Raw genomic sequence first — 42516 nt, forward strand, 5'->3', positions numbered from 1 at the left:
CAGCGCGCCCTGGGCGATGCCCAGGTAGAAGTTGGCGAAGACGACCTGGATGGTCGGCACGTTGAGGGTGTTGTACGTCAGCGGCTGGAACACCCTGTCGACGAAGCCCGCCGCGGCCGCCCACGGCACCCGCACGCCGTCGATGCGCACCGAGCCGCTCTCGGTGAGCCGCTGCCCGAGGTTGTCCCAGTCGTCGTGGAAGACGATGCCCGGCTGGTCGGTCGGCACGATGGCGAAGACGTGGGTGTCGGTGCCGTCGAGGACGCCCTCCAGCACGGTGAGGTCGGAGACGACACCGCCGGTGGAGAAGGACTTGCGCCCGGAGAAGACCAGCTCGTCGCCGTCCTCGGTGATGACGAGGTCCCCGTCGCGGGGGTTGACGGCCCCGCCGAAGAACAGCTCGCCGGAGGTGTAGAGCTCCTCGACGGCAGCGACCTGCTCCTCCGTGCCGACCAGGCGCGCTGCCCACGCCCACAGGTAGTGGTAGCCGAGCAGCTGGCCGACCGACCCGTCCCCGCGGGCCACGGTGCGCACCACGCGCAGCGCGGTCTCCCACGTCTGGGCGGCGCCGCCGTGCTCGCTGGGGCCCAACAGGGTGACCAGGCCGGAGGCCTTGAGGAGGTCGACCTCCTCGCGGGGGTGTCCGCCGGCGCGGTCGCGCTCGACGGCGCCGCGGCGCAGCTGGGCGGCGACGTCCTCGGCGCGGCGCAGCCAGCCCGCGGTGTCGGTGGGACGGGGTGCGGTGCGCCAGTGCTCGGTGCCCGCGAGCAGGTGGCCCACGGCCGGACGGCCGCTGCGGACCGGACGCGCGCTGGTCGTGGTGGTGGAGGTGGTCGTGGCGTCGTCGAGGAGGGTCATCGGGTGCTCCAGAGGTCGTCGGGGCGCGGCGGGACGCCGACGCCGGTCGTGGTCGAGGAGGGAGGGGCGGGTGGGTCGTCAGGCGCGACAGCGCGTGGACGACGTCCGGCCCAGGTCGACGACGAGCCTGCGGGTGAGGACCTCGGACGTGCGGTGAGGAAGGCTCATGGGGAGCTCCTGTCTCGTCCCCCGCGGGGGACCTCGCGCTGACAGGATCGCGGCTGCGTCCTGCCCGGTCCTCACCTGGAGCACCCCGCCGCGGAGGGGGGTTGCTGGACAGCGAGCCAGGGCTTGTCGCTGCCACTCATGACCGACGTCGACGACCGTAGGGAAGACCGGCCATACGGGTCAACCCCTCGTCGCGGTGCTGCGCCGGCGCAGCAGCAGGACCGCGAGCGCCGCCGCGGCCAGGGCTCCCGCGAGCCCGGCCAGCGCCAGGACCGCCACGCGCAGGCCGGCCGCGTCGGCGAGGGCGCCGACGCCCACCACGGGCACGGAGATGGCCACGTAGAACACCACGAACAGGGTGGAGACCACCTCGGCGCGCCGCTGCGGGGGTGACGCGGCGCCGACCTCGGCCACCCCGGCCCGGAAGCAGGCGCCCTGGGCGCCGCCCAGCACCACCGTGGCGAGCAGCAGCAGCGGCAGCGAGACCAGCTCCAGGCTCGCGGCGAGGAGCGCCGTGCCGACGAGCAGCGCGACGCACCCCGCGGGCAGCACCCGGGCCGGCGCGAGGCGCGCGGTGGCCGCCTGGCCGCCCACCGACGCGGCGAAGATGAGCGCCGCCACGGCCCCGGCGGCGAGAGGGGCGCCGATGCCGAGGAGCTGGCCGAGCACCCGCGGTTCCGCCGCCGAGTACAGGCCCAGGCAGGCGAACCCGGCGAACCCGCTGACGGCGGCGGGCAGGAACGCCGCCCGCGCCTGGGAGGGCACGGCGGGTCGCAGCGGGCGCCACGGCGGACGCTGCTCGACCGGGCCCGCCACGGTCTCCCCGGCGACGGCGAGGGCACCCGCGGCGAGCACCAGCAGCGCGAGGTGCAGGGCGTAGGGCAGCACCAGCGGCGCCCAGCCCAGCTGCGCGACGACCCCCGCCAGCAGCGGGCCGGACCCGAGCCCGCCGATGTTGGCGGCGGTGGCCACGAGCGAGGCGGCGCGCGCCGAGCCCTGCGGCGCCAGCTCGGAGACCAGCGCGGTGGCCGCCCCGGTGAACAGGCCGGCGGAGATCCCGGACAGCACCCGCCCGGTCAGCAGCCCCGGCACGGAGGCGGGCAGGAGGAAGACGACGGCGGACGCGGCGGCGAAGCCCAGGCCCACGGCCAGCACGGGGCGCCGGCCGAACCTGTCGCTCGCCTGACCGGCCACGACGAGCGCCGCGATGACGCCGACGGCGTAGGCGGCGAAGACGGTGGTCTGCAGCAGCGCCGACAGGCCGAGGCGCTGCGTGTACAGGCCGTACAGCGGCGTCGGCAGCGTGGTGCCCAGCATGGTGGCCCAGAACGCGAAGGCCGCTGCGGCGAGCCGCCACCGCCAGGCGTGCTCGTGCGACACGTGACCTCCCGCGCTCGACCGACGCCCGGGTGTGCTGGTGCGCCCGGACAGCACGAAGGCCGCCGATCCAGGAGGATCGACGGCCTTCGTCAGGAGTAGCGGGGGCAGGATTTGAACCTGCGGCCTCTGGGTTATGAGCCCAGCGAGCTACCGAGCTGCTCCACCCCGCGTCGGTGAACAGAACATTACCCGACCCGCGGCGAGGAGCCAAAACGGGCCCCCGCAGCAGCCGCTGCGGGGGCCCGTCCTGGTGCGCGCCGAGGCGCGGCCGGCTCAGCCGGCGGGCGTCGCCGACGGTGACGCCGTGCTCGCCTGCTCGGCGGCGACGGCCGCGTCCAGCGCCTGCTTGAGCCGGTCCTGCGCCTGCCCGTAGGCGGCGAAGTCGCCGTTCTGCAGGGCCTGCTGCGCCTCCCGCTCGGCTGCGACGGCCTGCTGGAGGGCGTCGCGCACCCCCTGCGGCAACGGGGCGGTCGTGGCACCGTCCGTGGCCGACGGCGACTGGCTCGGCGACTGGCTCGGCGAGCCGTTCGACGGGCTCGCCGTGGAGCCGTCCCCAGGGGTGATCGGCGCGTCGCCGGTGCCCGAGCCGGCGTCGCCGGCGGTCACGCCGGAGTCACCGCCGAACACCTGGTCGAGGGCGCCGTCGAGGGTGTCGGCGAACCCGATGTTGTCGCCGAACGCCACGAGCACGCGCTGCAGCGTCGGGTAGGCGGTCTCACCGGTGCTCTGCACGTAGACGGGTTCCACGTACAGCAGGCCGCCACCGACGGGCAGGGTGAGCAGGTTGCCGTAGCGGACGGTCGAACCGCCCTGGCGCAGCAGGTTGAGGAACTGGCCGACCGCCGGGTTCGTGTTGAACTCGTTCTGGATCTGGCCCGGGCCGTTGACCGTGCCCTCCGTGGGCAGCTGCAGCAGCCGCAGCTGCCCGTAGCCGTCGCGCTTCTGCCCGGCGACGTCCCCGGCGTCGGCGTCCACGGCCAGGAAGCCCGTGAGGATGTTCCTCGCCGCCTCGCCCGAGCGGTTGTTGGGGATGAAGGTCGACGTCAGCGAGAACGACGCCTCCGGCTGCTCGGGCATCTGCAGCGTCAGGTAGTACGGCGGCTGGGCGGGGCTGTCCGGGGACGCCGCGCCTGCGGCCGCCGTGCCGCCGCTGGCCGCGGCCCCTGACGTGGGGTCGGCCGGGATGCGCCAGAAGTCGTTCTGCGAGTAGAACGCCGCCGGGTCGGTCACGTGGTAGCTGGCCATGACGGTGCGCTGGACCTTGAAGAGGTCCTCCGGGTACCGCACGTGCGACATCAGCTCGGCCGACATCGCCGTGAGCTCCTTGACCGAGCCCGGGAACGCCTTCTTCCAGGCGCGCAGCACCGGGTCGGTGTCGTCCCAGGTGTAGAGCTCCACCTGGCCGGAGTAGGCGTCGACGGTGGCCTTCACCGAGTTGCGCAGGTAGTTCACCTGGTTCGGCGGCAGCGCCGCGACCGTGCCGGTCGGCGTGGTCAGCGTGTCGGCCGTGGCCTCCTGCAGCACCTGGGGCTGGGAGTAGGGGTACTCCGCCGAGGTCGTGTAGCCGTCGACGACCCACTTGACCCGCCCGTCCACGATGGTCGGGAAGGGGTCGCCGTCGATCGTCAGGAAGGGAGCGACCTTCTGCACCCGCTCGCGGGGGTTGCGGTCGTACAGGATCTGGCTCTGGTCGTTGACCGCCGAGGACAGCAGGATGTTCGCGTCGCGGAACTTGATCGCGTACAGGGCGCGCTCGATGACGTTGCCCACCGACGGGCCACCGTTCCCGGTGTACGTGTAGCGCGCCACACCGCCCGGCTGCGTGTCGTCGGGGTAGTCGATCTCCTGGTTCGAGCCGGGCGGCCCTCCGACGATCGAGTACTCCGGGCTCTCCTCGCCGAAGTAGATGCGCGGCTCGTACTCGGGCAGCGAGCCGGACGCGGGGATGCCGCCCTCGAGGTAGGTGGGCTCGCCGTTGGACTGCTTGTCGTTGCCCGCGGCAGCCACCAGGCCGTAGCCGTGGGTGTAGGCGGTGCGCGTGTTGACCCAGGAGGTGTTGCCGATGCCGGACTCGCGCAGCTCGCGCACGGCGACGACGACGTCCTGGCTCTGGCCGTCGATGGTGTACCTGTCGACGTCGAGGGGGTTGGGGAACTGGTAGAAGCCGCGGACCTGCTGGTTCTGCGCGAAGGTCGGGCTGACCACGGCCGGGTCGAGGATGCGGGTGCTGGCCGTGGTGGCGGCGTCACCGCGGAGGGCGCCGGCCTCCCCCTCCGTGGTCGGGGTGTAGGGCTGGACGCGGGTCTCGTCCAGGCCGAAGGCCGCCCGCGTGGCCTCGATGTTGTCCTGGATGTAGGGCGCCTCGACGCGCGCCTCGTTCGGCGCCACCTGCACGCGCTGCACGACCGCCGGCACGATGCCGGCGGCGACCACCGCGACGACGACGAGCAGTCCCACGCCGGCCGCCGGGAAGCGCCAGCCGCCGCGGACCGCGGTGAGGATGAAGAGCACCGCGCAGATGACCGCCGCGATGGCGAGGATGCCGCGGGCGGGGACCACCACGGCCACGTCGGTGTAGCTGGCACCGGCGAAGCGCTGGTGGACGTTGGTCAGCGTGGAGTACCGGTCCAGCCAGTAGCTGACGGCCTGCAGGCCCACCAGCACGGCCGCGGTGGCGGCCAGCTGCACGCGCGCGGCGACCGTGGTGCGCGCGCCCGGACCGGACAGGCGCAGGGCGCCGTAGAGGTACAGCGTCACCGCGCCGGCGATGCCCGCCAGCAGCACGACCGCCGTCAGCAGGCCGACGACGAAGCGCACGAACGGGATCGTGAAGACGTACAGGCCGACGTCGTGCCCGAAGACCGGGTCGACCTGGCCGAAGCTGGTGCGGTTCCACCACAGCAGCACGGTCTCCCAGCGGCTGGACGCGGCGGAGCCGGCGAACAGGCCCAGCAGCAGCGGCAGCACCACCGTGAGCACGCGGCGCAGCGGCTCCAGGCCCTCGCGGTACCGGTCGAGGCTCGCGGCGGGGCCCGGGACAGGTGCGTAGACGGGCCGGTTCTTGTAGGCGACCGTCATGCTGACGGCGACGGCGGCGGCCATGAGCGCGCCGGCCACGAGGAACAGGCCCACGCGCAGCGCCAGCTGCGTGAAGTAGACCCGGCCGAACCCGAGCTGGTTGAACCAGAGCACCTCGGTGGCCACCGACGCGACCAGGCTGACGAGCAGCACCAGGACGGCGACGCCGACGAGCACGGGCACCAGCGGGCGGCGCCGCTGCGGACCTCCTCGCGGCGCTCGGGGCGCACCCGGGCGCGGTGGGCGGGGCGGTGGCGACGTCACCGGGCTCTTCCTCCATCAAGCCCGTCAGACCTGCGACGGGCGGCTCGGGGCGGGCTCAGATCGTCGCACGGCCACCTGGGGGCCCCGACCCTCGGAGGTCGCTCCCGCCATCACGAGACGGTCACGGCTCCCTGAGAACGGCTCTCGGAGGACCTGGCAGCCGCGTCCGCCCCGCGGCGAGGGCCCGTCAGGAGCAGCCCGGGAGGTCCTGGCCCCGGCCGGCGCCGACCTCCTCCACCGCCCGGCGCGCCTCGGCCAGCGTCGAGACGGCCACCACGCGCAGCCCGTCCGGCACGCGGCCGGCCACCTCGCCGCAGTTGGCCGCCGGCGCGAGGAACACCTCGGCACCGGCGGCCCGCGCGCCGAGCATCTTCTGCCGGACGCCGCCGATGGCCCCGACGTTCCCCGCGGAGTCGATCGTGCCGGTGCCGGCGAACCGCTTGCCGCCGGTCATGTCCCCCGGGGTCAGCAGGTCGACGACGCCGAGGGCGAACACCATCCCCGCGCTCGGCCCTCCGATCCGGTCGACCGCGATCTCCACGTCGACCGGCGGCTCGGCGCGCTCGCGCACGAGCACCCCGAGGACGGGCGAGCCGTCCTGCCCGGCCGTGACCGGCACGGCGGCGTCCACGGCCAGCCCGTCGCGCTGCACCCGCACGTCGGCGTCCCGGCCGACGCCGACCGACCGGATCGCGTCGCGCAGCGCCGTCGCGTCCGTCACCGCCGCCCCGTCGACGGCGGTGACGACGTCCCCGTCGCGCAGCTGCCCCGCCGCGCCCGAGCCGTCGACGACGTCCGTCACCACCACCTGCACGGGCACGTCGTAGCCGAGCTCGGTGAGGGCTGCGACGGTCGCGGCCTGCTGGGAGCCGGTGAAGGCCGCCGCGTTGCTCTCGTCGACCTGCTGCTCGGTGGCGCCGGGCGGGAAGAGGGCGGCCTCCGGGAGCACGGCGCTGTCGTCGTCCAGCCAGGCCGCCAGCTGCCCGCCCAGGTCCAGGGACCGGCCCGGGCCGCCGCGCACGCTCACGGTGGTGAGGTCCAGCGAGCCCGACGCGGGGTACGTGGGGGCCCCCGTGATGGAGATGAGGCGCTGGTCGCCCTGCACGGACAGCACGTCGCGCACCGGGCCCGGGCTCTCCACGGCGAACGGCACCGGCAGCAGCGCCACGACCGACACCAGCGCCACGGACACCGCTCCGCAGACGACCGCCGCGACCGCCCGGGCCGAGGCCCGGACCTGGGCCGGCGTCGGTGGGGCCAGCTGCTCGAGGTCGTCCAGCTCGTCGGGCCGCTCGTCGGGCCGCTCGTCGGGCCGCTGGCCGGACTGGGAGGAGGTCACCGGCCGCGCCGCGCCCGCGCCTGGCGCAGCACCGCCGCCGTCGCCACCACCGCCACCGCGGCCCCCGCCGCACCCGCGGCACCCAGGGCGGCCTCGCGCGGCAGCCGCGGCGCACCCGCCGCTCCCCGCCGGCCCGCGCGGCGCTCGGCCACGCCCTCCAGGAGCACCGCCAGGCACTCCTCGTTGCTGCGCGCCGGGCGCCACCCCGCCTCCCGCAGCCGCTCGGAGGAGACCGCCCACGGGTGGACCACGTAGGCGAGGTCGCCGGCGGGCGTCGGCAGCAGCCCCAGCCGCGCGAGCCGCTCCGCCGTCGCCTGCGCCAGCCGGGCCGGCAGCTCCACCGAGCGCAGCCCGGAGGAGCGCTCCAGCGCCTCGTGCGGCAGCACCCCCTCGGCACCGGCGCCCAGCGCCCCGGTCAGCCCGCGGTCCAGGACCACGGCGACCGCGTCGGCGAGGTCGCCGGTGTGGCAGAACTGCCACACCGGGGCCCGCTCGCGCAGCGCCAGCAGCCGCGGCACCTCGAAGGACCGCGTCACCACCGTGTCCACACCCGGACCGACCACCGCAGCGGGCCTCAGCACCGCCGTCGGCACACCGGGCAGCGCCCGCGCGGCGCGCTCCCACACGTCCTCCACCGCGAGGAGGTCGCCGACGAGGCCGTCGTCAGGGGCCGCCAGCAGCGGGGCGTCGTCGGGAAGCGGCACCGGGGCGTCCGGCAGCGCCCCGTGCACCATGGCGCTGCTCACGAGCACCAGCCGGCCCGCACCGGCCGCGGCGGCGGCGGTGACGACGGCCCGCACCGACGCCTCGGCCCGCTCGCGGCGCCGGGCCGCCGGCGTGGCCAGAGCGGCGCGCAGGTCGCTGTCGAGGGCCACGTGCACCACCGCGGCCGGCGCGCCGTCGAGCCCGGTCGGCCCCGTTCCGGCGGCACCGCCGGACATGGCGGCGAGCACGTCCGGCGTGGTGAGGTCCACGGCCACGCGCAGCGGGCGCCGCCCGGCGCCCTCGTCGTCGTCCTCAGGGCCCTCCGCGGGAGCGGCGGCTGCGCCCGGGGAGTCCTCCAGGGCGACGACGACGGCCCCCGCGGCCGCCAGCCCGCGGGCGACGGCTCGCCCCGCCGGCGTCTGCGCACCCGTGACCACGACGTGGCCGTCCAGGGACAGCGGGACCGCTACCCCGCCGTCGACCAGGTCCCCCACCCGAGCTCCTCCGCCGCTGCTGCTCAGCCGCCGGGCCTGCGATGGACGTTCGCTGCGAGCGTCACTCCGGGGCGGCCACCGCCCGCGGCCCCTGGGTACCGTGGGCGCAGACGGCGGCAGGCACATCCTGCCGCCTCGCCCCGGCGGCGGGCGCCGCACCGCCTCGGCTCCCCCTGATGCGCGGCTGGAGGACCGGTGCCTGACACCCCGCCGCCCCCTCGTCCCGACGAGGACCCGGAGGAGGGCACGTCGGGCGAGCGTTCCGCAGACGGCACCCCCGGAGGCTCCAGCGGTCCCGGCGGACCGGCCGACCCCCTGTCCCAGCTGTTCTCCGCCCTCGGCGGTGGCCTCCCCGGCGGCGCCGGTGGCCTCCCCGGCGGAGCTGGCGGGCTGCCCGGCGGTCTGGGGGGCCTGGGAGGTCCCGGAGGCCTGGGCGGTGCCGGGGGCATCGACCCCGCGCAGCTGTTCGAGCAGCTCCAGAAGGACCCGCAGGCCATGGCCCAGGCGATGGCCGCCGTGCAGCAGCTCATGGCCTCCGCCGGTGACGGGCCAGTGAACTGGCAGCTGGCGCACGACGTCGCCCGCCAGGCCGCCGTGGCCGAGGGAGACCCGGCACCGAGCTCCTCCGACGAGCGCGAGGTCTCCGAGGCGCTGCGCCTGGCCGACCTGTGGCTCGACCCCGTCACCGACCTCACCTCGGCCGCCGCGGCGGGCCGCGCGTGGTCGCGCTCGGAGTGGGTGGAGGCCACGCTGCCCACCTGGAAGCGCCTGGCCGAGCCGGTGGCCAGCAGCGTCGCCGACGCGGTCGCCTCCGCCATGGCCGAGCAGGTGCCCGAAGAGGCTCGCGGCATGGTGGCGGGCGCGTCCTCGATGATGCGCTCGATCGGCGGCACGGTCTTCGGCGCGCAGCTGGGCCAGGCCGTCGGCGGACTGAGCCGCGAGGTGGTCTCCGCCACCGACGTCGGCATCCCGCTGGTGGCCGGCAGCACCACCGCGCTGCTGCCCAGCGGCGTCGCCGCCTTCGCCGACGGCCTCGGCGTGCCCGCGGGCGAGGTGCGCCTGTTCCTCGCGGCGCGCGAGTCCGCGCACGCCCGGCTGTTCGCCGGCGTGCCGTGGCTGCGCGGGCACCTGCTGGGCTCGGTGGAGGCGTACGCCCGCGGCATCACCCTCGACACGAGCCGGATCGAGGAGGCCGTCCGCAACATCGACCCCTCCGACCCGACGGCGCTGCAGGAGGCGCTCGGGTCGGGCGTGCTGGAGCCGGAGAAGACCCCCGCGCAGCAGGCGGCGCTGGAGCGGCTGGAGACGGCGCTGGCGCTGGTGGAGGGCTGGGTCGACCACGTGGTGGACCAGGCGACGCGCTCCACGCTGCCCAGCAGTGCGGCGCTGCGCGAGGCCGCCCGCCGCCGCCGGGCCGTCGGCGGTCCCGCCGAGCACGTCATGGCCGGGCTCGTGGGCCTGGAGCTGCGCCCGCGCCGGCTGCGGGAGGCCTCGCGGCTGTGGGAGGCCGTCGAAGCGGCCCGCGGCGCCGAGGGCCGGGACGCGGTGTGGGCCCACCCCGACCTGCTGCCGACGCCCGCGGACCTGGACGACCCCGAGGGCTTCGCCACCCGGCGCAGCGACGCGGAGGCCGCCTCGGCCGACGTCGACGCGGCCCTGGAGGCCCTGCTGCGCGGCGAGGAGACCCGCGGCGACGACCCCCGCCCCGAGGAGCACCGCCCCGACGGCGACGACGACGCGGGCAGCGCCCCCCGGTGACCGGGGCGTGACGCCGGCACAGGCCGACGCCGAGCTGGCTGGTCTGCGCCTGGCCGGCCCCAGGCAGGCGGAGCTGCTCGCGGCCTACCGCGACCAGCTCGCCGCCCACCCCGGGGCGGGCGCCGGCGGGACGTTCGCGGGCAGCGCCCTGCACCGGGACGGACCCCCGGCCCACCTCACGGCCTCGGCCCTGGTGCTGTCCGCCGACGGCGACCGCGCCCTGCTGCTGCTGCACCGCAAGGCCGGTGCGTGGCTGCAGCCGGGCGGGCACCTCGAGGCCGGCGACCCCTCCCTCGCCGCGGCGGCCCTGCGCGAGGCGTCGGAGGAGACCGGGCTCGGACCGGTGCTGCAGCCGGCCGGGGGGCTGGTCGACCTGCACCACCACGCGCTCGGCGCGGCCTTCGGCCGCTGCCGGGAGCACCTCGACGTGGCCTTCGTGCTCACCGCGCCGGACGGCGCCGAGCCCGTGGTGAGCGCGGAGAGCGAGCACGTGGCGTGGTTCGCCCTGGACGCGCTGCCCGAGGGCGTCGCCGCCGACGTCCCACCCCGGTTGCGACGCGCCGCAGCGCTGCTGCGCGGCCTGCGCGCGCAGGACCCCACCGCAGGTGACCCCGGTCAGCTCCGGGAGTGACCTGGGTCAGCTGCGGAGCCGTCGGCCCTGCGGCGACCCACCGCGGGTGACCTCGGTCAGCTGCTGTGGCACCCGGTGGCGGACGGCCGTCCTCAGGCGCGCGGCTGCGGCCCAGGGGTGGGGCGGTGCGTGATGCCGCCGGCGCCGCGCACGGTGGTGGTCCGACCGGTGTCGTCGAAGGTGTAGCGCAGCAGCTCCCCCGGGGCGGCGAAGCCGGGCGCCGCCGTGACCAGCAGGGCGTCGTCGCCGGCCACCCGCAGCTCCGCGACCGGGCCCGGGACGTCGGCGACCGGGTCGAGCGCCACCAGCCGGTCCCCGAGGCGGACCACGTCGAGCACGCCCCACTGCGACGCGAAGCGCCCGGTGAAGCGCTCCAGCGCACCGGGCCGGGCGGCGGCCGGGTCGGGGGCGCCGGTCGTGGCGATCTCCACGAGCCGCAGCACGCCGCGGGCCAGCGGGAGCGCCGGCCCGTCGACGGCGTTGGTGCACACCGCCACCGCCAGGCCCGTGGCCGGGTCGAAGGCGGTGCGGGTGGCGTGCCCGAAGTAGCCGCCACCGTGGCCGGCGGTGCGGCGCCCGCCGGCGGTGAGGCGCTGCCAGCCCAGGCCGTACTCGTCGCCGCTGGCGGCGGGGCCGTCACCGCTGGGGTCGTCGGTGGCCCAGGCGCCCTGCCGCGCCAGGCGGCGCAGGTGCGCCGGCAGGACCCGCCCCTCGTCGTCGTCCTGCCCACCGGGGCCGCCGGCGGCGGGGACGTCGCAGTGAGCGCTCGCCCACCGGACCAGGTCCTCGGCGGTGCTGGAGACGCCGGTGGCGGCGTCCATCGCGCGGGCGTCGGCGGTGAGGGCGTCCCACACCACCGGCCGGCGCGCACCGCCGAGCGCCGCGAGGGTGTGGCCGCTGGCGTGCTCGGCGGCGCGCGCCGGCACCCAGGACGGTTCCGTGCGGCGCAGGCCGAGCGGCTCCAGCAGCTCGGTGCGCACCAGCTGCGCCCACGGCCGCCCGATGGCCGCCTCGAGCACCAGGCCGAGCGCGGCGTAGCCGAGGTTGGAGTACTTGAACCGCTCGTAGACGCCGAGGACGGCGACGCCGGGCGCCGAGAGCACCGCCAGCAGCTCCGCGCGGTCGGGGAAGGGGCGCTCGCCCTGCCAGTGGTCGGCGTCGCCGTGGCCGGCCCCCTCGACGCTGTCGCGCGCCAGGCCCGACGTGTGCTCCAGCAGCGCCCTCAGCGGCACCTGCGCGGCGGGGCTCCCGGCGGCGACGAGCTCGGGCACCCACCGGCCGAGCCGGTCCTCCAGCGACAGCGCCCCGGCGTGCGCCAGCCGCAGCACGAGGGTGGCGGCGAAGGCCTTGGAGTGGGAGGCCACCCGGAAGAGGTGGTCGGTGCGCAGCGGCTCTCCCGTGCCCTCGTCGGCCACGCCGGCGGCCGTGCTGAGGAGCAGCTCGCCGCGCAGCGCCAGGGCCGCCTGGACGCCCGGCACGCGCAGGTGGTCGCGGCGCGCGGCGAGCCAGTCCCGCGCTGCGGCCGCCGCCGTGCGGACGGCGGCGGCGTCGAGGTCGGACGGGTGGTCTGCGCCGGTGGTCGCCACGGCCCCACCCTCGCACCGCCGCCCCTGCGGGGAGGTGGCGTCAGCCGGGGAGGTGGCGTCAGCCGGGGAGCTGGGCGGCGGGGTCGGCGCCGTCGTCGACGTCGGCGATGGGCAGGTCGCGCGCGGTGGCGAAGCCCTCGAGGTAGCCGCGGGCGCGCTCGGTGCGGGGGTAGGCCTCCACGAGCTCCCAGAAGCGGTCGCCGTGGCCGTGCTCGAGCAGGTGCGCCAGCTCGTGCACGAGCACGTAGTCGACCACCCAGGACGGCATCCCCTGGAGCCGGTCGGACAGGCGGATGGTGCCGTCGGCGGTGGTGGTGGAGCCCCAGCGCGTGGTCTGGTTGGCCACCCACCGCACGCTGGAGGGCCGGGCCCGCCCGCCGAGGTAGCGGGCGCTGAGCTCGGCGGCGCGGCGCGCGAGCGCCTCGTCGCTGGGGCGGCGGCGCTGGTCCTGCGCGGCGAGCTTGGTGACCATGCGGTCCACCCAGACGCGCTCCTGCGCGCGGGTGAACCCCGCCGGGATGCAGACGACCACGGTGCCGCCGTCGCGGAAGGCGGTGACGGTGCGTCGGCGCCGAGCGCTGCGGCGCACCTCCACGGGCGGGAGGTCGTGGGCCACCGGGCGCGCCGTCGTGGGCACGGGGTCGCCCCCGGCCGCTCGCGCCCCCTGCGCCGCCATGCAGCAACGCTACTGCCCCGAGGGCCCCGCCACCGGCCACGACACCCGCTCGGGGGCCACGGGGAGGAGCTCGGCGGCCTGGGCGGGCATCCGGTGGGCGCTGTCGCCACCACCCGCCACGAACCGGCACGCTCAGTGACCACCCGCGGGGGACGGACAGGGCCGGACGGGCGCTCCCGCGTTGACGGTGCCCGCCGCCGGCCCTACCGTCGTCACCAGTCCTCCGGTCGAGGGGCCCACCGCAGGGGAAGGCGGGATGGTTCCTCGACCGGGGGACGACTGCTGTCCGGCCACCGCCGTCCGGACCAGCCGCTACGGTGGCGCGGACCGCACCACCCGTCCGGGCCCCCCGCCCGGGCCCAGACACGAGGAGGCCCCCGTGGCCGAGACCTACTCGGGTTCGTTCTACTGCGTGAAGTGCAAGGAGAAGCGCGACGCCGAGGGCGGCGTCGTGGAGACCAACGGCCGCCGGATGGCCAAGGCGAAGTGCCCCGTGTGCGGCACCAACCTCAACCGCATCCTCGGCAAGGCCTGAGCTCCGCCCCCTGCACCGCCCCGCTGGCGCCGCCCCTGTGGACGGCGCCAGCGGCGCAGGGCGGACCGGTGCCACGCTCCTCGAGTGAGCGCCCCGACGTCCCTGCGCCTGCGCCCCGGCCTGCTGACCGCGTGGCGCTCCCCCGGCCGGCTCCAGCTCGGTGTGGGCGCCGTCGCCCACGTGCTGGAGGGCCTCACCACCGCTGACGAGCTGGTGGTGGACGCGCTCGCCACGGGAGCCGACCCCACCTCCCTGCAGCGGCTCGCGGCCCTGCACGGCGGCCCCCCCGAGCGCACCCGCGCCCTGCTCGAGGCCCTGGCCGGCGCCGGCGCCCTGGAGCGGGTCGAGGGCAGGGGTCCCGGCGCACGACCGGACGGGCTCGCGCGGACGTGCGCCGCCGTCGTGGGGGCCTCCCCCACGGGGCGCGCCGTGGCGCTGGGCCTGGCCGCGGCCGGCGTGGGCGCGGTGCTCGTGGAGGACGAGGCCCCGGTGACCCGCGCCGACGTCGGCCCCGCGGCCTTCTCCCCGTCCGACCTGGAGCTGTCGCGCGGAGCTGCCGTCGTGCGCACCCTGCTGCGGCACCACCCGTCCGTCCGCGTGCAGCCGCCCCCGGCCGGGCGCGTGCGCCCCGACGTCGTCGTCCTGGTGGCCTCGGGAGCCCACGACGCGCGCCGGGCGGAACCGCTGGTGCGCGAGGGCGTGCCGCACCTGGGCGTGCTGCACCTCGGCGCAGCAGCGGTGGTGGGGCCGCTGGTGCGCCCCGGGGACAGCGCCTGCCTGCGCTGCCTCGACCTGCACCGCACCGACCGAGACCCGGAGTGGCCGCGCCTGCTGCCGCAGCTGGCCGCGCCACCGGGCGGCCCGCGGCGCCCGGAGCCCGCGGACCTCGCGGCGCTGGCCGCCGCGGTGGCGGTCCAGCAGGTGCTGGCGCAGCTGCGCGGCCACGAGCCCGCCGCGCTCGACGCCACCCTGGAGCTGGACGGCGCCGGGGCACTCGGCGTGCGCCCGTGGTCGGCCCACCCCGCCTGCGGGTGCACCTGGGCCGACGGGGTGCTGGCAGCGGGCTGACGGCGCGGTGATCGGGCCGGCGCTGCGAGAGCCCGGAAGCCGTCGCAGGATGGCGGGGTGGACGCACCCGCCGAGGACCCCCTGGACCGCGCGCCGGACGGCTGGGCGGAGGGTGCCGACGACGACGAGCGCGGCGGCCGCCGGGGCGGCGCCATCCCGCGCGGCTCCCTCGGGCGCGGCCTGCGCCTGGCCCAGCTGCCGGCGGCCTTCGCCGGCCGCCAGGCGGTCGGGCTGGGGCGCCGGCTGGGCGGCCGCTCCCAGGCCGACGTGCAGGCCTCGGTGCAGCAGGCCACGGCCGAGCAGGTCTTCAAGGTGCTCGGCCAGCTCAAGGGCGGCGCCATGAAGGTGGGGCAGGCGCTGTCCGTGCTGGAGGCCGCGCTGCCCGAGGAGCAGGCCGGCCCCTACCGCGCGGCGCTCACCAAGCTGCAGGACGCCGCTCCCCCGATGCCGGCGGCCACGGTCCGCGCGGTGCTCGCCGCCGAGCTGGGCCCGGGCTGGCGCTCGCTGTTCCGCAGCTTCGAGGAGAAGCCGGCCGCCGCGGCGTCCGTCGGGCAGGTGCACCGCGCGGTGTGGTCGGACGGCCGGGACGTCGCGGTCAAGGTGCAGTACCCCGGCGCCGGCGACGCGCTGCTGGGAGACCTCGACCAGGTGGGCCGCCTCGTGCGCGTGGCGGCGGGGTGGATCCCCGGCATGGAGGTCGGCCCGATCATCGCCGAGCTGCGCGAGCGGGTGGCCGAGGAGCTGGACTACCGCGCCGAGGGCGCCTCCCAGCAGGCCTTCGCGGACGCGTTCGCCGACGACGACGAGGTGGTCGTCCCCGCCGTCGTCATGGCCACCGGCCGCGTGCTGGTCAGCGAGTGGCTGGACGGGGTGCCGCTGTCGAAGGTGATCGCCGAGGGCACGCAGGAGCAGCGCGACCTCGCGGCCCGGCGCTACCTGGAGGTGCTGCTGCTGGGCCCGGCGCGCGCCGGTCTGCTGCACGCCGACCCCCACCCGGGCAACTTCCGGCTCACGCCCGACGGCCGTTTCGGCATCCTCGACTTCGGTGCCGTGAACCGCCTGCCGGACGGAATGCCGCCCGCCATCGGAAGGCTGCTGGGGGCCGCTCTCGACGGTGATTCCGAGACCGTCGCCGACGGCCTGCGGGAAGAGGGCTTCATCCGCGAGCGCATCCAGGTGGACCCCGACCAGCTGCTCGACTACCTCAGCCCTTTCGTGGAGCCGCTGCGGCACGAGGAGTTCAGGTTCGACAGGGCGTGGCTGCAGTCGCTCTTCAAGCACGTGAACGACCGCGAGCGCCCCGAGTGGACGATCAACCTCAAGGTCAACCTGCCTCCGGAGTACGTGCTGATCCACCGCGTGTGGTTCGGGGGGATCGGCGTGATGTGCCAGCTGGGCGGCGTCGTCCCCGCCGTCCAGGTGCTCGCCGACTTCCTCCCCGAGTTCGCCGAGGAGGACGCCGAAGAGTCGGAAGTCTCCTGACTCCGAGAGGTCCCTGCCGCCCGAGGTGAGTGATATTCCGCCGCCGATCCGGTGGTGGGCCGCACCCGTATTGCGAATTCTTCGGCACGTGTGCGATAAATGACGCGCACGTCCACCTCTCGGTGGACCGTGCCTTTCCCAGCCCTTTGCGAGAGAGACGGCATGGCCACCAAGACCATCACCCACATCACCGACGACCTCGACGGCACCTCGGACGCCGAGACCGTCAAGTTCGGCCTGTGGGGAGCCACCTACGAGATCGACCTCTCCGAGGACAACCAGAAGAAGCTCGAGGCCGCCCTGGAGCCCTTCCTCAACGTCGCCCGGAAGTCGACGGGCGGGGGCGGCGTCCGCCGCGCCAGCACCTCGCGCAGCACCGGCTCGTCCTCGGGCGGCGCCGACTACGACGCGAAGGCCGTGCGCGCCTGGGCCTCGGCCAACGGCGTCTCGGTGCCGGCCCGCGGCCGCATCCCCAAGACGGTGCTCGAGCAGTACCAGTCCGCCGCCAGCTGACCCGGTGGCCGGTCGACCGGCCGCAGGCACCACCGCAGCGCCCGTCCCCGTCGTGGGGGCGGGCGCTGCGTCGTCGTCGGCGGCGTCAGGGCAGGACCAGGCCCTCGCGGGCGCGGGAGGTCACCTGCAGCGGCACGGTGACGCCGTCACCGACCCACGCCGGCAGCAGCGCCGGCCTGACGCTGGCGGCGAGCGTCACCTCGGCGGTCGTCCCGTCCGGGGTGCCGGTGGGGGCGACCACGGCCACGCCGAGCAGGTCCCCGGGCTGCGGGGTGCGGGCCAGCAGCTCCGCCGCGCTGCGCCGCACGCCGTCGTCGTCCAGGGGCACGCCCTGCCCGGGGAGCACGCCGTCGCGGTAGTAGGCGGCCTCGTCGAGGGCGTCAGCGGCGTCGAGGGCGGCCGCGTCGGCCGCGGCCAGCAGGTGCGTGCGCGCCAGGTGCAGCTCGGTGGCCGACGCCCCGACCAGCACCAGGGCGACGACGACGACCGCGTCGACGATGACGAGCGGCGCGACCGACCCCTCGTCCCCCCTGCGCACCGGGCGCAGCGCCGCGGCGCGCGGGCGCCTCACCGCGAGGCTCCCGCCGCCGTCGTGGTCCTGGCCGTCGTGGCCGCCGGCAGGGCCGCGAACCTGTCCACGACAGCGGTGCCGGTGGCCTCCACCGGCACCTGCGCCGGCACCGCAGAGCGCAGCAGCGGCGGGACGAACGGCAGCGGGACGTCCACCCGGACCGTCACGACGACGGCGGCGTCGGGCGCGAAGCATCCGGCGGCCTCGCAGGACGTGCTGGCGGTCGCGTCGGCGGTGGTGAAGCCCTGGTCGGTGAGGGCGAGGTCGAGCGCGGCCTGGGCGCGCCCGGGCGCCTGCGCGGCGTCGGCGGCCGTGACGTAGGCGCGGGCGGCAGCGCGCGAGCCCGCGGCCGCGGCGTAGGCGCCGGCCTGCAGCCGCGCGAGGGTCACCACGAGGTAGGCGACGGGCACCAGCAGGAGCAGCGCCAGCACGATGAACTCCACCGAGGCGCTGCCGGCGTCGCCGCGGCCGCTGCCGCTGCCGAGGGACACCGGCCGGTGGCGCAGGGCGGCCAGCCGGCGGCGCAGCGGCCTCACGGGAGCACCTCCACCAGGCCGTGCCCGCGCACCGCCATGGTGCCGCCGCCGAACCAGCCCACCAGCGGCAGCGGGACGGTGGCGGTGACCTCGACGACGTCCAGGCCGCCGCGGTCCACCTCGGCGGCCGTGACGTCGTCGGCGTACGCGGCGGGCAGGGAGGCGCGGATGAGCTCGCGCGCCCGGTCGGCGCCGTCCGCCGGGGTCCGGTCCGCCAGGGCGCCGAAGCGGGCCCCCTCCCCCACGCAGTCGACGAGCGTCCCCCGCAGGTGCAGGGCCAGGCCCAGCTGCAGGAGGCTCGCGAACAGCACCGACACGAGCGCCATCACCATGACGCTCTCGGCGACGGCGGCTCCTGCGTCCCCGCGGGGCGCCCGGCGGTGGTGCGGCGGAGCAGCCACCGCCAGGGGCGTCACGGGACCTGCACGGCGCTGACGGCGCTCTCGAACATCTGGACCAGCAGCGGCTGGGCCACCGCCGCGAGGCCGACGACGATGCCGGCGGTCATCACGGTGACGAGCACCCAGCCGGGCACGTCGCCGCGCTCGCGGTCGCCGTCGTCGGGCAGGGCCGCGACGACGCGCAGGGCGTGGGCGGCGGTGAGCACCAGGGCGGTCAGGCGGGACATCGGGTCCTCCGGTGTGTCGGTGGTCGTCGGCGGGCGCCGAGCGGGGCGGGTCGGGGTCGAGCTGTCGAGCAGGTCTGGGGTCACGGGGACAGGCGCAGCACGGCCAGCCCGGGGTAGACGGCGAAGAGCACGGTCACCGGGAGCACGAGGAAGACCACCGGGACGATCATGGCGAGCTCCTTGCGGCCGCCGGCCTCCACGAGCCGGCGGCGGGCCAGCTGGCGCACGTCCTGCGCCTGCGCCGCCAGGACGTCGGCCAGGGGGGACCCGCGCTCGACGGCCACGGCGATGCCGTCGACGAACCGGGTCAGAGGAGCCGCGGAGGTGCGCTCGCCCATCCGCGCGAGGGCGACGACCAGCGGCGTGCCCGAGCGGGCGTCGGCGAGGGTCGTGCGCAGCTCTCCCGACAGCTCTCCGCGGCAGGTGCGCGAGACCCGGTCGAGCGCACCGACGGCTCCCTCGCCGGCGCCCACCGCGAGGGCCAGCAGCTCGGCCACGGTCGGCAGCTCGGCGAGGAGGCGCTCCTCGCGCCTGCGCACGGCGCGGCCCAGCGCCTGGTCGCGAGCCAGCACGCCGCCGAGCACCGCGCTCGGGACGAGCAGCACGGCCGCCAGCAGCGGAGCGCCGCGGGCGACCACGGCGAGCGCTGCGAGCAGGCCGGCAGCCCCCGCGAGCGCTCCCCAGACGACCTGCTCCGCGCGGTAGTGCTCCACGGTGGTGGCGCTGCCCGCCTGGAGCAGGCGGCGCGAGACGGCGGCGGTGCTGGGCGAGCGGCGCGCTGCCGCGCGCGCCAGCGGGGCGAGCAGCCCCCCGGGCGAGGTGCCGAGCAGCCGTGCCAGCACCCCCGCGGGCGCCCGTCCCGGCGCGAGCAGGCGGGAGCCGCGGGGCCGGTCGGCCAGGTGCGGTGCCAGCCGGGCGTCCAGCGACGGGCGGGCCCAGGCGGGGACGCCGAGCACCGCCAGCCACAGGCCGGCGCCGGTGAGCAGGCCCAGGACGGCGCCGACGGGGCTCAGGCCGCCGACACCCGCCAGCCCGCTCACCGCAGCACCCGCTCGTCCTCGGGCAGCCGGCCCACCCGGCGCATGACCGCGTAGGCGAGGACGCAGCACGCCGCTCCGGAGCCGATGACCAGCGCACCCGCCGGTTCGCGGAACGCGCTGACCGTGCCGGGGCGGGTGCACAGCAGCAGGAGCACCAGCCACGGAGCGGCGACGGCGAGGCGCGCGGTGGTCACGGTCCAGCTCTGGCGTGCGAGCAGCTCGCCGCGCGTGCGGGCGTCGTCGCGCAGGAACGAGGACAGCGAGCGCAGCACCCGGCCGAGGTCGCTGCCGCCGACCTCCCGGGTCAGGCGCAGCGCCTCCACCACGCGGTCGGCCACCGGGTCGGCGAGGGCGTCCTTGAGCCTGTCCAGCGCGGGCAGGAACCGGCCGGTGGCGCGGTGGTCGTCGGCGAAGTCCGCGAAGGCCGGTCGCAGCGGCTCCGGCCCGTGCACCGCCAGGGCGGCGAGCGCCTCGGGCAGCGACAGCCCGGCGCGGACGCCGGAGGCGAGGTGGTCCACCGCGTCGGGCCACAGCTCGCGCACGGCCGCTGCACGGCTGCGGGCGCGGGCGCGCAGGAGGGCGACCGGCCCCCAGGAGGCGCCGGCGCCCAGCACGAGCGACAGCAGCGGTGCCCCCGCCACGAGGAGGGAGGCCAGGGCGACCGCCAGCGCGCAGGCCGCGCACGCGGCCACGAGCACCGCGAGCGGCAACCCGGCCAGGCCGGCGCGGGCGAGCAGGTCCTCGGCCCTGGCCCGCAGGCCGGGACGGGCACCTGCTGCGTCGTCGTCGCGGTCCTCCACCCAGCAGGCCCACCAGGCGCAGAAGAGGCCCGCGCCCAGCAGCAGGCCGGTCAGCGCCCCCATCAGGCCTGCTCGCGCAGCAGCGCCGCGAGGTCGAAGCCGGCGCGGGCGAAGCGCTCCTCGTGCGGCGCCGCGGCGGTGCCACGGACCAGGCGCGGGCTGCCGCCGTCCAGCACGGTGCCGAAGACGGTGCCGGTCTCGATGACGCCGCCCTCCACGCGGCCTGGCACGGCGAGCACCTCGCGGACGCGCCGGCGGCCGTCGGCCTCCAGCGCCACGTGCACCACCAGGTCGACGGCGGAGGCGACCGTCGGGACGACGAAGTCCGCGGTGACGTTCGGGCCGGCCAGCAGCGGCAGCGTGCACAGCTTGGTCACGGCCTCGCGGGCGCTGTTGGCGTGCACGGTGGCCATGCCCGGGAGGCCGGAGTTCAGCGCGATGAGCAGGTCCAGGCTCTCCGCCTGGCGCACCTCACCCACCACGAGGCGGTCGGGGCGCATCCGCAGCGCCTCCTTGACCAGGCGGCGCAGCGTGATCTCCCCGGTGCCCTCCAGGCTGGGCTGGCGGCACTGCAGGCCCACGACGTCGCGGCCGGCGAAGGCCAGCTCGAAGACCTCCTCGACCGTGATGACGCGCTCGCGGGAGGGGATGGCCGCCGAGAGGCAGTTGAGCATGGTGGTCTTGCCGGCCTGCGTGCCCCCGGCCACGAGCACGTTCAGCCCGGAGGCGACGGCGGCGTCGAGGAAGGCGGCGCAGCCGGCCGTCAGGGTGCCGAGCTGCACGAGGTGCTCGGTGCGGGAGGCCTTCACCACGAACTTGCGGATGTTCACGGCCCAGTGGCGGCGCGTGACGTCGGGGATGGCGACGTGCAGTCGGGCGCCCGAGGGCAGGGCCGCGTCCACGAAGGGTGAGCTGAGGTCGAGGCGGCGGCCGGTGGTGCGGAGCATGCGCTCGACGAGGTCGTGCACGGCGCTCTCGGTCAGGATCGTGGTGGTGAGCTCCGAGCGGCCGCCGCGCGCGACGAACACCTTGCCGGGCTCGTTGATCCAGATCTCCTCGACCTCGGGGTCGTCCAGGTGCACCTGCAGCGGGCCGAAGCCCGCGACGGCGTCGACGACGGCGCGCACGGTGCCGCTGCGGTCGGACAGGCCCGGCAGGACGCCCTGCAGGGACCGCTCGTCGTAGTCGGCGACGACCTCCTCCACCAGGCGGCGCACCACCTCGGCGTCGGCCGAGGGGTCCAGCGCGCGCCGGCGCACCAGCTCGCGGACCTCGTCCTCGACGATGGCGGTCGCTTCCACGCCCGTCCCCTCCTGCTCTCCAGCGGTCCTGCAGACCTCCTGCAGCCCTGGCGCCGTGTCGGGCGCCGCGGCGCAGCCCCCGGAGCCCGAGGCGGGTGGAGGCGGCGCGGGACCGACGCTAGAGAGCGGCGCGCGCGGAGGGCTGGCGAGCGGGTGACCCCCCGCACCCGAGGCGGGTGCCCCCCGACCGAGAGACGATCGATGATCACCCAGGGTGATCATCTTGAGCACCGACGAGCGGGCGAACCGGGCGCAAGCGTGACACTGCGCCACGAACCGGGAGGTCGGCGGCGAAGCGGACCCGTCGTCCACAGGGCGGCGCGCGGTCTCGGCGGGGAACCGCCGGGCCGGTGCATGGTCGCGGTGTGCGCCTGGAGCTGACGGTCCGTGGCGCCGGGTGCGGTGGCCCCGGCGCCGACGTGGTGGTGGAGGCACCCGCCGGGACGCCGCTGTCCGCGGTGCTGCCGGACCTGGCGACCGCGGCGGGCACCGCCCTCACACCCGCGGCGAGGGTCGTGGTCGACGGGCGGGGTGTCAGCCCCGACGCGGCGCTGGGCTCCCCGCCGCTCCTGCGGGGAGCGGTCCTGGCGGTCCTCGACGGCTCCGACCAGCTCGACCGGCTCGCCGGGCTCGCGCTGGGTGGGGCGGGCCCCCAGGGCCCCGGGAGCGGCGCCGTCGTCCTCCAGGTCCTGTCAGGGCCCGACGCCGGTCTGCGCGCCCCCCTGCCGCTGGGCCGGTGCTGGGTGGGCCGCGGGGACGGCTCGCTGCTGCCCCTGCGGGACCCGACCGCCTCCCGCTGCCACGTCGAGCTCGACCGCTCACCGGCCGGCACCCGCGTCCGCGACCCCGGCTCCGCCAACGGGGCCCACCTCGACGGCCGCCCGCTGGCGCGGGAGTGGACGGCGCTGCCCGCCGGCGCGCTGCTGCAGGTGGGGGCCGGCGTGCTCCGGGTGGCGCCGGCCGAGGTCCGGACGGCCCGGGCCGCGCTCCCCGACGGCCTCGGCGGGCTCGTCCTGGACGGGCCCGCGCCGGACCCCGCCGCAGCCGGCCTCCCGCCCGACCCCGGCCCCGTGGAGGTCGTGGTCCCCGCGACGCCGTCGCCGTCCGCACCCGCACCGGTGATGTGGGTGGCGGTCCTCGCACCGGCCCTGGTCGCCGTCCCGCTCGCGCTCCTGTGGTCCCCCGTGGCGCTGCTCCTCGCGGGCACGGGCCCGCTGGTCGCGCTGCTCACCGCGTGGGGCGACCGGCGGGGGCGCCGGCGCCAGCACGTCCGGGCCCTGGAGGACCACCGCGCCGCGGTCTGGAGGTCCCGGGCCCGCTCGGAGCGGGCGCTGGCCGCGGAGCGCGCCGCGCTGGAGCTGCTGCACCCCGCGGCGGGGGCGCTGCTCGACCTCGCGCACGAGCGCAGCCCGCTGCTCTGGTCGAGATCCGCACCGCGGACGCAGGACGGGGGCGAGCGGGACGGCGCAGCGGCCCACCCTTGGGTGCGGCTGGGGACGGCGCGGGTGCCGAGTCGCGTGGTGGTCCGCGGCGGCGCCCACCCGGAGGAGGCGGAGGCCCCCCCCGACCACCACGACGACGGCGGTGCGCCGGACGGGAGCTCGGGCGCCGACGGTCCCGGCCGGCAGCGCCTGGAGCACGAGGCCGGTCCGCTGCTGGCGGACCTCACCGGCCTGCGCCGCGTGGTGGTGCGCGGCGACGGGGAGGCGGCCCGCGCGGCCGCGCGCGCCCTGGTCTGCCAGCTCGTCGCGCTGCACCCGCCCGAGCGGCTCGAGCTGCTCCTGCCCGACGGCGCGCTGCTCCCCGGCGGCCGGTCCCCGGCGTGGAGCTGGGCGCGCTGGCTGCCTCACGCGAGGTCTCCCGGGAGGGGTGGACGCGCCGTCGGCGCGTCGCCGCGGGCCCGCCTCACCGTCGTCGAGCGAACGGACCCGGCCGCAGTGATGAGCGCCGCGGAGGCGCTGGCGGACCGGGGCACCACCCTGGTCGTCCTCGCCGACGACGCGGGCGGACCCCGGCTCGACGTCCCCGCGGCCGCGGGGACCGGCGTCCTGTCCGTCGAGGCGGGTGGCACCGCGACGTGGTCCGCTGCCGGCCGCACGACGCCCCTCGTGGCCGACCTGCTGACCCCCGCCCGGTCGGAGCAGCTGGCCCGGGCGCTCGCCCCGCTGCGCGGCCCCGACGGGGCGCCGCAGGACGGGAGCCGGGTCGTCCCCGCCCTCACGACCCTCCTGGCCGCCCCGTCCGGCCCGGACGCGTCGGACCCGCTGGACCCGCTGGACCCGCTGGACCCGCTGGCAGTGGCGCGCCGCTGGGACGCGCCCCGCGGCGCGGGTGCCGCTGCGGTGGTGGGCGTGCGGCCCGGCGGTGCCCCCTGGGTGCTCGACCTCGACCGGGACGGGCCGCACGCGCTGGTGGCGGGCACCACCGGAGCGGGGAAGAGCTCCCTCCTCGTGGCCTGGGTCCTCGCCCTGGCGGTGGCGGTGCCGCCGGAGGAGCTGTCCGTGGTGCTCGTCGACTACAAGGGCGGCGCCACCGCGGGCCGCCTGGAGGGCCTGCCCCACCTGGTGGGTGCCGTCACCGACCTCGACGAGCACCTGGCGCAGCGAGCACTGACCTCGCTCACCGCCGAGGTCCGCCGCCGCGAGCGCGTGCTGGCCGACCACGGCGTGGCGGACCGCGCCGAGCTGGTGCGCACCCGCCGCGACGGGGCGCGCCTGCTGCCGCGCCTGCTGGTGGTGGTGGACGAGGTGCGGGTCCTGGTCGACGAGGTGCCCGACCTCGTGCCCGGCCTGGTGCGCCTGGCGACGGTGGGCCGCTCCCTGGGCGTGCACCTGGTGCTCGCCACGCAGCGCCCGGCGGGGGCGGTGAGCGCCGACGCGCGCGCGTGCACCAACCTGCGCGTGGCGCTGCGGGTGCGCGACGCCCCGGACTCCCTCGACGTCCTCGACGACCCCGGCGCAGCCCACCTGCCGCCGGACCGCCCGGGGGCCGCACTCGTGCGGCGCGGCGGCCTGGACCTGGAGGCGGTGCAGGTGGCGTCGCTGGTGCGCCACCCGCCCACCCCGGTGCGGGTGCTGGCGAGCGGCCACGGGCCTGCCGAGACTGCGGTCCCCGTCGACGAGGTGCCGCTGCTCGTGACCTGCCTGCGGGCCGCGGCGCAGCACCGCGGCGCCACCGCGGGGGCAGCGCCCTGGCTGCCGCCCCTGCCGGACCTGCTGCAGTGGCGCCACCCCCGCGACGTCCCCGCGGACCGGGACGACGCGGACGACCGGGACGACCGGGACGACGACGGGGGCGGCGGTCGCCGCACCCGCGGCCTGTCGCTGGGGCTGCTCGACGAGCCGGAGGTGCCGTCACAGCGGGTGCTGCGCTGGGACGCCCGCTCACCGCTCGCCGTGTGCGGAGGACCGGGCTCGGGACGGACGTCGCTGCTGCGCTGGCTCGCCGCCGCGAGCTCGCAGGAGGTGCACCTCGTGGGCGACCCGGAGGAGCTGGCCGGCGCTGCGCGGCTGCCGCACGTGGCCAGCACCGTCGACCCGGACGACGGTGAGCACCTCGTGCGCCTCCTGCAGCACCTCGCCGGCGCCGTCCGGAGCCGCCCTGCGGACGCGCCGGGCGGCGCGCCCCTGCTGCTCGTCGACGGCGCCGACCGCGTCCTGGCGGGGCGGGCCGCGCGCGGACAGCGCCAGGAGGCCGACGCCGCCGCTGACCTGCTGGCCGGGCTGGTCGCCGCCGGTGCGCCCGTCGTGCTGGGGTGCGACGCGGCCGCGCTGTCCTCACGCGCCCTGGCCGGCGTGCGGGAGGTGCTGCTCCTCGCGCCCGCGGACCGCAGCGCCGCGGTGCTCGCCGGGGTGCCGACGGCGTCGACGCCGGTCCACTGGCCCCCGGGCAGGGCGCTGCGGCTGCGCCCCGGCCCGCTGCGCGAGTGCCAGCTGCCGCTGCTCGACCCGGCGCAGCTGGCCAGCACCCCGCCGGCGGTCAGCGACCGAGAGCGCCGGGCCGCACCGGTCCCCGCGCTGCCGGAGCAGCTCCCCCTGGACGCGCTGCGCGCGCTCGCCACCCCTCTCGCCCTGCCGGAGGGTCCGCCGGCACCACTCGTGGTGGGCGTCGGTGGCCTGCGGGCCGCGCCCGTCGGGCTCGACCTGGGCCTCGGCGCCGGGGCGCTGGTGGTCGGGCCCGCGGGCTCCGGCCGGACCAGCGCCCTGCACCTGCTCGCCGCGCAGGCGGGAGCCGCCGGACGCGCCTGCGTGCTCGTCCAGCCGCGCCCCCCGCTGCCCGGGGCACCACCGCCCGCGCACCGCGCCCCTGGGCCGGCGGTGACCGGCACGGACGCGGACGCCGCGCGGGCGCTCCTCGCCGCGCTGGGAGACGCCGCGGCGCAGGCCCCACCGGGCGCCGGCGTGCCGCTGGTGCTCGTCGACGACGCCGACCTCCTGCTGGGCAGCCCCCTGGAGGCGCTCCTGCTCGACCTCGCCGACGGTGACGGGCCGGCCTGCGCCGTCGTGGCCGCGGGCACCAGCGGGCTCCTCCCGGCCCACCGCGGGCTCGCGGTGGCGCTGCGCCGCCACCGCACCGGACTGCTCCTGCACCCGCTGGGCCCCGGGGACGCGGAGCTGCTCGGCGCACGGGCACCGGTCGTCCGCGGCGGTCCGCCGGGGCGGGCGAGCCTGGTGGAGGCGGGCGCCCTCGTCGTCGTCCAGCTGGCCCGGCCGTGAGCCGCTCGGGCAGCCCCGTCAGCGACGCGCCAGGTGCACCACGAGACCCCGGTGGTCGGTGTCCCCCACGGTGACCACCTGCGCCGACAGGACCCGCCACGCGCGGCCGTCCACGAGGACGTGGTCGATCGGGGCCGCCAGCAGCGTCGGCACCGAGGCGGGCCAGGTCCCCAGGCCGCCGGCGCCGGCGGCCGCCGCAGCGTCGACGCACGGCCCGAGGTCGCGCAGGCCGGGGTGGTCGAGCGTGGCGTTGAGGTCACCGGCCACCACGGCCCCCGGCGAGCCGCTGCACGCGGCGACGGCCCGGGGCACGTCGGCCCGCCACCGCTGCACGAAGGTCCCCTGCGGCACGGGCGCCACGGGGTGCACCGCCACCACCGGCCCCGGAAGGGACGGCAGGGTGGCCGCCACGGCGGCGAGCTCCACGGAGGGCGCCGGCGCGGGGAGCGGGGACCCGAGGCCGTCGGCGAGGAGCAGGCTCGTGGCGTGCGTCGGCTCGGGTGAGGTGGTGGCCGTGGACGCGCTGAACACCGCGCCGTGCTGCTCGCGCAGCAGGTCCACCACCTCCTGCGCCGCGGTGGCGGGCGTCTCGGGGAGCACCACGACGTCCGCCCCGGCCTCGCCGACCGCGTCGGCCACCTGGCGGGAGCTGGCACCGCCGTGCTCGGTGTTGAGGCTGAGCACCACGAGGTCGGCGCCGGCGGGAGGGGCGGCGGGCAGCACGCCGCGGGCCACCAGCACCCCCGCGTGGACCGCGGCGGCCAGCACGAGCCCCGCTGCGAGGACCGCCGCGGCCCCGGGAGTGCGGGCCCGCGGCCCGCGGGTCAGCAGGCGGACCAGCCCGCCCACCGCGAGCACGACCGCTGCGCCGGCGAGCAGGACGACGACGAGCGCCCCCCGGAAGGGCAGCAGCTGCGCCAGCGGCACCCTCCCCGCCAGCCCGAGGGCGCCGGGCAGCGCCGTGACCAGCGCTGGGAGGGCGAGGAGGCCCGCGACGGCGTGCGCCGCACGCGTGCGGCGCGGGCGACTCCGCCCGGCCGGGTGGGGGGCGGCGCGCGAGCTGGTGTCGAGGGAGTCCGCACCCGGCTGCTGCACGCCCTCTACCGTGCCACCCGCGGGGGCCGGCGCAGAGCCGCACCGCGGGGGCGCACAGGACGGCACAGGAGAGGGGCGGAGGGGCGTGGCACCCAGGACGAGGGTCCGCTGGGCCGTGGAGGCGGACGTGGAGGCGGTCGACGGCCTCATCCGCCAGCTGGCGGTGTACGAGCGCGAGCCCGACGCGGTCGAGGCCACCCCCGAGGACCTGCGCGCCGCCCTCTTCGGTCCCGACCCGCGGGTGCGGGCGCTGGTGGCGGAGGTGCTGGAGGGCGAGGCCTGGGTGGTGGCCGGGACGGCGATCTCCTTCACCACCTACTCCACCTGGACCGGCCGCCACGGCACCTGGCTGGAGGACCTCTTCGTCAGGCCCCAGCACCGCGGCCTGGGGCTCGGCAGGGCGCTGCTGTCCGCGCTGGCCGCCGACGCCGTGGCGAACGGGCACCGCCGGCTGGAGTGGTCGGTGCTCGACTGGAACACCCCGGCGCAGGCCGTCTACACCGCCATCGGCGCCCAGCCCCTGGAGGAGTGGACGCGCTGGCGCCTCGACGGGCCGGAGCTGGAGGCGCTGGCCGCCTCGGGCGCCGTCCCCGGCTGACCCCGGACCGGCCCGGACGCCCCCGAGCGGCCCAGCGCTGGCCCAGGACTGGCCCGGGACTGGCGCGGCCCACCTGCGCGCCCCGGCGGACGGGTGCGACGATGACCGCGACGGCAGGCGTCAGCGGGCTCCGGCGCACGGCGGCTGCGGACGACGACGCGGCGCGGTGACGGGCTGCGCGGGGCGCGAGCACGAGGAGGCGACGGCGTGACAGTTCCAGCAGACCGGTCGGCCGGCGCTCCCGCGGACGGCGCGGCACCGGTGGCCGGTGACCGCGTGGAGCTGGTGGTCCCCGCGGCGCCGGAGTACCTGTCGGTGCTGCGGACCGCCACCGCCGGTCTGGCCGCCCGCCTCGACCTCACGATCGACGAGATCGAGGACCTCCGCATCGCCGTCGACGAGGCGTGCGCGCTGGTGCTGGGCCCGCAGGCCCTGGACGGCTCCCCCGACCTGCACGCCGTCGAGCCCGGCGCCGCGCCGGGTGCCGCCGTGCCGGTGCTCACCGCCCGCTTCGACCTCGTCGCCCCGGGCATGCGGGTGCGGGTCAGCGGCCCGGCGCAGACCCTGCCGACCCGCGACAGCTTCGCGTGGGCGGTGCTGGAGGCGCTGGTCAACGGCCTGGAGACGGGCCGCGACGACGCCGGGCGCCACTGGATCCAGCTGCGCCACGACGGTCCCGGGCGCGGGTAGCGCGGACCCACCGTGAGCGCGCAGGGCCCCGACGGCTCCCCCTCCTCGCTGGTGCGGGCCACCGTGCCCGAGCAGAACCCCGGCCCCCACCCGGACCTGCCCCCCGAGCTGCTCGAGCTGTCGCGGCTGCCCGAGGGCGACCCGCGCCGCACCGCGCTGCGGAACCGGGTGGTGGAGGCCCACCTGCCCCTGGTGCGCCACCTCGCGCGGCGCTACGCCGACCGCGGGGAGCCCATGGACGACCTGGTGCAGGTGGGCACGATCGGCCTGCTGAAGGCCGTCGACAGGTACGACCCCGAGCGCGGCGTGCCGTTCTCCGCCTTCGCCGTGCCCACCGTGCTCGGGGAGATCCGCCGCCACTTCCGCGACCGCGGGTGGGCCGTGCGCGTCCCGCGGCGCCTGCAGGAGCTCTCGCGCACCCTCGCCGACGCCCGCACCGACCTCACCCAGGAGCTGGGCCGGGCGCCCACGGTCGCGGAGCTGGCCGAGCGCGCCCAAGTGGACGAGGACGCGGTGCTCGAGGGCATGGAGTCGGCCGGGGCGTACACGACGGTGCCGCTGGACACCGGCGAGGTCGACGCGCCCGGCGCCTGGCTCGCCACGGACGACGAGGCGCTCAGGGTGGTGGAGGACCGCGAGGCGCTGCGCCCGCTGCTGGCGCGCCTGCCCGCGCGCGAGCGGCGCATCATCGCGCTGCGCTTCGTGCGGGGGATGTCGCAGTCCCAGATCGCCGAGGAGGTCGGCATCTCGCAGATGCACGTCTCCCGGCTGCTGTCGCGGACCCTGGCCACGATGCGGGCCGAGCTCGGCGACGGCGCCCAGGGCTGAGCACCGCCGTCGGTGCCGGGGTCAGTGGACGGGGGGCCCCGCGGCGTCGTCGTCGCCCACCCACACCGACAGCGCCCTCGACGCGAGGCACACGCCGGCCACCACGGCCAGCACCACGAAGACCGCCGCCACCGGCCACAGCGGCCCGGTGACGAGCGGCGCCGTCAGCACCACCTGGAACAGCTGCCAGGTGATCAGCGGCGCCCGCCCCCAGCGGCTCCGCCCCAGCAGCGCCCGGGAGCACAGCACCAGGCCCACGGCGAGCGCAGCAGCCAGGACGGCGGTGGCCACCGCTCCGGTGGGCACCGCCGCCGCGCCGCGGCTGAGCTCGACCCCGTAGAAGACCACCACGGCGACCAGCGCCAGCGCCTCCGCGGCGACGACGCCCACGGCCACGACCAGCGCCGTCGGCCGCTCCCCGCTCCTCACCGCGTCCACCCTCCCCGTCCTCACCCGCGTCCCGCGTCGGGCCCGCTGCCGGAGCCGCTGCCGAGATCCGTTCCCGGTTGGCGGAACACTCCGGCGTGCTCCACCGTTGGTCAGATCAGAGCACGAGAAGTTCCAGACGGTGTTCCGGGCACCACGGACACCGGCACCAGACACCCCGCGAGTGACTCGCCGCAGTCAACCCTTGTGCAACACAGCGGACTCTGTGACGATACCTGCGGACGGGGCGCCACTGAGCGCCCCATATACGTGTTCGGACTCGTGAACCGCTTCACAAGAGCGGAGCGACCGGACGACACCCCGATCCACTGAGGAGCTCACTGATGGACTGGCGGCACCGCTCAGCGTGCCTCGAGGAAGACCCCGAGCTGTTCTTCCCGATCGGCAACACGGGCCCTGCCCTGCTGCAGATCGAGGAGGCGAAGGCCATCTGCCGGCGCTGCGACGTCGTGGAGACCTGCCTGAAGTGGGCGCTGGAGAACGGACAGGACTCCGGCGTCTGGGGCGGCCTCTCCGAGGACGAGCGCCGCGCGCTCAAGCGCCGCACCGCGCGCGCCCGCCGCGCCGGCTGAACCAGCCCGCGCCGCGCGCACGGTCGAGCACCGCAGAGCGCCGCACGCGAAGGGCCGCCCCCCGTCGGGGGCGGCCCTTCGTCGTCCAGCGCCCTCTCCAGCGCCGGACGGGCCGCGGCTCACGCGGTGACCGCCGCCGGGGCCCGGTCCCCGCGGGGCTCGTGCAGCTCGGCCCGGACCACGGCCTCGGCGCCGCCCCCGGGGCGGTTGCCCCAGACGATGCTGCCGCGCAGCTCCCCCTGCACCAGCGCCTGCACGATCTGCGTGCCCAGGCCGCCGGCGTGCGGGGAGAAGTCCTCCGGCAGGCCCGCGCCGTCGTCGGCGACGGTGGCGACCAGGGAGGTCCCGTCGCGCTCGGCGCGCACCTCGACGCGGCCGTCACCCCCGCGCAGGCCGTGCTCCACGGCGTTGGTGACCAGCTCGGTGAGCACGAGGGCCAGCGCCGTCGCGTCCTCGGCGCCGACCTGCCCGAAGGTGCCGATCCGCCGGACGCCGGCGGCGCCGTGGCTGGCGGCGAGGCTGGCGATGAGCTGCAGCCCCCGGTCCATGACGTCGTCGAACTCGACGACCTCCTCGAACCCCGCCGACAGCGTCTCGTGGACCAGGGCGATGGTGCTGACGCGGCGCATCGCCTCCTCGAGGGCGGCTCGGCCCGCGTCGGACTCGATGCGGCGGGTCTGCAGCCGCAGCAGCGCCGAGACCGTCTGCAGGTTGTTCTTCACCCGGTGGTGGATCTCGCGGATGGTCGCGTCCTTGGTGAGCAGCTCCTGCTCGCGGCGGCGCAGCTCGGTGACGTCGCGGCACAGCACCAGCGCGCCGGTGCGCACGCCCTCCTCCAGCAGCGGCACGGCCCGCAGCGACAGCGCCGCCTGGCGCGACTCCACGTCGCAGCGCCACGGGGCGCGCCCGGTGACCACCAGCGGCAGCGTCTCGTCCACCTGGTGGGTGCTGTCCAGGCAGCTGGCGGTGACCTCCGCCAGGGACCTGCCGACGAGGTCGCCGGTGAAGCCGAGGCGGCGGTAGTCGGAGCGCGCGTTGGGGCTGGCGTAGACGACCACGCCCTCCACGTCGAGGCGGACCAGGCCGTCGCCGACGCGCGGGGCGCCGCGCCGGGTGCCCGTGGGCGCCCCCTGGTGGGGGAAGGCGCCCTCGGAGACCATCCGCGCCAGCGCGTCGGCGCACTGCAGGTAGTTGCGCTCCAGGCGGGAGGGCGCGCGCGGCACCGACAGGCTCGTGTCGCGCGACATCACCGCGATGACGCGGCCCTGGCGCACCACCGGCACGGTCTCCTCGCGCACCGGGGAGCCGTCCAGCCACTCCGGGTCGTGGTCGCGGCAGATGCGCGCCTCGGCGTACGCCCGGTCGACCTGCTCGCGCTGGCCCGGGGTGATGCGCGTGCCCACGACGTCCTCGTCGTGGACGGTGACGCCGGTGCTGGGGCGGCAGTGGGCGACGACGACGAAGCCGCCGTCGCTGTCGGGCACCCACAGCAGCAGGTCGGCGAAGGACAGGTCGGAGAGCATCTGCCAGTCGCCGACGAGCAGGTGCAGCCACTCCTCGTCAGCGGGGTCGAGGACTCCCAGCCTGCGCACGAGCGAGCTCAGGGTCGGCACGTGCTGAACCCTAGAGGGCGCCCAGGAGGGCCCGCGCCCGCCTCCGGACCTACGGTGGGCGGGTGCGCCTCGACGTCCTGCTCCGCTACCCCGGCGACCCGCACCGCGTGGCGCAGCTCCTCGCCGACCCCGCGGTGCTGGACCAGCTGCTCGAGGCCAGCGACGCGCTGTCGCACGAGGTGGCGGTGGAGGGCGGTCCCGAGGGGCGGTTCGTGGTGACCGTCGACCGCGTGCTGCCCACCGACGAGCTGCCCGACGTCGCCCGGCGGTTCGTGGGCGCCTCGATGCGGCTGCGCCAGGTCGACACCTGGGAGGCGCCCGCCGCGGACGGCTCCCGGTCCGGCACCACCGAGCTGCAGGTGCCCGGAGCGCCGGTCAGCGCGACGGCGACCACCGCGCTGCGCCCCGTGCGCACCGGGGTGGTCCCGGGCCGCGGCGTGCACACCGAGCACTCCGTGAGCGGCACGCTGACGGCCTCGGTCCCGCTGCTGGGGGGCAGGATCGAGCGCGCCGCCGAGGAGCCGGTCGTGCGCGCCCTGCGCGACCAGGAGCGGGAGATCGCCCAGCTGCTCGGCTGAGCCGGTCGGCTGAGCCGGTCGGTCGAGTCGGTCAGCCCAGCTCGGCAGCGAGCGCCTCCAGCTCGGAGGCGTCGTACCAGAGCAGGTCGTGCCCCTGGGCGCCGTCCACCGTGAAGGCGGCGTCCTCGTCGCCAACGTCCGCGGCGGGCAGCGCCGCCGCGGCGGCGGCCACGTCGGTGGCCGCCTCGACCTCGTCGACGTGGGCGCTGACCACCGCGGACAGGGCCAGCGGCTCGGTGAGGTCCACACGGGAGAGCGCCTCGGCGGGGTCGTCGTCAGCCACCGGGCGGGGGGACGCCTGCGCGGCGGGGACGTCGGCGGCGAGCACCAGCCGCCGGGCGGTCGCCCCTCCCCCGGAGGTCCCGGCCGAGCCGGTGGCGGCGATGAGGCGCAGGGAGGAGTCGGCGGCGTCGAGCATGGCCGCCAGCTCCAGCTCCTCGGCGTCGCCCTCGGTGTAGTGCTCGCGCAGGGCCGGGGTGACGGCGTGCACCGGGGCGTCGTCCGGGAGCCGCCCGCTGCGCAGGCACTCGGGGAGCTGCTCCGGCCGCAGGGCCGCGTAGACGCGCTCGGGGGCGCTGCCGAGGGAGGGGCTCACCCGCGCATCCTGGCCCACGCTCGGCGCCGGGGACGCACGGGGGCCGCGACGGTGGCACCGCCGTCGTCGTGACGCGCCGCGGCCACGAGCTCGGCGGCCAGCGCCGCCAGGGCGGCACGGGCCGGGGAGCCCGGCGAGGACTCGCGCAGCGTGCGCCCGGTCAGGAGGGCGGCGTCGCAGGCCGCGCGGTCGTCGGGGACCAGCAAAGCGTCGCGCACCCCCGCGTAGCGGGCCAGCGCCTCCGCCACGCGGGCGGCCGGGCCGTGGCCGACGGCCGCCGAGCGGACCTTGGTGACCACCGCGCGGCGGCGCTCCACGGCGTCCGGCTGGGCCTCCGCGAGGTCCCCCAGGGCGCGGACCAGGCGCTGCAGGCCCACCGGGTCCGCCTGGCCCACCACGAGCACCTCGTCGGCCGCGGCCAGCGCCGTGGTGGTGGCCGCGTTGCGGCGGGGAGCGGCCGTGTCGAGCACGAGCTCCTCGTCCTGCTCCAGCGGCGCCGCGCAGTCGACGACCGTCCAGGTGGCCGCCGAGCGGCACGTCGACCACAGCTCCTCGAGGGCGGCGGCGCCGAGCTCGTGCCAGCGCTCGGCGCGGGGCAGCCCCGTCAGCACCGACATCCGCGGCAGGGCCGACGGCGCGAGCTGCAGCAGCCGCCCCGGCGTCAGGGTGCCTGCCGCGGCGGCCCGGCAGGCGGCGGCCACGCCCGCGGTCTCGTCGAGCAGACCGAGCACCTGCGCGGTGCTGGCGGCCCAGGTGTCGGCGTCCACCAGCAGCACGTGCTCGCCGAGCGCGGCGAGCTCCGCGGCCAGCGACACCGCGACCGTCGTGCGACCGGGGGCCCCCGGAGCCCCCCACACGGCGACGAGGCGCCCGGAGCGGCCCGGCAGCAGCGCGGCCTCCGGCTCGTCACCGCCGTCTGCGGGGTGGCCGAGCGCGTCGGGCGCTGCGTCCTGCGGCGACGGGGCCGCGGGACCCGGCAGGGCGCGCTCCGCGGCAGGGACCGGTGCCGGAGCCGGGACGGAGGTGCTCGGTGTGCTCCCCGCGGGCGCTGCACGCCCCCGCGTCCCACCGAACGCCAGCCCGGCGACGGCTGCGCCGACCACCGCGGCCACCTCCTCACCGGGCGCCCCCGCTGCCACCTGCCGGACCACCCCGAGGGCGGTGAGCCGGGCGGCAGCCGCCGCCGTCCCCGCAGCAGGCAGCACCCCCACCACGGCGGTGCCCTGCGCGGCGAGGCGGGCGAGGGCCTCGCGGTCGAGGCGGTGCAGGTCCGCGGACACGAGCGCAGCCCGGCCGTGGCCCGCGGCGCTCGCGGACAGCAGCTCCCCCAGGTCGGCGCAGCGGCGCACCACCGCGACCCCGGCGGTGCGGCCGAGGGCGGCCACCAGCTGGGCCTCCTCCGGCCCGGGGACCGCGGTGAGCAGGGGCAGTGGGGATGCGCCCCGGCGCGGGACCGCCCCCACTCAGCGGCCCGCCGGGGCTGAGCCGGGCACGAGGACCAGCGAGACGGTCGCACCGTCGGCCAGGGCCTGCAGCGCCTGCTGCAGCTCGGCCGGCGGCAGCTGCACCTGCACGAGCCCGCCGCGACCGGTGGCGAAGGACCCGCCCTCGGTGACGACCTCCTGGACCACGGCGGCCGCCGCGAGCTGGCGCGGTCCGCTCACCTCCTGCGCCGCGGCGCTCGGCCCGCCCGCCGCGGCGGCGGCCGCCACGGGGGCACCGCGGGTCGGGGCCGGGGTCACCCAGACGTCGACGAGCGCCCCGGCGACCAGGCCGGAGGGCAGCGGGCCCGTCACGGGCAGGCCCACCGGGCGCGTGGTGAGGGCCGCGGCGCTGCCCACCGCGCTGCGCGGCAGCAGGTCACCCGACCCGACCTCGCGCAGGGCCACCGCCCCGTGCGGGGGCTGCGCGTCCGCGGCCAGGTAGCCGCCCGCACCGCCCTCGAGGTGGACGCGGACCGCGCGGACGTCCTCGGCGGTGATCTCCTCGCCGGGCACGAGGGTGTGCGCCGCCACCCACACCGGCACCGTGGAGTCCGCGGCGGACACCACGCGGGCGCCCACCAGCACCGAGGCCAGCACCAGGACCAGGCCGACGACGAGGCGGGGGTCCCGCCACGACGGGGCGCGCAGGCGAGCGGCGAGCGGCGACGCGGGGGTGAGCGCTGTCGGGCGGACGGCGGCCATGGCGGCTCCTGGCGGTGCGGGTGCGGGTGGGGCGTCCTGGAGGGTGGCAGCCGGGAGCGGGCCGGTCAGGGCCCTCGCACGCCGGATCGCTCCGTCCGGGTGGCGGCGACGCCCGAGTGGATCATCACCCCTGTGTCTCCCGAGAGAGGTGCACCACGCTGCGCTCGTCCAGGTCACAGCGGGTGACCGGCTGTGGAAAGCGGCCGCTGGGCACCACCGGCGTGGGACCATCCGGGGGTGGCCGCGCGCTTCATGACCCTCGCCGACGTGGCCGAGACCCTACAGGTCTCGGCCGTGCAGGCCTACGCCCTGGTGCGCAGCGGCGAGCTCCCGGCCATCAAGGTGGGCGGCCGGGGGCAGTGGCGCGTCGAGATCTCCGTGCTGGAGGACTACATCCAGGGCAAGTACGCCGAGACGCGTGCGCTCGTGGCCTCCCAGTCGGAGCTCGAGGGTGCCCAGGAGGCCCGGTCGAGCGCACTGCGCGGCTGACCACCCGGCCCTGCGGGCGCGCTGGGCGCCTCGAGCGGGCCAGCCGGCTCAGACCGACCGGCGCAGGCAGGCCAGCGCCGCCAGCGGCACCGTGACCACCCCGCGGACGGCCCCGGGGCGGCGCGGCTCGTCGACGGCGTGACGGGCGAGGTCGAGGTGGTCGGCACCCACGCGGTCCACGGTGCCGGTGATCGCACCACCCCCGGTCTCGCGAAGCCAGATCCGCACCGCTGAGCGGTCGCGGGCGACGCCGCGCAGCGCGGACGCCAGACCGAGCCGGTTCTCGACGGCGCCCGCCGGGGCGGCCAGGGAGCGCGTCAGGCCGTCGAGGAGCACCACGGCCACCAGCGGCACGAGCGCCTCTCCGGCGGCCTCCTCCACCAGCAGCCAGTCGGGCCCGGCGGCGCGCAGGGCGCCCTCCACCGCCTCGCCACCCGCCAGCCGCAGCGCCACGCGCTGCCCCGCGGAGGCGCGCAGCCTGTCGCGCAGCTCGACGCCCGCGACCTCCGCGCGCACCCGCTCGGCGTGCATGGCGCTCACCTCGTCGTCGGCGGCCTCGAGCTGGGCCTCCAGGTCGGCGAACAGAGCGTCCCAGCGCATGAGCACACGGTAGGGGCGCTGCTCCCTGCGGATGCCGCTGTCCACAGGGCCCTGTCGATCTTCCGGCGACGCCCGGCAGCTCCTGCATGATCCCTTCATGTCATCAAGCAGCAGCAAACTGCACCAAACGAAGGCAAAGGCATGACGCGTACGGGGCCCTTCCTCGCGAGCGTCCTCACCACGACCGGCGCCACGGGGCTCGCCGCGACGGGCGCCGCCCTGGCAGTGAGCGCCGCGAACGACCTCTCCCACACCCCCGCCGACCTCGACTCCGCCGTCGCCGCGGTCGCCGGCCTCCTCCTCGGCGCCCTGCTGCTGGTCTGGAGCGCCGGCTCCGCGGCCCTCGTCGCAGCGGCGGTCGTCGGGACCGCCGGCAGCACGGGCGCGGCCCTGCGAGCCGTCGCCGACGCGACCACGCCGCTCCTGCTGCGGCGGCTCCTCGCCGCGGCGCTCGGGGCTGCGGTGCTGGGCGGTGTCGCGGGTCCCGCCCTCGCCGCTGAGGCGCGGGCGACGCCGCCTGCGGGCGCCGCAGCCCCGGCGAGCGCCTCAGACCTCACCTGGCCCGCTGCACGCGGCACCGCCGGCCCGGCGAGCAGCGCACCTGCTCCCGCCGCCTCACCCTCACCGACGTCGTCCTCGCCCTCCTCGGCCGCCGCAGGAGCGGAGGCGCCGCTGAGCACCGGCCGCCCCGTCCCCGCACCCGCCACCGGGAGTCCGCTGGTCGACCCCGCAGAGGCGCCGGCGCGCACCGCGGTGGTCGTGAGGTCCGGTGACTCGCTGTGGTCCATCGCCGCGCGCCACCTGCCCCCCGGCAGCACCCGGGCAGCCGTCGCTGCGGCCTGGCCCCGCTGGTACGAGGCCAACCGCGCCGTCATCGGCTCGGACCCCGACCACCTGCGCCCCGGCCAGCGGCTGGTGGCCCCGTGAGCGCGAGCGGCGCAGCGGCCGCGCTGCCGCTCGACCGGCCCGCGGAGGGTCAGACCTCGAGCTCCGGGGCGAGCACCGCGCTGCCTGCGCTGCGCGTCGTCCCCGCCCCGCGCTCCGAGCCCAAGGCGCTCGGGGCGCCCGTGGAGCGGCGCCGTCCACCGGTCATCGCGCTGCAGGGCGTGCTGCCGCTCGTGCTGGACGGGCGGCTGCCGAGCGGCGTGGACCCGGCGGTGGCGCCGCGCCCCACGGCGTCGTCGTCCCTCCCCGACCCCGAGCCGCTCTGCGGCGGCCTCGTGGTGGCCGCGGTGGAGGTGCTCGCCGGCACCCGGCCGGCAGCGCAGCTGCTGCGCTGGCTGACGGCGGACGTCTACGCGGGGCTGCAGCAGCGCGCGGCGCTGGCGCAGCGGGTGCGCGGGCGCCGCCGGCACGCGCGCGCCGTCGTCCGCAGGGTGGTCGCCAGCACCCCGCGCGACGGCGTCGTCGAGGCGGCCGTGGTGGTGTGGGACGGCGAGCGCGTCCGCGCCGCCGCGCTGCGCCTGGAGGGCGTGGACGGCAGGTGGCGCGTCACCGCCCTCCAGATCGGCTGAGGGTCAGCCGGTCGGGAGGGCGGTGACGGCGGTGCTGCGGGAGCGCAGGCTGATCAGGCCTTCTTGCGGGCGCGCCGCTCGCGGCGGCTCCCTCCGTCGGCCGTCGGGCCGCCGGTGACCTCGACGTCCCCGTCGGCCGACGGAGCGGTGTACTGCAGCTGCTGCGGGGCGCCCCCGCCCTCGAGACCGGGCGCCACGAGCACCGGGGCCTGCTCGCCGGCGACGGCGGCCTCGTCGTCGCGGACCGGCTCGGCCGGCACCTGCACCTCGAGGTTGAAGACGTACCCGACCGACTCCTCCTTGATGGCCTCGAGCATGGCCTGGAAGAGCTGGTAGCCCTCGCGCTGGTACTCCACGAGCGGGTCGCGCTGGGCCATCGCGCGCAGGGAGATGCCCTCCTGCAGGTAGTCCATCTCGTAGAGGTGCTCGCGCCACTTGCGGTCGAGCACGCTGAGCACCACGCGCCGCTCCAGCTCGCGGATGACGGAGGAGCCGAGGTTCCGCTCGCGCTCGAGGAACTGCTGCTCGGCGTCGGAGACCAGCTCCTCCAGCAGCATCTGCTGCGTGACCGCCGAGCGGCCGCCGGCCTCCTCCTCGACGTCGGCCACGGTGATCGAGACCGGGTACAGCGTCTTGAGCGCCTGCCACAGCTGGTCCAGGTCCCAGTCCTCGGCGAAGCCCTCCGACGTCGCCGAGGTGACGTAGCCGGTCACCACGTCGCGCACGAAGTGCCCGACCTGCTCGTGGAGGTCCTCGCCCTCCAGCACGCGGCGTCGCTCGGCGTAGATGACCTCGCGCTGGCGGTTGAGGACGTCGTCGTACTTGAGGACGTTCTTGCGGATCTCGAAGTTGCGGGACTCGACCTGGCTCTGCGCGCTCTGGATCGCGCGGCTGACCAGCTTCGACTCCAGCGGCACGTCGTCGGGGATGCCCGCGCGGGTCAGCATGGACTCGGCGAGACCCGAGTTGAACAGGCGCATGAGGTCGTCGGCCATGGACAGGTAGAACCGGGACTCGCCCGGGTCGCCCTGGCGGCCGGAGCGGCCGCGCAGCTGGTTGTCGATGCGCCGCGACTCGTGGCGCTCGGTGCCCAGCACGTACAGGCCGCCCAGCTCGGTCACCTTGGCCGCGTCCGCGGCGACGGCGTCCTTGGCCCGCGTCAGGGCCTCGGGCCACGCGGCGTCGTACGCCTCAGCGTCCTCGACCGGGTCGAGCCCGCGCTCGGACAGCTCCGCCACGGCGAGGAACTCGGCGTTGCCGCCGAGCATGATGTCGGTGCCGCGACCGGCCATGTTGGTGGCGACCGTGACAGCGCCGGCGCGGCCCGCCATCGCGACGATGGCCGCCTCCCGGGCGTGCTGCTTGGCGTTGAGCACCTCGTGGGGGATGCCCTTCTCCACCAGCTGCCGGGAGAGGTACTCGCTCTTGGCCACGCTGGTGGTGCCCACCAGCACCGGCTGCCCGGTGCCGTGGCGCTCGGCGATGTCCTCGACCACGGCGTCGAACTTGGCCACCTCGGTCTTGTAGACGAGGTCCGGCTGGTCCGTGCGCGCCACCGGCTTGTTGGTGGGGATCGGCACCACGCCGAGCTTGTAGGTCCCCTGGAACTCCGCGGCCTCGGTGGTGGCCGTGCCGGTCATCCCCGAGAGCTTGTCGTAGAGGCGGAAGTAGTTCTGCAGCGTGATCGTGGCCAGGGTCTGGTTCTCGGCCTTGACCTCGACGCCCTCCTTGGCCTCGATCGCCTGGTGGATGCCCTCGTTGTAGCGGCGGCCGGCGAGGATGCGGCCGGTGTGCTCGTCGACGATGAGCACCTCGCCGTCGGCGACGACGTAGTCCTTGTCGCGCGTGAAGAGCTCCTTGGCCTTCACCGCGTTGTTGATGTAACCGACGTACGGCGTGTTGACCGAGTCGTAGAGGTTCTCGATGCCGAGCTGGTCCTCGACCTTCTCGATGCCCGGCTCGAGGATGCCGACGGTGCGCTTCTTCTCGTCGACCTCGTAGTCGACCTCGCGCTCCAGGCGCCGCACGATCCGGGCGAACTCGGCGAACCACTTCGAGGCGTCGCCCTGCGCCGGGCCGGAGATGATCAGCGGGGTGCGCGCCTCGTCGATGAGGATGGAGTCGACCTCGTCGACGATGCAGAAGTGGTGGCCGCGCTGCACCAGGTCGGCGGCGTTCCACGCCATGTTGTCGCGCAGGTAGTCGAAGCCGAACTGGGTGTTGGTGCCGTAGGTGATGTCCGCGGCGTACTGCGAGCGCCGCTCCGCCGGGGCCATGCCGTCCAGCACGCAGCCGCTGGTCAGGCCGAGGTGGCGGTAGACGCGGCCCATGAGGTCGCTCTGGTAGCTGGCGAGGAAGTCGTTGACGGTGATGACGTGCGTGCCCTTGCCGGGGATCGCGTTGAGGTAGGCGGCGAAGACGCCGGTCAGGGTCTTGCCCTCACCGGTCTTCATCTCGGCGATGTTGCCGCCGTGCAGGGCCGCACCGCCCATGAGCTGCACGTCGTACGGGCGCTGGCCGAGCACGCGGCGGGCCCCCTCGCGCACCACCGCGAAGGCCTCGGGCAGCAGGTCGTCGAGGGTCTCGCCGTCCTTGAAGCGGGCGCGGAACCTGTCGGTCTCCTCCGCCAGCTCGGCGTCGGACAGGGGGGTGAAGTCGTCCTCGAGGGCGTTCACCTGCTTCACGAGCCCCTGCAGGCGGCGCAGCGTCCGACCCTCGCCGGCGCGCAGCACCTTCTCCAGCAGACCAGGCACGGTCCCTCCCCGCTCTCCTTGCACCAACCGCCCGACTGACGCTTGACAAGCCGTGTGCATCGTAGGCGCGGGACGGGAGGCGCAGGCCCACTTGCCCAGGAGGCTCCCAGGGCACACTGTGCGGCCGTGGCCCGCAGCGACCGTGAGGAGCCGGAGCCCGCCGGCCCGCGGCTGCGGGAGCGGGGGCTGCTCGTGCGGCGCGCCGCGCCCGCCGACGGCCCCGCGGTGGCCGCCCTCCTCGACGACCGCGACGTGCTCCGCTGGCTGCCCGACCTGGGGTCCGCTCCCCCGGAGGGGGGCGCTGCGGCGGGTTCCGGCGCGCTCGGCGTCCCGGGGGTCCGTCCGGTCGGTACGGCGCACCGCCTCGTGGTGGAGGTCGGCGACGCGTTCGCCGGTCTGGTGCTGCTCACCGAGGACGGCGAGGGCGGCGGGTGGCTGGCCTGCGCCGCTCCCCCGTCGGCGCGCGGTCGCGGGACCACGGCGGGAGCCGTCCGGCTGGTGCTGACGTGGGCCTTCGCCGAGCTCGGGCTGCAGGCCGTGCACTGGGCCGTGGAGGCGGGGGCGTGGCCGGCGCGGCGCCTGGCGTGGGCGTGCGGGAGCGCTGTCGACGGGACGGTGCGGGCGCTGCTCCCCGTGCGCGGGGACCTGAGGGACGCCTGGGTGGGCACCTGGCGGTGGGACTCCAGCCTCCAGCGCGCGGACCGCTGGCTCTCGCCGGTGGAGCTCGCGGGCGGTGGGGTGCGGCTGGGTCCCCACCTCGCCGGCGACGTCCAGCGGGTGGCGCAGGCGTGCTCCGCGGCGTCCACCCAGGCGTGGCTGCCGTCGTTGCCGTCGCCCTACACCGTGCTCGACGCCGCCAGCTGGATCGCGGGCCGTGAGGAGGAGCAGGCGCGCGGCGCCGGCGTCTTCTGGGCCGTCCGCCCTGACGGGCGGTCCCGCGCTGGCGCGGACGGCACCGACCCCAGCGATCCGGTGGACGACGACGGCCCGGAGACGGGGCCGCTCCTCGCCGAGGTGGGGCTCTTCACCCTCGGGGACGGGGTGCGCAGCGGGGAGGTCGGCTACTGGTGCCACCCCGACGCGCGTGGACGGGGCGTCACCACGGCTGCCGTGCGGCTGGTCGTCCGGCACGCCCTCGCCCCGGCCGACCGCGGGGGCCTCGGGCTGGAGCGCGTGGTCATGCGGGTCGCCAGCCGCAACACCGCCAGCCGCCGCGTAGCCGCCAAGGCGGGCTTCCGGGAGGTGGGCCTCGACAGGGGCGCGGAGCGGCTGCGCGACGGCACCGTGGACGACTTCGTCCGCTACGACCTGCTGGCGGGCGAGGAGCAGGACCCGCTGCCTCCGCGAGGCTGACGGCGCACCGCTCCGGAGGTGCCTCGCAGGTGGGGGTTCCAGACTGGCCCGATGACCGAGACGAACAGCGGACCCGCCCCCGTCGCAGCTCCGGGAGACCCCGCGCTGCGGCGGGTGCACGTCGTCGTGGACCTGCAGGCGCCCCCGGACGGTGCCGCAGGTGGGCTCGAGGCGGTCGCCGAGGCGGTGGCGGCCCAGCTGCCGTGGCCCAGGCTCCCCGCCATGACGGACAGCGCCTCGCGGGACGCAGCGGTCGTCGCTGCCGACGACAGCCGCTCCCTCGAGGTGGTCCTCCTGCTGGAGGCGCGCACCGAGGAGGAGGCCGAGGAGGAGGCCGTCTCGGTGGTGCGCGAGGCGCTGGAGGGCGCGGGGCTGTCGCCGGAGTCGGCGAGCCCCAGCCAGGTCGTCGTGCGGGACGCGTACCTGCCCTGACCGCAGCGTCGCTGGCGGGTCCGCAACGAGCCTCAGCCGAGGATGTG

Annotated in this window: 39 protein-coding genes, 1 tRNA gene and 1 riboswitch (1 of these 41 only partly in view); of the genes, 17 read left to right on the plus strand and 23 right to left on the minus strand. The window is 77.3% G+C overall.

Annotated elements, in window-relative coordinates:
• The 6 genes from FHN55_RS19690 to FHN55_RS19715 all read right to left on the minus strand — a co-directional run.
• Window positions 1-858, minus strand: partial view of an acyl-CoA dehydrogenase family protein gene (locus FHN55_RS19690; RefSeq protein ID WP_139714099.1) — the 5' portion only. The gene continues 453 nt to the left of window position 1, outside the view; 858 of the gene's 1311 nt are visible here — the first part of the coding sequence; the start codon lies at window positions 856-858; its stop codon lies off the left edge, out of view.
• 198 nt (window positions 859-1056) lie between these two features.
• Window positions 1057-1170: riboswitch (SAM riboswitch) on the minus strand.
• 36 nt (window positions 1171-1206) lie between these two features.
• The gene (locus tag FHN55_RS19695) at window positions 1207-2406 is read right to left on the minus strand and encodes an MFS transporter (RefSeq protein ID WP_257571140.1); all 1200 of its coding nucleotides are present in this window, start codon (window positions 2404-2406) and stop codon (window positions 1207-1209) included.
• 96 nt (window positions 2407-2502) lie between these two features.
• A tRNA-Met gene (locus FHN55_RS19700) sits at window positions 2503-2576 on the minus strand.
• A gap of 103 nt (window positions 2577-2679) precedes the next feature.
• The gene (locus tag FHN55_RS19705; protein ID WP_257571141.1) at window positions 2680-5667 is read right to left on the minus strand and encodes a UPF0182 family protein; all 2988 of its coding nucleotides are present in this window, start codon (window positions 5665-5667) and stop codon (window positions 2680-2682) included.
• 268 nt (window positions 5668-5935) lie between these two features.
• Window positions 5936-7087, minus strand: a complete 1152-nt coding sequence (locus tag FHN55_RS19710) for a PDZ domain-containing protein (protein WP_139714101.1) — start codon at window positions 7085-7087, stop codon at window positions 5936-5938.
• On the minus strand, window positions 7084-8286 hold the full coding sequence (locus FHN55_RS19715; RefSeq protein ID WP_180357964.1) for an NAD-dependent epimerase/dehydratase family protein: 1203 nt from the start codon (window positions 8284-8286) through the stop codon (window positions 7084-7086). Before FHN55_RS19715 ends, FHN55_RS19710 begins: the two co-directional genes overlap by 4 nt.
• 195 nt (window positions 8287-8481) lie before the next feature.
• On the opposite strand from FHN55_RS19715, the gene FHN55_RS19720 reads away from it, so the two are divergent.
• Complete coding sequence (locus FHN55_RS19720; RefSeq protein WP_257571142.1) at window positions 8482-10044, plus strand: zinc-dependent metalloprotease; 1563 nt, start codon at window positions 8482-8484, stop codon at window positions 10042-10044.
• A 7-nt stretch (window positions 10045-10051) separates the two neighbouring features.
• Window positions 10052-10675 (plus strand): NUDIX hydrolase, encoded by a 624-nt coding sequence (locus FHN55_RS19725; protein ID WP_139714103.1) that lies wholly within the window; start codon window positions 10052-10054, stop codon window positions 10673-10675.
• A 92-nt stretch (window positions 10676-10767) separates the two neighbouring features.
• On the opposite strand, the gene FHN55_RS19730 is transcribed toward FHN55_RS19725, so the two are convergent.
• Window positions 10768-12261: a serine hydrolase gene (locus tag FHN55_RS19730; RefSeq protein WP_139714104.1), complete on the minus strand. Its 1494-nt coding sequence runs from the start codon at window positions 12259-12261 to the stop codon at window positions 10768-10770.
• A gap of 58 nt (window positions 12262-12319) precedes the next feature.
• On the minus strand, window positions 12320-12937 hold the full coding sequence (locus tag FHN55_RS19735; protein WP_180357965.1) for a M48 family metallopeptidase: 618 nt from the start codon (window positions 12935-12937) through the stop codon (window positions 12320-12322).
• A 379-nt stretch (window positions 12938-13316) separates the two neighbouring features.
• Between FHN55_RS19735 and FHN55_RS19740 the strand changes: the two genes are divergently transcribed.
• From FHN55_RS19740 to FHN55_RS19755, 4 genes are all read left to right on the plus strand, one after another.
• A complete protein-coding gene (locus tag FHN55_RS19740; RefSeq protein WP_109773365.1) occupies window positions 13317-13472 on the plus strand; it encodes a DUF5679 domain-containing protein in 156 nt (51 codons plus the stop codon).
• Between the two features lie 84 nt (window positions 13473-13556).
• Window positions 13557-14540, plus strand: coding sequence for a thiamine biosynthesis protein ThiF (locus FHN55_RS19745; RefSeq protein WP_139714105.1), 984 nt, complete (start codon window positions 13557-13559; stop codon window positions 14538-14540).
• Window positions 14541-14597: 57 nt separating this feature from the next.
• Window positions 14598-16022, plus strand: a complete 1425-nt coding sequence (locus FHN55_RS19750) for an AarF/ABC1/UbiB kinase family protein (protein ID WP_306821827.1) — start codon at window positions 14598-14600, stop codon at window positions 16020-16022.
• 162 nt (window positions 16023-16184) lie between these two features.
• Window positions 16185-16535, plus strand: coding sequence for an Lsr2 family protein (locus FHN55_RS19755; RefSeq protein WP_139714106.1), 351 nt, complete (start codon window positions 16185-16187; stop codon window positions 16533-16535).
• A gap of 85 nt (window positions 16536-16620) precedes the next feature.
• On the opposite strand, the gene FHN55_RS19760 is transcribed toward FHN55_RS19755, so the two are convergent.
• The 7 genes from FHN55_RS19760 to FHN55_RS19790 all read right to left on the minus strand — a co-directional run bounded on the left by FHN55_RS19760 (window position 16621) and on the right by FHN55_RS19790 (window position 21411).
• Complete coding sequence (locus tag FHN55_RS19760; protein WP_139714107.1) at window positions 16621-17106, minus strand: hypothetical protein; 486 nt, start codon at window positions 17104-17106, stop codon at window positions 16621-16623.
• A complete protein-coding gene (locus FHN55_RS19765) occupies window positions 17103-17642 on the minus strand; it encodes a pilus assembly protein (protein WP_139714108.1) in 540 nt (179 codons plus the stop codon). The genes FHN55_RS19760 and FHN55_RS19765 overlap by 4 nt, the downstream gene beginning before the upstream one ends.
• A complete protein-coding gene (locus tag FHN55_RS19770) occupies window positions 17639-18058 on the minus strand; it encodes a hypothetical protein (protein WP_218974838.1) in 420 nt (139 codons plus the stop codon). The genes FHN55_RS19765 and FHN55_RS19770 overlap by 4 nt, the downstream gene beginning before the upstream one ends.
• A complete protein-coding gene (locus tag FHN55_RS19775; RefSeq protein WP_139714109.1) occupies window positions 18055-18270 on the minus strand; it encodes a hypothetical protein in 216 nt (71 codons plus the stop codon). Before FHN55_RS19775 ends, FHN55_RS19770 begins: the two co-directional genes overlap by 4 nt.
• Before the next feature lie 80 nt (window positions 18271-18350).
• The gene (locus FHN55_RS19780; RefSeq protein ID WP_218974839.1) at window positions 18351-19310 is read right to left on the minus strand and encodes a type II secretion system F family protein; all 960 of its coding nucleotides are present in this window, start codon (window positions 19308-19310) and stop codon (window positions 18351-18353) included.
• Complete coding sequence (locus FHN55_RS19785) at window positions 19307-20173, minus strand: type II secretion system F family protein (protein WP_139714110.1); 867 nt, start codon at window positions 20171-20173, stop codon at window positions 19307-19309. Before FHN55_RS19785 ends, FHN55_RS19780 begins: the two co-directional genes overlap by 4 nt.
• Window positions 20173-21411, minus strand: coding sequence for a CpaF family protein (locus FHN55_RS19790; RefSeq protein ID WP_218974840.1), 1239 nt, complete (start codon window positions 21409-21411; stop codon window positions 20173-20175). Before FHN55_RS19790 ends, FHN55_RS19785 begins: the two co-directional genes overlap by 1 nt.
• Window positions 21412-21776: 365 nt before the next feature.
• Between FHN55_RS19790 and FHN55_RS24190 the strand changes: the two genes are divergently transcribed.
• Window positions 21777-26126 (plus strand): FtsK/SpoIIIE domain-containing protein, encoded by a 4350-nt coding sequence (locus FHN55_RS24190; protein WP_139714112.1) that lies wholly within the window; start codon window positions 21777-21779, stop codon window positions 26124-26126.
• An 18-nt stretch (window positions 26127-26144) separates the two neighbouring features.
• Here the strand turns inward: FHN55_RS24190 and FHN55_RS19800 are convergent, their stop codons facing one another.
• Complete coding sequence (locus FHN55_RS19800) at window positions 26145-27221, minus strand: endonuclease/exonuclease/phosphatase family protein (RefSeq protein ID WP_139714113.1); 1077 nt, start codon at window positions 27219-27221, stop codon at window positions 26145-26147.
• Between the two features lie 85 nt (window positions 27222-27306).
• Between FHN55_RS19800 and FHN55_RS19805 the strand changes: the two genes are divergently transcribed.
• From FHN55_RS19805 to FHN55_RS19815, 3 genes are all read left to right on the plus strand, one after another.
• A complete protein-coding gene (locus FHN55_RS19805) occupies window positions 27307-27819 on the plus strand; it encodes a GNAT family N-acetyltransferase (protein ID WP_139714114.1) in 513 nt (170 codons plus the stop codon).
• Between the two features lie 207 nt (window positions 27820-28026).
• Complete coding sequence (locus FHN55_RS19810) at window positions 28027-28509, plus strand: hypothetical protein (protein WP_139714115.1); 483 nt, start codon at window positions 28027-28029, stop codon at window positions 28507-28509.
• Window positions 28510-28521: 12 nt separating this feature from the next.
• Window positions 28522-29337, plus strand: coding sequence for an RNA polymerase sigma factor SigF (locus tag FHN55_RS19815; protein WP_139714116.1), 816 nt, complete (start codon window positions 28522-28524; stop codon window positions 29335-29337).
• Window positions 29338-29358: 21 nt separating this feature from the next.
• Here the strand turns inward: FHN55_RS19815 and FHN55_RS19820 are convergent, their stop codons facing one another.
• The gene (locus tag FHN55_RS19820; protein WP_139714117.1) at window positions 29359-29766 is read right to left on the minus strand and encodes a hypothetical protein; all 408 of its coding nucleotides are present in this window, start codon (window positions 29764-29766) and stop codon (window positions 29359-29361) included.
• A gap of 341 nt (window positions 29767-30107) precedes the next feature.
• On the opposite strand from FHN55_RS19820, the gene FHN55_RS19825 reads away from it, so the two are divergent.
• Window positions 30108-30356 (plus strand): WhiB family transcriptional regulator, encoded by a 249-nt coding sequence (locus FHN55_RS19825; RefSeq protein ID WP_109773353.1) that lies wholly within the window; start codon window positions 30108-30110, stop codon window positions 30354-30356.
• A gap of 119 nt (window positions 30357-30475) precedes the next feature.
• On the opposite strand, the gene FHN55_RS19830 is transcribed toward FHN55_RS19825, so the two are convergent.
• Window positions 30476-31969, minus strand: coding sequence for a sensor histidine kinase (locus tag FHN55_RS19830; protein WP_139714118.1), 1494 nt, complete (start codon window positions 31967-31969; stop codon window positions 30476-30478).
• Window positions 31970-32031: 62 nt separating this feature from the next.
• On the opposite strand from FHN55_RS19830, the gene FHN55_RS19835 reads away from it, so the two are divergent.
• A complete protein-coding gene (locus FHN55_RS19835) occupies window positions 32032-32547 on the plus strand; it encodes a DUF2505 domain-containing protein (protein ID WP_139714119.1) in 516 nt (171 codons plus the stop codon).
• A gap of 31 nt (window positions 32548-32578) precedes the next feature.
• Here FHN55_RS19835 and FHN55_RS19840 read toward each other — a convergent pair whose 3' ends face one another.
• The 3 genes from FHN55_RS19840 to FHN55_RS19850 form a co-directional block, all read right to left on the minus strand.
• Window positions 32579-33142, minus strand: a complete 564-nt coding sequence (locus tag FHN55_RS19840; RefSeq protein WP_139714120.1) for a DUF6912 family protein — start codon at window positions 33140-33142, stop codon at window positions 32579-32581.
• Window positions 33139-34527, minus strand: a complete 1389-nt coding sequence (locus tag FHN55_RS19845) for a hypothetical protein (RefSeq protein WP_218974841.1) — start codon at window positions 34525-34527, stop codon at window positions 33139-33141. Before FHN55_RS19845 ends, FHN55_RS19840 begins: the two co-directional genes overlap by 4 nt.
• A gap of 78 nt (window positions 34528-34605) precedes the next feature.
• Window positions 34606-35328: an SAF domain-containing protein gene (locus tag FHN55_RS19850; RefSeq protein WP_139714121.1), complete on the minus strand. Its 723-nt coding sequence runs from the start codon at window positions 35326-35328 to the stop codon at window positions 34606-34608.
• 237 nt (window positions 35329-35565) lie between these two features.
• Between FHN55_RS19850 and FHN55_RS19855 the strand changes: the two genes are divergently transcribed.
• Window positions 35566-35817: a helix-turn-helix domain-containing protein gene (locus FHN55_RS19855; RefSeq protein ID WP_139714122.1), complete on the plus strand. Its 252-nt coding sequence runs from the start codon at window positions 35566-35568 to the stop codon at window positions 35815-35817.
• Window positions 35818-35865: 48 nt separating this feature from the next.
• Here FHN55_RS19855 and FHN55_RS19860 read toward each other — a convergent pair whose 3' ends face one another.
• Window positions 35866-36417 (minus strand): hypothetical protein, encoded by a 552-nt coding sequence (locus tag FHN55_RS19860; RefSeq protein ID WP_139714123.1) that lies wholly within the window; start codon window positions 36415-36417, stop codon window positions 35866-35868.
• Between the two features lie 141 nt (window positions 36418-36558).
• Here FHN55_RS19860 and FHN55_RS23930 point away from each other — a divergent pair, with 141 nt between their 5' ends.
• Window positions 36559-37344 (plus strand): LysM peptidoglycan-binding domain-containing protein, encoded by a 786-nt coding sequence (locus FHN55_RS23930; RefSeq protein WP_257571143.1) that lies wholly within the window; start codon window positions 36559-36561, stop codon window positions 37342-37344.
• On the plus strand, window positions 37341-37931 hold the full coding sequence (locus FHN55_RS19870; RefSeq protein ID WP_139714124.1) for an Rv3235 family protein: 591 nt from the start codon (window positions 37341-37343) through the stop codon (window positions 37929-37931). Before FHN55_RS23930 ends, FHN55_RS19870 begins: the two co-directional genes overlap by 4 nt.
• Before the next feature lie 53 nt (window positions 37932-37984).
• Here FHN55_RS19870 and secA read toward each other — a convergent pair whose 3' ends face one another.
• Window positions 37985-40684, minus strand: a complete 2700-nt coding sequence (secA, locus tag FHN55_RS19875; RefSeq protein ID WP_139714125.1) for a preprotein translocase subunit SecA — start codon at window positions 40682-40684, stop codon at window positions 37985-37987.
• Between the two features lie 126 nt (window positions 40685-40810).
• On the opposite strand from secA, the gene FHN55_RS19880 reads away from it, so the two are divergent.
• Both FHN55_RS19880 and FHN55_RS19885 read left to right on the plus strand, forming a co-directional pair.
• Window positions 40811-42037 carry a GNAT family N-acetyltransferase gene (locus FHN55_RS19880; protein ID WP_180357966.1) on the plus strand — a complete coding sequence of 409 codons (1227 nt, stop codon included), beginning with the start codon at window positions 40811-40813 and terminating at the stop codon, window positions 42035-42037.
• Between the two features lie 51 nt (window positions 42038-42088).
• Complete coding sequence (locus tag FHN55_RS19885; protein WP_139714127.1) at window positions 42089-42469, plus strand: hypothetical protein; 381 nt, start codon at window positions 42089-42091, stop codon at window positions 42467-42469.
• The last annotated feature ends 47 nt before the right edge of the window (window positions 42470-42516 follow it).

The organism is Streptomyces sp. NP160, from assembly GCF_006335115.1.
Taxonomy (GTDB): Bacteria; Actinomycetota; Actinomycetes; order Actinomycetales; family Quadrisphaeraceae; genus Quadrisphaera.

What these genes read in the sequence shown, in the direction of transcription:
- FHN55_RS23930 (WP_257571143.1), top strand. Translation starts at nt 36,559, where the DNA reads ATGACGCGTACGGGGCCCTTCCTCGCGAGCGTCCTCACCACGACCGGC.
- FHN55_RS19755 (WP_139714106.1), top strand. Translation starts at nt 16,185, where the DNA reads ATGGCCACCAAGACCATCACCCACATCACCGACGACCTCGACGGCACC.
- FHN55_RS19785 (WP_139714110.1), bottom strand. Translation starts at nt 20,173, where the DNA reads ATGGGGGCGCTGACCGGCCTGCTGCTGGGCGCGGGCCTCTTCTGCGCC.
- FHN55_RS19850 (WP_139714121.1), bottom strand. Translation starts at nt 35,328, where the DNA reads ATGGCCGCCGTCCGCCCGACAGCGCTCACCCCCGCGTCGCCGCTCGCC.
- FHN55_RS19775 (WP_139714109.1), bottom strand. Translation starts at nt 18,270, where the DNA reads ATGTCCCGCCTGACCGCCCTGGTGCTCACCGCCGCCCACGCCCTGCGC.
- FHN55_RS19860 (WP_139714123.1), bottom strand. Translation starts at nt 36,417, where the DNA reads ATGCGCTGGGACGCTCTGTTCGCCGACCTGGAGGCCCAGCTCGAGGCC.
- FHN55_RS19825 (WP_109773353.1), top strand. Translation starts at nt 30,108, where the DNA reads ATGGACTGGCGGCACCGCTCAGCGTGCCTCGAGGAAGACCCCGAGCTG.
- FHN55_RS19885 (WP_139714127.1), top strand. Translation starts at nt 42,089, where the DNA reads ATGACCGAGACGAACAGCGGACCCGCCCCCGTCGCAGCTCCGGGAGAC.
- FHN55_RS19735 (WP_180357965.1), bottom strand. Translation starts at nt 12,937, where the DNA reads ATGGCGGCGCAGGGGGCGCGAGCGGCCGGGGGCGACCCCGTGCCCACG.